This is a genomic window from Chitinophaga sp. CF118 (genome assembly GCF_900112615.1).
Taxonomy (GTDB): Bacteria; Bacteroidota; Bacteroidia; order Chitinophagales; family Chitinophagaceae; genus Chitinophaga.
Window position 1 is genome coordinate 922,744 of the sequence record NZ_FOMK01000002.1, and the last position, 57,671, is coordinate 980,414.

Sequence of the window (57,671 nt, forward strand, 5' to 3'; positions counted from 1 at the left end):
AAAATGGATCCTAACATGTTCAAAAAGAAGAAGAAACAAGAAGATGTAGAAGAACCCGAAGAAAAGGATAAGGACAAGGATAAAGATAATGCCTTATGAGCTTTTGCCCGCCAGCATGGGAACAAAGGAAAAGTTATCAAATAACTCCTGATCAAACTCTGTATCACTCATTTTAGTAATTCGCAACATACGTTGCACATCCTGTCCGCCAACTGGAATCACCATCTTACCACCTATTTTTAACTGTTGGAGCAGCTTTTCAGGTATCTGTGGCGCTGCAGCTGTAACCAGCACTTTATCAAAGGGGGCATAGGTAGGAAGCCCTTCATAACCATCTCCATAAAAAAACTTGATGGTAGGGTATTTAGCCTTGAACGGAAACTGTTTTACCTGTTCAAACAGCTTTTTCTGTCTTTCAATCGTAAATACATTTACTTTCATTTCAGCCAGTACACATGCCTGGTAAGCGCTACCGGTACCTATTTCGAGCACCTTCTCATAAGGCTTCAGTTCCAGCAGTTGTGACTGATAAGCAACAGTATAGGGTTGAGAAATAGTTTGACCTTCACCTATAGGGAAAGCCCTGTCTTCGTAGGCAATACCTTCAAATGCCGTATCCAGAAAATAATGCCGGGGAATGTTGTTGATAGCCGTTAATACATTTTCATCTGTAATGCCTTTCTGCCGGATACCATCTACTAATTGCCTGCGTAATCCTCTTTGTTTATAAGAATCTTCATACCGCCTCATGGTACAAAATTAACCAATACCTGCAACATTCAATAATGTGTGGAATACTTCTATTTATCAACATCCTGGTTTGATAATTGTATGGTTCTGCACCAGGCTTTTCATTAAATCCATATTTTATCATATTTTACACACTTGTTTCTGAATCAATTGGAAGACAAACACAATCGTTCTATGGATAAGAATATAGAAAACAAGGTATCACAGTGGCTAGACGGCCAGTTTGATGCAGATACCGTAGCTACCGTAAAGAAGTTACAGCAGGAAAACCCCGATGAACTGGCAGATGCCTTTTACCGTAGCCTCGAATTTGGTACCGGTGGGTTAAGAGGTGTAATGGGTGTAGGCACTAACCGTATGAATAAATATACGGTGGGTATGGCTACCCAGGGATTTGCCAATTACCTGAAACAGGCATTTACCGGTGAGGTAAAGCTGGCTATTGCACACGATAGCCGTAATAACAGCCGCTACTTTGCAGAGGTAGCTGCTAATGTGCTGGCTGCCAATGGTATTAAAGTATACCTTTTCGAAAGCCTGCGTCCTACTCCGGAGCTGTCTTACACCATCCGTCACCTGCAGTGCCAGGGTGGTATTGTATTAACAGCCTCCCATAATCCTAAAGAATATAACGGTTATAAGGCCTACTGGAATGATGGAGCTCAGCTGATTCCTCCCCACGATAAAAATGTAATCCGCGAAGTGGAAAAGATTTCCGGGGTAGATGAAGTGAAATGGAGCGGTGGAGAAGCTAACATCATCCCTATCGGCAAAGATATCGATGAAGCATACCTCCAGGTACTGAAAGGCCTGAGCATCCAGCCGGAAGTAATTGCCGCACAGCATGACCTGAAGATCGTATACACACCTATCCACGGTACAGGTATAACCCTGGTGCCCGAGATATTAAAACGCTACGGCTTCACCAATGTACATGTGGTGGAAGAACAGGCTACGCCTGATGGCAATTTCCCTACCGTCGTATATCCTAACCCGGAAGAGTCTGAGGCGATGAGCATAGGCCTAAAAAAGGCAAAAGAACTGGATGCTGCTATCCTCCTGGGTACAGATCCTGATTCCGACCGTGTAGGCATCGCTGTGAAAGATATCAAAGGTGAATGGACACTGCTGAATGGTAATCAGACAGCTGTACTGCTATTCAACTATATCATTGAAGGTCGCAGGAATAAAGGCCTGGCGGGAGATACAGACTATGTATGTAAAACAGTAGTGACCTCAGATCTGATAGATGTATTTGCAGAACGTAACAATGTTAAATGTTACAACGTGCTTACCGGCTTTAAATGGATCGCTGATCTTATCCATCGCAAAGAAGGAAAAGAAAAGTTCATCTGTGGCGGGGAAGAATCTTATGGTTATATGATTGGGGATAGCGTACGTGATAAAGATGCTATTGCTTCCGTAGCCCTGATTTGTGAGATGGCAGCTTTTGCCCGCAGCCAGGGAAGATCTTTGTATGAACAGTTGATTGATATCTACGTAAAATACGGATACTATAAAGAAAGCCTGATTTCAATCACTAAGAAAGGAATGAAAGGTGCAGACGAGATTGCAGATATGATGCGTGGCTACCGCGAAAATCCACCTACTACCATCAATGGCTCTCCTGTAGTAACCATATATGATTACCAGCTTCAACTGGTTAAATCACTGAAAACGGGTGACCAGCAACCTATAGATCTGCCTAAGTCCAATGTATTGCAGTTTGTACTGGAAGATGGCACCAAGATCTCTGCCCGTCCTTCCGGTACCGAACCTAAAATCAAGTTCTATTTCAGTGTGAATCAGCCACTGGAAAATGCAGCAGGTTTTGATGCAGCCAGCAAGGCCCTGGATCAGCGGATCCAACAGATCATACAGGATATGAAATTAAAATAATGATATTATAATACTGACTAATATCCACTTAACTTTGTCCCGGTGTACATAACAGTATACCGGGATATTCATTTACATGATACCCTATCTGACCAAAATATATTTCTTTCTGCTGGCAGCACAATTGTACCTGTTACCCATCCAGGCACAAAGGCAGCCTGTGTTCAATATTCCGGATACAACCGTCCCTTCCAGGATCTGGCTTATGGGCGGTGTTACCGCAAGTTTATATGGCGGTGCATTACTGGCATTGAATGATGCCTGGTACAGACAGTATCCCCGTACGGGTTTTCACTTTTTCAACGATGATGGAGAATGGGCGCAGATGGATAAAATGGGACACATTTACAGTGCCTATATGGAAGGTAAAATGAGCCGGGAGTTATGGCGGTATACCGGACTTCCCAGGAAACAGCAGATCTGGATCGGTGGACTCAGCGGATTTACCTACCAGTCTGTTATAGAAGTGCTGGATGCCTATTCCTCCGAATGGGGATTTTCCTGGGGGGATATGACAGCCAATGCTGCCGGTGCGGCCCTGATGATCAGTCAGGAGCTGGCATGGGACGAGCAGCGGATCCAGCTTAAATTTTCCTCATTCCCGCAACATTACAGGGATCCTGTTATTAAAGCACGTTCGAATGAGCTGTTTGGGAAAAGTTTGCCGGAAAGAACCCTGAAAGACTATAATGCACAAACTTACTGGCTCTCCATAAACCTGCATTCTTTTGCACCTGACAGCCATTTACCCGCCTGGCTCAATATAGCCGTCGGATATGGGGCAGATGGGATGTTTAAGGGAGATAATAATATATGGGTAGATGATAATGGCGTTAAACATAATTATAACGATATTCCCAGGATACGTCAGTTCTATCTGGCACCGGATATCGATTTCACAAAGATCCCTACACGAAGAAAAGGATTAAAAGCACTTTTCGTAGTGCTGAATATGCTTAAATTTCCTGCTCCCACCCTTGAAGTTACATCCCAGGGCAAGCTGAAAGGGCACCTTATTTATTTTTAAATCAGATAAGCAGACTTGATCTCCTCTCCTTCTACATCTACCATTACCATATCCTGCTGCATAGTGGCCAGTGAATAACCCACAAAATCAACAGATAACGGGAAAGACTTGTGTTTACGATCTACCAATACCGCACTCTGAATCTTTTTGGGAAGGAATTCCAGCAAAGGCTTCAATGCATATAACATAGTACGGCCGGAATGTGCCACATCATCTATCAACACAATCACTTTGCCATTGAAATCCAGTTCTTCAGACACTTTTACCTTATCAGGATGCTGTTTATCCAGTTTTAATTCTATCAGCTTGATCTTTAAAGGAGAGATCTGGGTCAGGATCCGGGCTATCTTCTGGGCCAGGATAGATCCTCTGTCCCATATACCTGCCAGGATGATTTCCTGTTCATCACTGTTATGTTCATATATTTCGTAAGCAATACGCTCTATCTTCTTCTCTATCACATCCTGAGTAAGGATCACATTCTTTGTTTCCATATTGGTTATTTGAAAAGGTAAAAGTATGAAAAAAGAGTTGATAGATGATAGTCATCACCTCTCCTGTTTTTTACTTAGATTGCTGTAAATTACAAAGTCAAATCTGGTGTATGCATATAATTCAGGAGCTTTTGTTTGTAATAGCCTTCGGACTGGCAGTATACCTCTTTTCCCGCAAAGCGGCGCAAATAAGGCGCAACATACTGCTGGGAAGGGATGTAGATCTGAACGATCAACCGGCCCTGCGCTGGCGCAACCTCTTATTGCTGGCATTCGGACAGAAAAAGATGTTCCGCAAGCCGCTGGTAGCCGTATTGCATTTCTTCGTATATGCGGGTTTTGTCATTATTAACCTGGAAATCCTTGAAATTATCCTCGACGGAATCCTGGGCACACACCGGCTGTTTGCACCTGTATTGGGTTTATTATACCCTATTCTGATAGGATGTTTTGAAGTACTGGCAGTCCTGGTAATCATCGGCTGTGCGGTTTTCCTGATCCGTAGAAATATCATTAAGGTGGAACGCCTGGCCCAGCATGAACTGGACGGATGGCCACGCTCCGATGCGAATTACATCCTTATCACGGAAATTGTCCTGATGCTGTTATTCCTTACTATGAATACTGCAGATCAGGCAATGCACGAAGCGGGTCCTTTCTGGATCTCAGGACAGATTGCACCACTATTCAGTGGTCTTCCGGAAACTTCCCTGGCAACTATTGAACGCAGTTGCTGGTGGTTACATATCCTTGGGATCCTGGCATTCCTGAACTATCTCCCCTACTCCAAGCATCTGCATATCATATTGGCTTTTCCGAATGCTTACTATGCCGATCTCAGGCCCAAAGGAAAAATGGAGAACATGCCTGCTGTACAGAAAGAAGTACAACTTATGCTCCAGCCGGAACTGGCAGCCAGTGAACCGGCATCAGATGTGATGCCTAAATTCGGGGCTAAAGATGTAGCAGACCTTACCTGGAAGAACCTGTTGGATGCCTACAGTTGTACGGAATGCGGACGTTGTACTGCTGCTTGTCCGGCTAATATAACCGGTAAAAAGCTCTCTCCCCGTAAGATTATGATGGATACCCGGGACCGTGCAGAGGAGATAGGATTGCAGATAAATAAAGATGGTGCCTTTAAAGAAGATGGAAAATCATTACTCCGCGATTATATAAGTGAAGAAGAACTACGGGCATGTACTTCCTGCAATGCCTGCGTACAGGAATGCCCTGTGAGTATTAACCCGCTGCATATCATTCTGCAACTGCGTCGTCATCTTGTGATGGAAGAATCCAGTGCCCCGCAGGAATGGAATATGATGTTCAGCAACATAGAAAATAATATGGCCCCCTGGAAATTCAGTCCGGACGACAGGGACAAATGGGCTACTGAAATGAATTCCTAAACTGATATGAACATGCAAATAAAAACGATGGCCGAATATGCCGCCAGTGGCGAATCTCCTGAAATTCTTTTTTGGGTGGGATGTGCTGGTAGCTTTGATCAACGTGCACAAAAGATCACAAAAGCATTTGTTACGATACTGGATAAAGTGGGCGTCCGCTTTGCAATATTAGGCAAAGAAGAAAGCTGCACCGGCGATCCTGCCCGCAGAGCAGGTAATGAATTCATTTTCCAGATGATGGCGCAGAACAATATCATGGTACTGAACAATTATAATGTACAGAAAATTGTAACTGCCTGTCCGCATTGCTTCAATACACTACGTAATGAGTATCCCCAGTTGGGTGGTAACTACGAAGTGATCCATCATGCTACTTACCTTCAGCAACTGATAGACGCAGGTAAAATCAAGATGAAGGAAGAAGGCTCCTTTAAAGGACGCAAAATCACTTATCACGATTCCTGTTATCTCGGAAGAGCCAATAATATCTATGAAGCTCCACGCAAAGTACTGGAAGCTCTGGATGCGGAACTGGTAGAGATGAAACGCTGCAAAAGCAATGGTCTTTGTTGTGGTGCAGGTGGTGCACAGATGTTCAAGGAAGAAGAAAAAGGAACTACGCGGATCAACTTTGAACGTGGCCGTGAAGCAGTGGAAACAGGAGCTTCCGTAATAGCTTCCAACTGTCCGTTCTGCATGACGATGCTCACTGATGGTGTGAAAGAACAAGGGAAAGAAGATAGTGTAAAAGTGCTGGATATTGCGGAACTTATCGCGCAACAAATCGAATAAATCTTTACATTTGCGCACATAACAAGCGGGAATAGCTCAGTTGGTAGAGCATTAGTTTCCCAAACTAAAGGTCGCGGGTCCGAGTCCCGTTTCCCGCTCAAATTAAAAACCTTCACCAGTAAGCTTTTTAGCAAAATCACTCCTAATTGATTATAGCATTTTTTCTCAAGCCGGAACAAAACCCGGAACAAAAATGCTTTAACTGCTAGTTACAACCAGTATCCTTATAATTGAAGTATTCGATTTGAGTTATGGAAAATTTTAAGTTGATTCTGGTTATTTCGCTTGCCTGAAAGTGAAAAAAGCATGTAAAAAGGGATATATAAGTTGAAGATGTTACCTAAACCAGGTTACTGCAAATATGTAGTAACTATTGAGGGTAAAAAATACGCATACTCTAAAAAACAGGACATTATCTCTATTTACCTGAATAAGGGAAAATTATTTTTAATAAAGTTGTTAAAACCCAATAAAATGCCATGATAAAATATTAATAATGCCATACTCCATTGGAAATGAATTAAATATGTGATAACGTTTGCACAATTTTTGTTTAATTTACACCTGTAAAAAAGAGGTATATGTACAGTTTAATAAACCCACCATTGAAATTATCAGCGGAGAGACTATTATCTCCAAAGGAATTTGTGCGGTTAGTTGAGAAAAACAGATCCTCAATTGAATCAGCTAAATTTATTCCTCCCAAGTTGGGTAGTAATGACATATCTGGTCATGTACGGGTGAAACTGAAACCCGGTCATAGATATGCCACAAAATGATAAAATCGGACCAACAACTAATAATAGGCCATCCCATCCATCAGCTACCAATCTTCCTCAATTGAGTGGAGAAATAGTTAGAGATTTTTTTACTTATCAAAGCCAGGAATTCGAGCTTAAAAAACAAGAATCTGTTTCAAGAGACAAAGAATTAGATAGGGCACATGAAATTTCATTGCGCACGATGGATGTGCAAAAGGAACTCTTATTGAAAGCTCCTGAACACTCCTTTAAGCACAAATGTTTGTTTCTGACATTCATTCTTATAGTGCTTATGATAATTGCTTCTGTATTCATTTATTGCATTTATAGTGGTAATAAAGAAGTTGCTATGCGAATAATTGAAACTATTGTAATAATTGTTGGAAGTGGGGGTGGTGGATATGCCATAGGGAAAGGAAAAAAGAGTAACCCCAAAACAGAAACTGCTGAAGTAGTTGAGTAAAATAACTATTAAACCTGGCTAATTGATTAGCCAGGGACTGTAAAAAGGAAACCCAGCCTTCAGAAGGAGATATTTCATTTATTAACTTCTTATTAACCCTAATAACTCAGCGTAAACTGTACATTCATAACATTCTCAACCCCATAATTCACGTTAGCAAACTCTGTAGTAAATAACCATTATATAATTGTACAATTAACCTCAATCATGAAAAAGAATTATTTATTTCTCGCTCTGATTATAATTTCAGTTGCACTCTCCTGCAGTAAAAAGTCAAATGATGATCCTAAATCTGAAACAGGATATACCGTTATGTCTAATGGTAGAGATCCGCTGATAGTAGCCTATTCTAAAGGAGCAGACTCCATAGATTTTTTTGGTAACAGGGATGCAAACGGCGTACCGCTAATTATTAATACGATTGTAGTCCGGACTAATAATGATACTACAAAGGTCCTGATAGATGATCTTGGAAGACCCACAAATATCTTTGCATCTAATGGGATTCAGTTTCAGTTTAACTGGTTGGAAGAACAAATAGCTGCTGTTACAGTTATTTCCAAAGACGGTCAGCAGCAGATTAATACTGTAGCTGATTTTAGTAAGGCCCCGTCTGGAAGACTTCCCGTTAACACCAAAAACAGAAGAGCAGGTAAGCGATCTTCTATTCAATTCATCCCACATAATAACAGATTAGGTAATAGTACTGCAGGAGCTAAAGATGCCAGTGATGTACAGGTTAATCTGTCGGCCTGTGGATTACCCACTGATGGTAACGTTACAGTTTACCTGAAAAGTAAATCAGGCAATAACCTGGGTTATTTTCCAGCTTATTCTACCGAGAAAGGCAAGTATATAGCACAGGTGCCCACTAATAAAGCCCCTTCGTTCAATCCTGCTGAAGCATGTGAAAAGATCGCTGGCGTAATGGGAAAAGCTTGTTATGTAACCAAAGTTCCAGGGTTGCCATTACAATTATGCGCATATTTAACAATAGCTGTAGCGCTAACAGAAGTCGGTGCCCCCTTTGCACCAGCAGTGTTTGAAGCTTGCGCCAGTGCTACAACAGCACTTGCGCTTTATTGCAGTACTCTGGGTGCAGGGCCTGCACCCGGCGCGCCTTCAATAGCTACTGTACTTTGTGAGTCATCTTTTCTCAACAGAGAGTTTAAGGAAGAGATTTATCTCTATGCAGGGGTTACGGCATTACCTTCAGATGTTTATAGCCCTTGGCAGCTGGTTGCCGGAGAAGGACCATTTCCGATCCTGAGCCTTGGCCTTAGTAGTACTACCACCATCAGAAGCCTGACACTGTCTCCAGCTTCTCCAGCAACAGGAGAAGCATACGTTGCCAAGGCAGATATTTACTGCTTAAAAACAGGAGCCACCGTAACTTTAAGTATTATTGGTACGGATGAATATACTGATAGTGAAACTACTACCATAACAGACGCTCAAAAGGATGGAATTTTCACCTTAAATGTACCAGGTGCTGAGACGGGTATACAAGATGAAGTAACACTGACTATTACACAACCGGATGGTTCTACACTAACAAGAACTGCAAATCTGGTATTCAATTAATACTTTCAGGAGGCACCGATTAATCACCGGTGCCTCCTGATAATCAATGCCATTGGGCCCAGGTCATTTAAACGATTGCCACCCCTTCATTTACCTATTTGATATAACCTGATTTTATCTTCATGAATTACATTGTTTCCGCAATTTGCATTCAGTAAAAAGTTAGAAAACTGCTAAAGAATGCTCCTTCCTATTTGAATGTAACCCCTTATCTATACCTTCATGTTACAATCATCTGTCATGAAACTATTTCTTTATACGTTCTCAACCATATGTCTTTTCTCCTGTTCTCCCAGAATTCATACCGAAATCATGGGTGATAGACCTCCCCTGCCGGACAGTGCTTTGGTTGTAGTGCTCGATGAGAGAGATCGTTTTTATCGTAACGATGAAATAGGTACTATCAATTCATTTGACAACGTTCTTTCCACACATTGCACCTACGATGAAGTGATTGCCAAACTCAAGTGGATGGCAAGGTCACATGGAGCCAATCTGATTAAAATTACAATGTATAAAGAAGCGGATTACAAAAGTACCTGTGACAGGATTACTGCGAAGATATATAAGGTTGATAATGTAAAACTATACGAAAAAAAATTTGGGTGGAGCAGTGACCGTAAACTTGCATGGGAAGATTATAAGGGAAACCCTGCGGCAATTCATGAATCAAACGTAGCCGCTACAACTAATTGCCGGTTTGGTATCCGGGCAAATCCTTTATTTACATCAGGCAGGGCCAAAGTGTTTGTAACAAACGAATTTATTTGTCATCAGAGCAGTGTAAGACCGGAACAGAAAAAACCATCACTGTTAGAACATGAACAACTGCATTTTGATTTATGCGAAGTGTATGCAAGGAAGTTGCGGAAAGAACTGACCGATGCTCATCTTACTCCACTCAATGTAGATACAGTTTCAAAAGATGCTTTTTTAAAGATGTATAAATTATATAGAGAGAGACAGGACTTATATGATATAGAAACTAATCATGGGCTGGACCTGCAGGCACAGAAGCAATGGGAACATAAAATTGGGGAAGAGCTGGAAGAACTATCTGCATATACAAATTAAATATAACAAGCCGTCTTCTCCAATCCATCTTCGAAAAGAGATCCCTTCTTTCGAACCATATTATGCCTATCCTACTATCAGATTTCACAGTGCAAATACGTACCTTTCCTGAACTATTTCATCAATACCCCACACATGAAATTATGTCTTACCTTAATGATGATGTTTGCCTTTAGCATAACAGAAGCTCAGGAAATATCATTATTCAATACGAATGGGAAAGCTGTTGCCTATATCGACACAGTCGATAAGGATCTCACAATTTATCTTTGGAGTGGCAAGCCTGTTGCTTTTATTTCCGGAGAAGATGTTTACGGTTTTAATGGAAAACACCTGGGCTGGTATGCAAAGGGCATCGTAAGAGATCATAAAGGAGACCAGGTGGGTGTAACAAAAAAGGCAACAAACATGTATACCGAGTACGAACCATACAAAAGCTCTAAACAATACAAACCTTATAAAGGGCACAAGGAATACGCTCCATACAAACCGTACTGGTCAACTTCATGGTCCGACACTGATTTGAAAATATTCTTACTCCAGGGCACTAATGATTAAATGATGCATTTCAGTAGATTCCCCCTTTTAATTCTTTATAAATCATATTAATAAACATATTTATTAATAGTTTATATTAGTGCTGTCTTTAAAAGATCAAATGAATTATATCAAATTTTCGGTGTCCTACAACGAAAACAGACTTTGTACAGAACTGGAGGGGGTTTTAAAGGAAAAATGGCCTTTACACTTTAATACACGGGATTTTAATGGCGACTGGCGAAGCATTTCTTTACGCTCTGCCAGCGGGGAAAGTAATGACATTTATGCCCATGCAAACGGGGCTTATAAAAACACGCCCGTTCTTGCCAGAATGCCCTATGTAAAAGAAATCCTGGATGCATGGAATTGTGAAAAGGAAGCCATACGCCTGTTGTCATTAGCTCCGGGAAGCGTCATTAAACCCCATAAGGACCCGGGATGCGCCTATCGTGATGGAACATTCAGAATCCATATTCCTATTATAACCAATCCCGGTGTCTATTTTACAATTGCAGATGAAAAGCTGCAATTGCTGGCCGGTGAATGCTGGTATATGGATTTTAGTGCAATGCACAGCATCGTTAATCTCGGGAATACTTCAAGAGTACATCTGATTATGGATGGTATACGGAACAGCTGGACTGATCGCTTATTTGCAGCACATGGTTACAACCTTTCTGAGAAAAGCACTACAGAAAGTTATGATGCCGCTACAAAAGCCAGAATGATAGAAGAATTGGAGAAAATGAACACAGAGGCCGCAAGAAATTTAATTGCCGGTCTAAAAGGAGAGAAATAATGCAACGAGCTTTAATAGCAAACTGGATCCCCTACCGGCTTACCTATGCTGGCCAGGATGAATGGATAGTGAAATGGCTGGATTTGGGTAGTAACCGGATGATCAAACCTTTTTTTGATGAAACTATACAAATCTGCAGAATCAAACAAAGAGAAAGATCTTCATTAGAAAGTTTGTGCAACATAGATTTCATGCTTGATGCCTGCAAAGATTTAATCTCGCTGGAACCTGCATCATTTATCTTTCATGTATCCCGCTGCGGCTCCACCCTTATATCACAGGCCTTCTCTTCCCCTGAAGAGAATATAGTTATTGCAGAAGCTCCATTGCTGGATGAAATTTTAAGAGCCGCTGAAAAGCAACCGGAAATCGGCGCCAGCCGGGAAACCTGGTTCAAAGCGGCAGTAAAGGCTATGGGACAAAAGCGCAATTTCAGGGAAACCGACTACCTTATAAAATTAGACAGCTGGCATATACATTTCTATGACCTTTTACGTGAATGGTATCCGCAAACACCTTTTTTCTTTTTATACCGCAGACCAGATGAAGTAATTGCTTCGCACGATAAACGAAGAGGTATTCATGCTGTACCCGGCATGATCCCTCCTGCTCTACTCAAAACAAATGAACCCGCCCATTTTGGAGCCGATTTCAACCGATATACAGCACAGGTTTTGGAACAGTATTATTCAAAAATGCAGGATATCTGCCGGTTAAATCATCCTAACAATTTCTTCTTTGATTATGCTGATGGGTCGAATAAAATGATGGAGGCTTTTAGTCAATTTACAGGCATTTCAATAAAAGATTCAGATCAGATGAATCTCCGTTTAAAATACCACAGTAAGTCATCACAGGAGGTTTTCAAACCAGATGCTCTTTTGAACAATGAAAAATTCTTCTTTGAAGATTGTCATAAGGCTTACGAAGAATTAAGATCTCTAACTTCCTGAAGAGATCAGGCTTCATCCATCATTTTGTTAACAGGGACAAAACATTTATTATCGTTTCTTAAAATTACAATGGGTCAAATAATTCAGTTTACTGGTTTATCCGGAACGGGCAAAACCACGCTGTCCAATGCTTTGCTTGAATGGGGAAATCATCTCAATCTAAAAATCAAATTAATAGACGGAGATGTTTACCGTCAAACCCTTTGTAAAGATCTTGGGTTTAGTAAAACAGACCGTCTGGAAAACATTGCCCGCTTGGGGGCTTATGCCTGGTCAATCGCAGAAGCCTATGATTTTATATGCATAGCAGCAATCAACCCTTATGAAGAAGCCAGAAACAACCTTAAACTGCAATACGGAGCCTCATTAATCTGGCTGAAATGTGACCTGGAAGCATTGATAGGAAGAGATCCTAAAGGGCTTTACAGGAAAGCCCTGCTCCCTGATACACACCCGGACAAGATTCGTAATCTGACCGGGCTGAATGATACCTTTGAAGAACCTGTAAATGCAGACCTTACAATAGATACAGGTAAATTAAACCCTGATGAAGCACTTGCTCAAATTGTAAATTTCCTGATCATATAACTTAGAACCAAATTGATGGTCAATTTGGTTCTAAGTGCCTTTTTTTACATTGGGTTACTTTATCAATACTGCTCCCTTTTTATATGGTAACTGCATTCGTTCCAATGATTGATTCTTCACCTTATTTAAAATAATGACAGGCTGAGAAGCAGCCTTTGCAACCTGAACATTGTCAAGTTTCAATCCATCAACATCGTCAAATATGCAGGCAGTACGAAACTCAGTACCTGTATAACTCAGCTTTACATTTTTCATTTTTATGCCATCAGCATGCCTTACATAAAATCCCCATGCAGGCAATTCGCCAAACATGGAAAATTCCGGGTAGTCAGCTATTTTCTCCGGGATGTTTTCCAGTGAATCAGGACTGAAATAAGCTACTTGTTTTTTAGCACCACCACCATAAATTATCTCAATATTCTCTAGTGTAATATCATTCGCATGATAACCTGGGATACCACTGATTGATGATGGGAAAATATTATGAGCAAATAATTCGCGCGGCCCCTCCATTTGGTAACCGGCATCTGGTTTACCGGCAGGTACCTGTACCTTAACGTTACCAATATAAATTTTGCTAAGCTGCCCGGGAGCTACTTTTGCCTGGCGCTTACCTAATCTTATAAAGATGGCATTGCCGGTATTTTTTGCAGTTACACCTCTAATGTCTATATCTTCTATTATTCCGCCGTCTACTGTTTCAATCGCAACGGCAGACCTGAAGGTATTATACACATAAATGTTTTTGACGGTTATCTTTTTAAAACCTCCGAACGAAGCGGTTCCCATTTTAAACGCACTCGCACTGGAGCGTATCCTGCAATTGGCAATGTAAATATTTTCACAAAGCCCCTTAGGATCGTACGATTTTAAACATATACCATCATCAGCCACATTGAAAAAGCTATTGGTCAGCTTCACATTTTTGCAATCAACCAGGTCAATACCATCATTATTTAAAAATGTATTGCTTTCTACCTTGATGCTATCAATAACCATATCTGTACAGCTCCGGTAATCCTGTATCCAGCATAAGCCATTTTTTATGGATATATTTTTGATGATGATATTCCGGCAGTTCTTAAATTCGATCAGTTTAGGCCTGTTGTCTTCTTCGGGTCTCATTTGTCCCCACTCATTATATTTTTGCCATTCGCTGTCTTTAAGAGTGCCATTCTTAAGCATCACATAAATATCCTTTAATAGCAGTGCTGCCTGCCCGTCGATAGTACCTGGACCAGTAATAGCTATATTTTGCTGCTCTTCAGCAATAATTAAGGCCGATGCTTTTTCAGGACCATAATCGATTCGTTTTGTAGTTGCCATTAATATGGCGTTTGCAGCAAGATGCAGATCAACACCTGATTTTACCTTAATCACCCCGGTAACAAATTTCCCGGCAGGAACTAATACTTGTCCGCCACCACTTGAAGCCGCTTTATCTATAGCATTTTGGATAGCAGAGGTGTTATTGGTTTTACCATCAGCTTTGGCGCCATAAGCTACTATGTTATATATTTTTTGCTGAGCTGCAAGCTTAAAAGTGACTACGGAAAGCATTACGAACAGAAATACCGGTTTCATATTATTTTATTTATTTAAATCGTCCAATTTAGTATTAATAGCATCCGATTCCCATTCAGTAAGATCTTTTAAAAGATTTTTGCTATGGTCCCTGATTGTATTTACCGCATCCTCGCCCAGTTGTAATCTTAATGGGGTACTTTCTGCGGCCAGTGCCTTATCAATGACAACAGCGGCCTTAAAAGGATCGCCTACTTGTGCGTCATGCAATCCTCTGGCAAAATTCCTTGTGTTTCCAACGGTATCCTGATAAGCTGTTATCTCCGGCATATACTTCATGGCCGAACCTGTTAATTCAGTTCTGAAATTACCTGGTTCTACAATAAGTACTTTAACTCCGAAGGGCGCTACTTCAGCAGCTAATGCCTCTGAAAGGCCCTCAAGTGCAAATTTTGAAGCAGAGTAGGCTCCAAATCCTGCAAATGATAGCTGTCCGCCTAAACTACTTATATTAACAATTGCTCCCGATTTCTGTTGTCTGAATATCGGAATTAAAGTCTGGGTTACACTTACTGCACCGAAAAAGTTTGTTTCCATTTGGGCGCGTAGCTCATTTTCAGGCGTTTCTTCCACGGCACCCACTATGCCATATCCGGCATTATTAATCAGAACATCAATCCGGCCAAAGCGGCTGACAGCTTTTTGAACTGCATTGGAAACTTCAGCACGATCATTTACATCCATTTTTAATGCTTCTACCTGATCCGGTGCAATAGCTTTTATTGTTTCCAGTTTATCCAAACGCCTTGCTGTAATTACTACATGGTAACCTTGCTGAATAGCATATTCTGCAAATGACTTTCCAAAGCCTGAGGATGCTCCGGTGATAAACCATACTTTTTTTACCTTGTTCTCCATGGTTATATTTTTTTGTTAAACAACGTACGAAAGATACTAATCTGAATTAAAATTTCAGAAATAACTTATATAAATTGACAAGGATATTGTATTATTGTAGAGCTATCATACAGCCACCAACGCTGGTAGCAGAAAAGAATGGAAATAAATCCCCTGACCCATTCTGAAAAATAACTCAGTATATAATGACCATCGAATATGAAAAATAATACTTTTATTCTTATCGTTCTGCTTTGTCTTATTTGCTTTATATATCCTGCATCTGCTACCGTTTATTATGTAGCAAATAATGGCAGTGACAGCAACACAGGTACTTTAAGTCAGCCTTTTCTTACCATACAAAGAGCTCAGACTTCGGTGATAGCTGGTGATACTGTTTACATTCGTGGTGGTTTATATTCCATGACAGAGGCCCAGATAGCCCAGTTCTCAAGCATTTGGGCATATGTTACCTTGCTTAATAAAAGTGGTAGCTCCGGCAAACGTATCAATTATTGGGCTTACCCCGGAGAGAAACCGGTGTTTGACTATTCAGCTATTAAACCCGCCGGATACAGAATAAATGCTTTCCAGGTTACAGGCTCCTGGATACATATCAAAGGACTTGAAGTAACCGGTGTCCAGGTCACAATTACTACTCATACCCAAAGTGAATGTTTTGAAAACCAGGGTAACAACAATATCTATGAAATGCTAAGTATGCATGATGGGAAAGCTATTGGTTTCTATTTAAATAAGGGTGGTAATAACCTGATATTGAATTGTGATGCTTATAATAACTGGGATAACGTTTCTGAAAATCAAAAAGGAGGTAATACCGATGGCTTTGGTTGTCACCCAAACAAATATGGAGCAGGTTATGTAAACAATGTTTTCAGAGGATGCAGGGCATGGTTTAACAGCGATGACGGATATGATTGTATCAATGCTTTTGAAGCAGTCACGTTTGAGAACTGCTGGGCTTTTTACAATGGTTATTCCACCTCTTTTGCCAGCCTGGGTGATGGTAACGGTTTTAAAGCAGGGGGATATGGAGTCTCTGCTTCACCTGATGTGCCCACAGTTATTCCACGCAACAATATCAGATTTTGTTTAAGTGTACGGAACAAATCCAATGGCTTTTATTCCAACCATCATTTGGGCGGAAGTAACTGGTTCAACAACTCTGCTTATAATAACTCAGTGAATTATAATATGCTTAACAGAAGTTCAGATTTTACCGCAGACGTTCCCGGGTATGGTCATAATCTGAAAAATAATCTGGGCTATGGTGGCCGAAGCGCAGAGTATAGCAATATAGACTTTACTACCTGCAATGCTGATACCAATTATTTCAATTTGCCAGTCACTGTTAGTAATGCTGACTTTTTAAGTGTTGATCAAAGTTTGTTAACTGCAGCAAGACAGGCGGACGGTAGTTTACCGGCGAATGATTTTATGCATCTGGTATCAGGCAGTGATCTGCTGAATAAAGGAATAAACATCGGTTACCCATTCAATGGCTCAGCACCCGACCTGGGCTGCTTTGAAGCATCCAGTAACGCATGGGTTTCATCCTCCTATTCTCTCTTTTTTATCCATTTTATCATTGAAGATAATTTGATTGTCCGCTACCGTTTATTGGAAGATAGTTATGAGGTAGCAAAGGCATTAACCCTAAACAAGTAATAATACTCAAACAAGCAGAACCTTTTGGTGGGCTCAGAAAAAAATTCCTACATTTAAATTGTTAAACCCACAAAACCCTCAAACCATGAGTTTCTATCCCTTAGTACAACCTGTACATACCGCAGGCAATGTATTTTCATTCAAAGACATTACCCCTCCTTATCCGGATTCTCCCATTGGCTGGGGAGCACCCAATGCACCTGCAGATGCTACTGCGATTACTGCTGTATGGGGAGAAGTTCAACCCGCCGGAGGAATATCAGTACAAAGCACAGCCGCAACCGGCAGCCTGTCTGATATAGTAGTATTAAATGTCCCGGTCCCGGAGGGTGTCAACATCGTACACCTGTATTACGGAGAGTTCATCCCATTCAATTTTAATGTATCTGATGACAGGCTTACACTTACATCTTCAGACGATCTGACTAATCTGCTGGATGCTGTAAGTGCCTTATCTGTTACAGATATATTTCCGGCCAAAATAGAGAGCATTACGGAAGGAGTAATCACACTATCAACTCCACTGGATAGTATACTAACAACCGGTACACATCTGTTCCGGCACTTTGATGTACAGGTAAATATTACCCCGGTAGTAAAGACCGCAAAAAGAGTTGCAGTCCAAAGAATACTGCCCGTTGCAGAACAACTTGCCCTTGGTGCAAAAACATCCGGCAATGGCTTTAACCTGAAATGGACAGTATTACCAGCAGAGCTAACCACTGCACCTAAGTTCGTAGCAATAGGATCCTCCACCTTCGCAGGCAGCGGTGCATCTGTATATGCTAATTCAGTTGCAGGCAAACTCGCTGCACAACTCAATACTATTTCTCCGGGTACTGCCGTACTTTGTAATAACGCAGCATCTTTACAGGATACCCGTTATGCTTTGCCAAATGGTGCAGATCCACTCACCAAAGAAAACAGGAACATCTCTATGGCCATGGCAGCCAACCCGACTGCCATTATTATTGCATTCCCTACAAACGATATTGGTAATGGATTAACACCTGCTCAGTTCCGGGATAATATACAAACCATGTATTCCCTTGCCCGTCAACGGGGCATTCCCACATTTGTAATTTCTCCGCAGCCACGTACCGGCTATAACGTATCTCAGCAGAATGATCTGCTTACTGCGGCGGCATTGATTAAAGATATCATTCCGGTAGAATTCTATGCAGATGTAATGGAGCCGCTCAGAGATACAACAAGCACCACGAAACTTGCCGATTTAAACCCGCTGTATAATGCAGATAATATTCATCCAAACGATGCCGGGCATACCGTGATTTATAATATTCTCTGGAATCTTATCGTCAACTATTTTACGAACCCCGTTTATACTGCATATACTATCGAATCGGCTACTGTTAGCGGCAACGGTGTAATCCCTTATACCTGGAACTCTTTTGATACCATCACTTCCGGTTCCACCGTAAATAAGAACTACAGTCGTATAGATGGCGACTGGCACGCTTACCGCATCACTGCCACCAAGCCGGACAACAGCACTACCACTCCAAGTGATCCTATCTGGATCTATCAGCCTATTCTCTCCTCTGCTGTTGAACAAACAGTGCAGATCGATTTTGGGCTGACCACAACGACCACCCCTCCTGCTGACTGGAATAATTTTGCGACTTCCTCTTCAGGTCCAACATTGAACCAAACGTTAACCCTGACCGATAATCTGGGAGCATCCAGTGGCATTACAGCAACGGTTACCAAAACATTCACAGCTGCCGGGGCTGGTGGTGCAAATAGCGGGGCCTATCCTAAATATGTAATGCAGGATAACTGGTATATGTCCAGCACACAGGTATTAAGAGCACAACTTCAACTCAGCGGATTATTACCGGCGAATTTATATAACATTGAATTTCTAAGCAGCCGGGATACAACTACGATTGACAGAATTATGTGCCTTACCGTGAATGATGGAACTGCAGTAGATAAACGGGATTCAATGGCTTGTGCTATCGCCCCGGATACACCCAATCAGTTTGGTATCCGCACATTGCAGGGTATTGTACCTACTTCTGCCGGGGACATTACTATTGATATCCATTGCGCGGGCACCCTCTCCTATATCAATGGGATGGTAATAAGGAGAATGAGTAATATCTGAGGTCCGAAACGCGAAATTTGGTAATTTTGCATCATGACACAGGATTTACATCAATTACTGCCAGCAGACTTTCACCCTGCCTCCAGGGTGTGGATATATCAGAGTAACCGTCCTTTCAACGAACAGGAAGTACTGGAAATTAATGAACAACTACATCAGTTCACTACCCAATGGCAGGCGCACGGAGCCCCTGTTAAAGGATGGGGACAACTCCTGTTCAACCAGGTGGTGGTATTAATAGCCGATGAATCCGCTACAATGGTAAGCGGCTGTAGTACAGATAGTTCAGTCAGGATCATTAAGAGCATGGAGAACCAGTATAAGGTGAACTTCTTCGATCGCCTGTTGCTGGCCTTCCTGGTAAAGGACAAACTGCAATTACTACCAATGGCTCAATTGGCCTATGCCCTGGAAAAAGGCTTTATAGACGAAAACACTATCTACCTGAACAATACCGTATTAACAAAAAAGGAACTTGAACAAAACTGGCTGATAGCACTTAAAAACAGCTGGCTTGCAAAGAAGCTCTCCCTCGTTTAGTATATTCCACTGAAGGGTCCGGTAAAAGGCCCTTCAGTGGTTTTTTGTTTCATATCTAATTCGCCACCGTTAACTTTTCATTAACAGATTTTACAGACTTATAACGTATTGTTGTCCTAAATAATTCCACACTTAAAATTACCCACGTTATGAGCACTGTAACCCCACTCCCTGCAAAAAAGCAGAAACCCGGTATTTTAAAAATCGTCTTACTTATTATTGCTGTTCTTTTTGTTATTGGCCTCATCAGAAAACTGGTTGATGATAATCAAAAAGGAAAGGATGTAACCTCCACGGATGCTCCTGCCAGTACAGCTATAACTATCAGGCAAACACTCAAAACCCAGTATTTTGATGTTACCGTAAACAAGGTATCCATTGTAAAAAGAATCAATGATCCAAGCGGACTTGGTATGCACCATTTAGCAGACTCAGGTTCAAAGTTCCTGGTATTAAATACTACTTTCAAAAATACAGGTAGTGAAAGCCATATGGTGACAGATGGCAATGTGCATATAACCTATCAGGGCAAATCTTATAATTTCGATAATGCAGAAATCGTGCTAATGGAAGGTTATGATTTATTCACAGATCAACTGAACCCACTTATTGTTAAAACAACCAATCTGGTATATAAAATACCTGAGGAAGTAGGTGGGGAAGCATTCTACAATCCGGAAAGGGCTAAGATCGATGAAACAATCTCTCTTGGCATTATTCAATAAATAATGATGGAAAGAGTCTGGATCAAAAATACGATCCAGACTCTTTTTTTATATTATTCAAAAAACTCCAGTTCTCCCGCCAGGTATAAATAAGCCTCTGCTTTTCTCCTTCTGGTCAATCCATCCAGCACTTTCCCCCCGGCTACATTCCATTTCAGGAATTCACTCACAATAGTCGGATCTTTCGGATTCAGTTTAACCAGCTTAAGCAGGGTGCTATCTCCCAATCCTTCCGCAATACCATTATTATTCAGATCACTCCCTACATTATATGCGAATGAAACAAGACTGTCAAACTGCTGCTGTTTTAATACCACTCCTTTCGTCAGCTTATTTACATCCGCCACAAATCCCTTGGTGATACTGGCAAACAGCTTATCAGCATTCACCTGTGTAATCGTATCTCCTTTTTTCACCGGCAGGTCATTTTCATAGATTGTATTTCCCCAGCCAATTGTCCATATGCCTTTACTATCCTGGTATGCAGCTAATTTGCACTTCTCAAAGTGTTTGATAAGCTTTGTACCCTTATCGCCTAATTCCATAGTATAATGCTGTTTAAGATAAAGTAACAGACATTAAATATATATAATATCTATCACTTATCCCTATCTGCTCCCTACTTCCTTTCTGTTAGTATATATGTAGTATCTGTTACGTTGCTTATTGTAAGATCCATTGTTTCAGATAAGATAGCGAGTGCAACTGCCAGTGGAATTTCTCTGAAACGAATAGTAACATTTCTCTTAAGTATAGCCGGATCCATAACTTTCAGCTGTATATGATAAAGGGCAGATAATTCTTCCAGGACAATACCCAACGCCTGGTTGTTGAATGCAAGATCATTATTGGCCCATCCACAGCGGTATTCATAATTGCCTTCTATTCCGGATACCTCTCCGGTATATTGATCTACAATCCCCATTTTACCCCTGGTAAGCGTTACTGTATTGCTTTTCCCTTCCAGGCTTACCTTTCCATCCCATATAATAACATCTGCGCCTGCAGGCGTCCGTTTTACATTGAATGAGGTGCCCAGTACATGTATAACAGCATTTCCGGCTTTGATCCGGAATTCCTGCTTTTCATCTTTCACTATTCTAAAAAATGCTTCTCCGTTTCCGAGGATTACTTCTCTCCTTTTATAATGTAATGCTGTTCCGGGTTTAAGATATACAAGGGAACCATCTGGTAATAAGAGGCTGTCTTTCAGGACTCCGCTGGCTATGTAAGTGTTCCAGTGTGATGTAGAAGAATAATAGAAATACCAGCCGGTAATAACAAATAATGGTAATAATATGGCGGCTACCTTAAGCCACCACCTGTTATGGGATACAGGTTGCACCTGTTGCATCAGCATTTCCAGTCCTTCGTTCGTATTAAATACTCCGAATGGAGTATTGCCGGCAGTTTCCCAGATCCGTTTGATCTCACTATAAAGAGAACGGTTACTGTTGGAGGCAGACAGCCACTCCTGCAACATTGCCTGTTGAGATGTGCTGGCGCTCCCCGAAAGACTGGCGATTACGAAATCCTGAATTGCTGTTTTTTCCATGATTGTATACTACTATGACAATCCACGGAAAGCAAACATTGATGTGAATACTCATTTTTTTTCTTCCAGCTGTCACTTTTTAATAATAATCCGGTCTCATCAGCTATTTCCCGGGATTCAGGGTATTGAGTAAAATACATGTGACAACTACAAAAACATCCCTTCTCCTGCCTTGCTTTTTTCTATTTAAATACTTAATCTTGCAGATATTGAAAAAATACCATGATTAAATCCTATCCAATCTCATTTTTTACAAGAGACGATTCAAAAGTAATTGTTGATAAATTAAGTGAAAATGAATACTTTTTTACGATAAAACGTGAAAATGGGGAAAAAGATACGCTTACATGGCGTACGGTACCTGGAGAAATAAGGAAGAGTACCAGCCCTGATGAAAAGATTGCCCCTCATCAGCAACAGGCTTTAAATGCATTCTGGGAGTTGTACGAATACTAATCTGCTAACATCGTATAAAGTAATAAACAGGAAAAAATCAGGGTGCCTGTTCCATCCACAGTAGAATCGTATTTCAAATGGTTTATTCTGATGGCTGGATTAGATTTGAAGAAATTATTCATGTTTAGTTCCAATGCACCGGTGGTTGGACTAACAAAATGTCTGCTTTTCATAATTTTTGAGGAGGTTTTGTTGCAATATACGATGCTTCACACTTAGAATAAGTTAATAGTTTGATTATTAGTACTATAGTAAAAATTTTAATTGGTATAAAACTTAATATAGTTTTAGAGTCTATACATATAAACAAGTATTACAGCATAAATACAAGTGATCCCATTTCTCATAACTCCCTGTAAATAAATATTTTCGCTCAAGCACCGTACTAATCCATTTTTTTTGTAGACTTGCATTAATTTGTCGGGCGCAATACTTTACTTCTCTCATATTTATTAGTTTTTTTGTTGGATTTACCCCATATATTCTCTGTACTATGATGAGTACTGGTATATTCTCTAACCTCATTCCCTCTATGTATCCGGTAGCTACCGTAATACCTTTAGCTGTCCGTCTAATTGTCTTGATGTATAGTTCACACTTTCCTTTCACTATTAATACTCCCCAAAATGTCTATTCCCGTTAAGATCACCATTGCAGACGACCACACCCTTTTCCTGGATGGCATCTGTTCCATGTTACAACAGGAAAATAACCTTCAGGTGATCAATACTGCTGCTGATGGCAAAGAGCTGCTAACCCTGCTAGACATAGAACAGCCGGATATTGTGATACTTGATATAAATATCAGCGGGCTGGAAGTAACGAAACAGATTAAACAACGCTATCCCTGCACACAGGTTATCATATTATCGTCTTACAATGAACCTCACCTCGCATCCCAGGCCCGTAATAATGGGGCCAGTGGATACCTGCTTAAAAACTGCAGGAAGGACGACCTCATCCACGCCATCCATCTCGTAGTGGCTGGTGGTTTCAGTTTTCCCGGTAATACTAGTTATACGGATACCACATTCCTGAAAATGTATCACCTTACCAAACGGGAAATGGAAATCGTAGAACTAATCAGCAGGCAATACACTAATCAGCAGATAGCAGACCTTCTTTATCTCAGTATTTATACCATAGAAACTCACCGTAAAAACATCATGCAAAAGCTGCAACTGAAAACCCCCGCAGCTTTGATCAGGTTTATACTCACTAACCCATGCCATTCTGTCATTTTCGGATTTTATTGCTTAGTTTTGCTTTCCTAAAATTACTTGCAAAGAATGGTTGACCAGGTTACTAAAGTGCATGACGAAACCCGTCAGGGAGAAGCTTACGGGCCAGCGGCTACAGAAACACAGAGTTATACAAAAAAATTCTATATAGAAAGCTATGGTTGCCAGATGAACTTCAACGATAGCGAAATTGTGGCTTCCATCCTCAAAGAGGACGGTTTTGGGCCTACCCGCAACCTTGAAGAGGCTAGCCTGATTCTTCTCAACACCTGTTCCATCAGGGAAAAGGCGGAAGTTACCGTTCGTAAACGCCTCACAGAATTCCGTAAAATAAAGCAACGCAACCCGGAATTGCTGGTAGGCGTGCTCGGTTGTATGGCAGAACGCCTGAAATCCAAACTGATAGAAGAAGAGAAACTGGTAGATATGGTGGTGGGACCAGATGCTTACCGCACCCTCCCTGCTCTGATAGAAGAAGCCGAAACCGGACAGAAAACTGTGAATGTTTTACTGAGCCGGGAAGAAACATATGGAGATATTAATCCTGTACGATTGGATAGCAACGGCGTTACTGCCTTTGTATCTATTATGCGCGGGTGTAATAATATGTGTTCCTTCTGCGTTGTACCATTTACCCGGGGCCGTGAACGCAGCAGGGATATGGATTCTGTGATTAAAGAGGCTACAGATCTCTTTAACAAAGGCTATCGTGAAGTAACCCTGCTGGGGCAGAATGTGGATTCCTATTACTGGGTAAATCCGGAAGATGCTTCCACCGTTATTACTTTCGCCAACTTACTGGAAAAGGTAGCGCAGATCAGCCCTCTGCTCAGGGTACGTTTCAGTACCTCTCATCCCAAAGACATTACAGACGAAGTGCTGTTCGTGATAGCGAAATACGAGAATATCTGCAATTACATCCACCTGCCGGTACAAAGCGGCAGTACCAGGATTCTGCAGCTGATGAACCGGACTTACACCAGGGAATGGTATATGAAGAAAGTGGACCGGATCCGTGAAATACTGCCCGACTGTGCCCTGTCTACCGACGTGATCACCGGTTTCTGTACCGAAACAGAAGAAGATCACCAGGAAACCCTTAGTATGCTAGACTATGCCCGCTATGACCTGGCTTACATGTTCTTTTATTCAGAACGCCCGGGCACACTCGCAGCCCGCCGCTACCAGGATGATATTCCGGAAGATGTTAAAAGAAGAAGACTGGCGGAAGTAGTAGAACTCCACCGCAGCCACTCCCTGTTAAGCATGCAGAAAGATGTGGGCAAAACCTTTAAGGTACTGGTGGAAGGAACTTCCAAACGCTCTGAGGAGCATTTGTTTGGCAGAACAGATCAGAATAAAGTGGTGATCTTCCCTAAAGAAGACCACAAAAAAGGCGACTATGTATGGGTGAAGGTAACAGATTGTACTGCCGGCACTTTATTAGGAACATCGACTGGAAAAGCATAAAAAGATAAATTATTGGATCACTACTCGTTTTGTTGTTCCCACGAGAAGAGCAAAAAGATAAAATAAGGATATGGATAACATACAGTCCATTAAAAACAGGTTTAGCATTATCGGAAACTCCCCCGCATTGAACTATGCGCTGCAGGTTGCAGCGCAGGTAGCCAATACGGATCTTACCGTATTGATAGTGGGAGAAAGCGGCGTTGGTAAAGAAGTGTTTTCCAATATTATCCATTCTCTGAGTGCCCGGAAACATAACCCATTTATTGCCGTTAACTGCGGCGCCATTCCGGAAGGCACAATTGATTCTGAATTATTTGGTCACGAAAAAGGCTCTTTTACCGGCGCGGTAGATAGTCGTAAAGGTTATTTTGAAACCGTAAGCGGTGGTACTATCTTCCTGGATGAAATCGGGGAAATGCCTCTTGGTACTCAGGCCCGCCTGCTGCGTGTACTGGAAACCGGTGAATATATCAGGGTGGGATCATCCAAAGTACAGAAAACAGATGTACGGGTTATCACCGCTACCAACCGCGATCTGCTGGATCATACCCAGCAGGGTAAATTCCGCGAAGACCTTTACTACCGCCTGAATACAGTGCCCATCAGAGTACCTTCCCTGCGCGACAGGAAAGAGGATATTTACCTGCTGTTCAGGAAATTCTGTGTAGATTTTTCCGAACGTTATAAATCGCCCTCTATCCAGCTGGATGATGAAGCCCGTGATATACTGGTAAACTATCCCTGGAGAGGTAATGTGCGTGAACTGAAGAATATGGCGGAGCAGATTTCCGTACTGGCAGTGGATAAACTGGTAAATGCCAGGGAATTAAGGCGCTTTTTACCGGAAGTTCTGGAAACATCCAGGCTGCCTATGCTGGCAGGACCACACTCCAACGGTACCAGCGATTTTGCCAGCGAAAGGGATATTCTCTACAAACTATTCTTTGATATGAAGAAGGATGTAACGGAATTGAAGAAGATGTTCTTCGATATCCTGCAAAATCCTAACATCGTACATAATAATAATTTCCAGGATAATCATGTGATGCATAACTTCCATCCGCAACAGGAAGTAACGGCAACCAGCAATAACACAACAACGCTTTCTTCTCCGCAGCCCTTTATCCTTCAGGATAGTAATAAGATAGATCACCACGAAGAGGTGGAAGAAACATTATCTATTGCCGACAAGGAAAAAGAGCTGATCGTTAAAGCGCTGAAAAAACACAAAGGCAAAAGGAAAGATGCAGCCCTTGATCTGGGCATATCAGAAAGAACATTGTACAGGAAACTGAAAGAATATAATATCAACGAATAATGAAAATGATCAGATTATTTCAGGGGATAATTGCGATAAATATACTGCTGGTATTGGGCGGATGCTCCGTTAAATACTCAGCTTCAGGTGCCAGCATAGATCAGGGCGCCAAAACGGTGAATGTAAGGTTTATTGAAAACAGGGCTCCAATCAACAACCCTCAGTTAAGCCAGAACCTCACTGAAAAACTGCGAACCAAGATCCAGTCACAAACCAGGCTTACGCAAACCAATGAGGATGGGGCTGATTATGAGTTCAAAGGTGCCATTACCGGGTATTCTTTTAGTAATGCTGCTGTTACGAATGTGGATAAAGCATCTACTTCACGCCTGAATGTGACCGTAAGTATTACTTTTATCAAAAGAATAGGCGATAAAAAGGGCTTTACACAGTCTTTTACCCGCCCGGCAGAATTCTCGGCCTCCCTGCTGCCCAGTGCTGTAGAGAACGGGTTGCTGGAAAATACCATCATCCCCGGGATAGTGGACGACATATTTAATAAAGCTTATGCTAACTGGTAAGTGTCTCATATTTAATTTTTTTTCATACTTTAGCAGCACATATGACCGCGAACAGGATCATTCAGCATATTTTCCAGGCACCTGATATTAAACAGGTTAACGAGTCTGCATTGGAGCAGATGGTAACGGCATTCCCGTATTTTACCACTGCCCGTTTGTTGCTGGCCAAGAAACAATACAGTGCACAGCGTAACCTGCTGGCGCCTGCTGTTAAAAAAGCCCAGCTGTACAGTACGAATATGCATTACTTCTACCGCTTTATTACTACCGAAGAAGCGGCTGTGGTTCCGGCACCTGTTGAACCTGAAACACCTGTTCACACTGCTCCTGCAGCCTACATAACTGAAAATGAGGTAGTTGCCAAAGAAGAAGCGGCTCCAGAGGCAGCATATGAGGCTCCTATAGAAGCTCCTGTAGTTGCCAGGGAAATGACATACGAGGAATCTGTTATAGAAGAAGCGCCTGCCGCAACATATCAGGAACCCGTTATAGAAGAAGCGCCTGCTGTAGAAGAAGCGCCAGCCGTTACACCGGAAGCAACTTATCAGGAACCGGCTAAAGAAGAAACTGCAACCTTTACACCCAAAACGATTTATGTGGAGCCCGCTCCTGTGCCGGTAGCAGAAGAAGTGCCTGTTCGCCAGGAGATGGCGGATACCACAGTAAACACTGGTGAAGTAGAAGAGCAGATCAAGATCTTCCCACTGGAAATGAACTCATCTGAAAGTACGCTGACCTATCAGCCATTATATACAGATGACTATTTTGCTTATAAACGCCTGAAAGAGCCAGAACAGGCAGAAGTACTCAATGAAAAAGGTGCTTCTGAAATGAAAAGCTTTACATCATGGCTGAAAGATATCAAACATACTTTTTCTGAGAAATCGACCCGGCAGCAGTATCATGAACAGCTGACCCGCAGTTATGAGGACTTTGATCCGGAAGTATCTGAAGCAGTAGAAAAGATGGCGATGGAGTCTATCACCCTCACAGATGACGTTGTTTCTGAAACGCTGGCAGAAATCTGGGCCCGCCAGCGGCAGTACCAAACGGCCATCCACATATATCAAAAATTAAGTTTGCTTAATCCCAACAAAAGCGCTTATTTTGCGCAAAAGATTAAGGAATTACAGTTACTAACAGACAATAATTAACACATATATTATGTTATTCATTTTCGGTATATTAATCATCCTGGCCTGCGTGCTGTTGGGCTTTTTTGTACTGGTGCAGAACCCTAAAGGTGGTGGATTATCCGGTTCTTTCGGTGGTTTCGGTAACCAGGTAATGGGCGTTCGTCAGACTACAGACGTACTTGAAAAAGGTACCTGGATCCTGGCTGCACTGATTGCAGTACTTTGCCTCACATCTACTTTCTTTATTGGAAAGGGCACTGCGGCTAAACAACCTAAAACTATTATGGAACAAAATGCTGGTAGCAGTCCTGTACAGGCTCCTGCTCCTACTGTGCCGCTTCCAACTAAAAAACCGTAATACGGCCTATAAAGCTTTTCAGGAACCTCGCCGTTAAAAGCGAGGTTTTTTATTGAATACACCACGCTACCAAAATGAATGATGGTAGCGTTTTCATGAATACCACCTTCCCTCTATGGCAAAAAAGAGTAAATCCAAGCAGAAGAAACAAAAATCAATCTGGGTAAACCGATTACTGGTAGCCGCATGCTGTCTCGCCGCCGGCCTGATGGTATACATTGGCTTCCGTGTATTTGGCCCTAACACAAAAGCATTCGGAGACAACAAATTCTTTTATGTGCGCACCGGCAGTACCTATTCCAATGTACTGGACGGACTGGAACAACAGGAAATTATCCGTAGCCGCAGTAGCTTTGACTGGGTGGCACGTGAACTGGGATATCCTAAACGCGTAAAAGCTGGCAAATACAAAATAAGCCGGGGAATGAGCAACTTTGAAATCGTGAAACTGTTGCGTTCCGGCCGGCAAACACCGGTTACCCTTACCATAACTAAGCTGCGGACAAAAAAAGACCTGATCCGTAAGATCTGTTCTAACCTGGAAGCCGATTCGGCTACCTTACTGGCATTGATCAACGACCAGGTATACCTCCGGCAGTTTAACGTAGATACAAATACCGTGATGTGTGCCATTCTCCCTAATTCCTTCCAGTTTTACTGGAATACATCTGCTGAAGGTGCTTTCAGAAAAATAGAAGAAGGAAGAGAAGAGTTCTGGACCGATGCCCGTAAAGAAGCTGCCCATCACCTGGGCCTCAGCATGAACCAGGTAACCATCCTGGCATCTATAGTAGAGGAAGAAAGCAATAAGAACGATGAGAAACCGCTGATTTCCAGCGTATACCTGAATCGCTTCAGAAAAGGGATGCGCCTGCAGGCAGATCCTACCGTGAAATTTGCATTGCAGGATTTCGGACTTAGAAGAATAAGGGAAGGTCACCTCCTTTTTGACTCCCCTTATAACACTTACCGCTACGAAGGACTTCCTCCGGGTCCTATCTGTACACCATCCATCAAAACACTGGAAGCTGTGCTGAATACCCCGGAAACAGATTATATTTATTTCTGTGCTAAATGGGATTTCTCAGGTTATCATGCATTTGCAGCTAATTATGCAGATCATCTGAAAAATGCAAGGGCATACCAGGCGGCGCTAAACGCAAGAGGAATATAACATATGTTCAAACCTGAAAAACTTGTACTGGAATCAAAACCATTTCGTCAACTGGTACACAGAAGCAAAACGCTTGTGTTACCAGGTTTTGAGGGAGTGCCGTTATATGATGTAGTCCGGTTTTTCATGAAAGAAACCCGCAATAAAAGCCTGGGGGAAAGGGCAGCAGCCATCTCATTCAATTTTCTGCTGGCCATTCCCCCATTCTTTATCTTCCTCTTTACATTAGTGCCCTACATCCCTATGAAAAATGTAGAGGCCACCCTATATGAACTGGCACAAGATGTAACGCCCAACTACAATACCTACATCATCCTGCGGGATATGATCCATGACTTCCTGTATACACATCGTAATGGATTGTTGTCCATTGCGTTCTTAATGGGATTTTTTGCTTCTTCCAATGCCGTAATGGGCCTTATGCGCTCTTTTAATAAAAAATCGCCCGGTTTCAGAAGAAGGAAATGGTGGGCGAAACGTTTAACAGCATTAAAACTAACCGCCATCCTGGTATTCCTGCTACTGCTGACTGTAATTCTCATCATACTTCAGGGTACTGTATTGCAATACGTTTTTCATACTTTCGGAATTACCAATAAACGGATTCTTTCTATTGCAGACATGACCCGCTGGCTGCTGATAGGATTGCTCTTCTTCTCTACCCTGTCTGTAATCTACCGCTTTGTTCCCGCTACTACCAAAAAATGGAAGTTCATTACCGCCGGGGCTACCTTTGCAACTATGCTGATGATCCTGATGACCATATTATTCTCTTTTTTCGTGAATAATTTTGGTAACTATAACAAGATTTACGGCTCCGTTGGCACCATCCTTATCCTGATGTTATCTGTTTATTTCTACTCTTTTATCTTACTCGTTGGCTTTGAACTGAACGCAAGTATCAAGATCCTTAAAGAAATAGCCCGTACGCGTAATGAATTATAAAAAAATCGTATCTTAGTATAGTGTTTTTGTGTAGTATTTCCAGTGTTGCAGCCCTAAAGTAACCTATACTTTTACCTATGTTAAAGATTTGTTCTCAACTTGTTATTTATTCATGGTTCACCTTTATGAGTGCACCTGATTTTCCACTGGAAATAGGCGCCCCGCTTCCTAAAGCAGATATAATGTTACAGGATGTTTCTGGGAAAGATATCACTCTTAATAAGGCCCGCCAAAGTAATGGTATCCTGGTAATGTTCTCCGGCAATGAATGCCCGTATATTGAACGTAACAAGGCAAGAACGCAGGAAATATGCAAGTATGCTCTCAGTAATAATATTGGAGTGGTGCTAATCAATGCAAACGGGAATGCCAGCATTGCGGCCATGAAAGCATATGCTGCAGAACAGCAATATAACTGGTATTATGTGGCTGATAATAAGGGAGAACTGGTGGATGCTTTTGAAGCTACCCATATGCCGGAATGTTATCTTTTTAACCAGAATGCAAAGTTGGTATACAAAGGTTCTATAGACGATAATCCCGGTAATGCAGATGCTGTAAAAAGCCGTCATCTGAATAACGCCATTAACGATATGCTGGCAAATAAGGCACTTAAAGTAAATACAACTGCAACTATAGGCTGTAACATTAAAAGGTTCTAGAAGAACCTTAAAGATGCTAATAAACCATAAATTTTTGCTGGTTATAGTTGGCTAAATTGTGTAACGAAAGGAGCTCTGATTATAGTTGCATTAGATTATTAACGACGGTTACACGGGTGCTAATACTCCGCTTGATGCTTGATGGTGCTAATACACCATAAAAACAGCATTGCCGAACATTAACTTACCGTTCTCCCAGAAACTGCGGAATAATACATCATCTGCCAGCATTACTATTTTGCCGTCGCCTATTTCTTTCACGCCAAAGAGTAAACCGTCTTTTAGTTTTTTACGGGTTTCTGTTCCAACAAAGCCGCTCAGGTAATTATCCTTTTTCAGGATACCTACATTCCAGCCGCCATCTTCCAGGTATTCATATATTTTACCATCCTGCTTAAGGGTATAATAGATTTCCGGGAAGCCAAAGGCCAGTGGATGGGTATTATCCAATTGTACTTTATAGATCGCTCCCGGTATCATTTGTTTCACGCTTTCCCGCTCCCTGTTACCATAAGATTTCAGCAATGCATATTCATCTTTCTTTTCCAGCAGGTCATCTTCCGGCTTTTTCATTTTGATGCCCCAGTCGAGCGATGCTATCTGGCTCAATGCATCCTGCATGGCAATCAGCTTTCCACCGGCATTGACCCAGTCCTTCAACCGGTTGGCATTTTCCTTTTCTCCCAGGTATTTATAATTACCATCAGGCAGAATCAGCACATCAATATTTTTCCAGGTTACGATATCCAGGTTTTTCTCATCTACCACTGTAACCGGGTATCCTATCTGCTGTTCGAAGAAATGCCATATCTCACCAGCTGCCAGGGAAGAGATCCCATCTCCTGTTACAACCGCCACACGTACAGGTTTGATATAATGCACCTTATCGGAACCAAAGTCCATTCCCTTTTCAACAAAACCTGTTCCTACCACATCCAGTCCTGTTTTAAAAGTATTGGCCAGTGTTGTTACATCCTCATCAAAATGAGCACCATTGCCGGAGCGTGTAATGATCAACGTACCTGCAGAAAAAGATTTTCCACTTGCCGTAAAAGGAGCTTCGGCATAACGGACACGGATCTTCTTTTGCAGTAATGCCGCCAGGAATTTTACATCCTTGATACTATTCCAGCGAGCCAGGTAAGCATACGGTTTTGCAGCTGCCAGGTAAAGATTGTTAGTAGCAGGGAAGCTGTCTTTTGCCGGTTCCAGTGGCTGCTGAACAGCATACGCTGGTAAACCGTAAGCATAAGGCAAGGCCCATGCAGTAATATCGTAAGTAATAGAATCGCTTAAATGAGAAACGGGTTCAAATAACACCCGCAGTAAGTTGGAACGGGGTTGCGCGGCACTGATCACCAGGTCTTCCTTCTCAATAGAAAATCCTTCTGTTTTCCCATTAAAATAATTGAACCCACTTGCTTTGGCAACGGAAGAACCATAACCGAAACGGATATTATTTTTGCATAACAGGGTAGCCAGACTAGCCAGCTTTTCTGTATTACCGGCGGCCTTTATTACATAAGCATTGTAAGGACCATCAGGCGTATGTACTGCATCGTAAAAATATTTTGTATAATCTGACAGTAGCCCATTCGCCTGTTGGGAAGCTATTTCAATGGTAGATAAACCGGTAGTAAGATGATGAGAAATACGTTGTGAAAGTGTGAGAGTATCTCCGTCTTCCTTCAATGCAGCAATGCCTGCATGTCCGCCGCCGCCCTGCTCATAAGTCATCCCGATAGCACCATTGTAGGTAGGATAGGTATCACCATAACTGGGGTAAAACATATCAAACACTTCTTTCGTAAAATACAGCCAGCCTTCATTATCGAAGTACTTTGCATTGTTCTTCCCGATGAGGGTTTGCATATTACGCTGCCAGGGTTTGATCACTTCATGCAAAGGTTCTGCTGCCGGAGCAAAGTAATAAGGCGCGTTAATGGATTGCTCGTGAAAGTCAACATGTACCTGTGGCATCCAGCGATTATATTGTAAAATCCGTTGCTGCGATTCTACCTGTGTTTGCCAGGCCCAGTCGCGGTTCAGATCAAAATAATAATGATTGGCACGTCCACCGGGCCAGGGTTCGTTATGTTCCCGGGCAAATAATACCGGGTCGGTCATTTGTGTATGTACCTGGTTATAGAAATTTATATAACGTTCTCTTCCATCGGGATTCAGGCAGGGATCAATAATTACTACTGTATTCTTCAGCCATTCCTGTTCCGGTGTATTTTTTTTAGCAAGCCGGTAAAGGGTCTGCATTGCTGCTTCTGAAGATACCGCTTCATTACCATGAACATTGTAACTCAGCCATACGATCACAGGCTCCCCGTTTGCAGATTTCTCATTCCCTCCTGCCAGCTCCAGATTGTGTTTCCTGATATGCTCCAGTTTACTGAAATTATCCGGAGAGGTGATAGTCGCCAGCATGAGCGGACGTCCTTCGTAGGTAGTACCATATTGCTCCAGTGACATGTTTGGGGTAACGGCTCCTACTGCCCGGAAGTATTCCAGCACCCTGTAATAGGGTGTAAAGCGTGTTCCAAGCTGATAACCGAGAAACTGTTCAGGCGTTTGAAGAGATTGAGCTGAACTTTGCTGCACAAGGCAACAAAGAAGAATGAATCTGAAGAAATGTTTGTACATAGCCAGGCAAGCGTATTTATACCGTAATTTACACAATTCATCCTTCTTTTATCAGCTAATTACAAGGGTGGTACTACTCTTTCATTGTCTCTCCCAGCAGACTAAAATTCTGGGTACAATCCAGTTGACCATCAATGCGGTAATATGTAAACAAACCGGTACGTTGGTCATTATGCCAGTTACCGGTTTCTGATAACTGACCATTGGCATAATAGATCAATCTGAAGCCCTCAAGTTTACCGTTTTTACGGCAATACTGTTCCTTCACCCTGCCATCTCTGAAATAAACTTCTACCAGTTCTATTTCCGGAGCTTCTGGTATTTTGTAAACCCGTTTGTACACAGTACCATCATCATCCCGCATTATCTGCCGGAGGATTAAACCGTTATTGTTCTGATTTTTACAGCTGATTGTAACAACAAACAGCATTAAACTGCACATGCATTTCACAGCTGCCTTCATAGATAATTATAAGGGGTAAAACTCAACACCGATTACTCAAAACCTGTCCCTTACAAACATATATAAAATATCAATAAAGCAAATAACACGTTAGTTTAATTATTACAGAATAATCACTACCCTAACGGCTATCCCTATATTTTTCGTAAAACAGTATTATCAACAACGGTTTATCTGCATATATATATTCCCGTTATCGTTGATTTGCAGGTACCGCTACTTTTCTAAAAATACCAGTCCCGGGCGGAATCTATATAAAAAATAGAGATTGCGCCGAAATTAGTCACCTAATAGGGCTAAATGTGCTTAAAAAATAGAGATTTAGCCCACATTCGGACTGGAAGACAACAAATATTCCATTGGGTTCGTACAGAATTCAATTACTATGAATGACTTGTTCGGATAAATGAATAAATGTTTGTTTGTTTTTAATTATTGAAATAGGTAATTCTGGCTGGCATCAGGGCATCGGTTCAACCTTGCCAAGACAGCGCGATTGGGATTGAATCACGGGTTGCCCCCAGCTGTAGCACAGGTCGAACAGCTGTTTGTGCTCAATGAGTGTTCAAAGTGTGTTCCAGGTGTGTTGCAGGAGTGTTGCAACTACGAACTCACTATTAACTTGCTATCAACTCTCCTTCAAGAGGAACCTTTAATTCCTGAAAAGCGTTGTATGAATCTATTATTTTGGGTCTTTCTCATAATACCGGGTTTAAAGATGAATGAATGAAATCGTATCCCACATTAACTGCCATCGTTATTGCAATATTAATCACTCTTTCAATTCATATTTCGGGAAACCACACGGGCATCACGGAAAATCTGCACGAACACCCTAAAAAGCTCCACGAACGTTTTTTCACCTGATTATTTTCATGCGGTTAAACAGTTTTCCCTTGTATTGTTTTCCGAATGGGATATCCTGGTTATCCAGGTGTATCAGATTATTATCCAATACGATGATTTATGAAAAGAATTCAGATCTTTAATTATAATCCGGATAACCGTAATTTTATTCCCATAAAATGTACTATTTCTTATGAATGTATTTAAAATGACGGTCCTTCTTACCTGGATGATATGCATTGCCTGCAGGACAAGCCCCCCTCCTGCTCATCCAGGGATGTCGGCAAAGGTAGCAGTCGTTAAAGTAGAAAATCTACCATTGTTTGACAGTGCCCGTAACCGATCCATACCGGTGGCACTCTATTCTCCCGAATCAGCAAATATCGCCCCCCATCCAAAACTGGTGATCTTCAGTCATGGTTATGGTGCCAATAAAGGAGGTAGTAACCAGGCTTACACATACATAGCAGAACATCTTGTTGACAAGGGCTATATCGTGGCCAGCATACAGCACGAACTACCCAATGATTCACTCATACCCACAACCGGCATTCCACAGGTAGTCCGACGCCCGTTCTGGGAAAGAGGTACCGACAATATCCTGTTTGTATTAAATTCATTGAAGAAACTACACCCCAATTGGGACTATACACACCTCATTCTGATAGGGCATTCCAATGGAGGAGATATGACGGCATTGTTTGCGGCCAAATATCCTAACCTCGTAGACAAGATCATTACACTAGACAATCGACGGATGCCTTTACCAAGACTCACACATCCAAAAATTTATTCTCTCCGCTCCAGTGACCAACCGGCTGATGATGGAGTAATACCAACTAAGGAAGAGCAGCAACTATTCGGCATTACGATTATCCAATTGCCTAATACTATACACAACGATATGGATGATAAGGCCAGTTCTACTCAGCGAAGTGAAATCAATAATTATATTGATCACTTCTTACAATGATAATAGATTAGGATTCCATATAACCACATTATTTCCTACAACGCGAACAGTGTCCGCAAAATGTTATTTATTATTTTCTATAATAGCAACTATTGTGCGACAAATAGTAAATTGCTATAAACACTTCAGCTTACAAATGAAACTAAATTTATTCGGCTCTTAAACTTTTCACAGGGTTGTCGATTGCTGCCTTTATTGACTGGAAGCCCACTGTAATCATAGCAAGCAATAGCGCCATCATACCAGGAACTATAAAAAACCACCAGTTGATAGTTACCCGATCAGAAAAACTTTCAAGCCATTTGTTCATAGCCCACCATGCCACGGGCAGGGCGATAACGACAGCAAAAAATACCAGCTTTAAAAAATCGCCCGATAGCATGATCGACACATCACTGACAGTTGCCCCCAGGACCTTGCGGATACTAATTTCCTTCTGTCTTTTCTGTGCAGTAAAGGCGGCAAGACCAAACAGCCCCAGGCAGGATATAAGAATAGCCAGGACAGCAAAATAGCGGGATAAAGCAGCTACACGCATCTCTGATGTATACAATGCCAGGTAATCATCATCCATGAATGTAAAGTCGAACGTATAGCCTGGAAGGAATTCACCATAAAACCTTTTAAGTTGTTCTACAGTATTTATTTCTGTCCCTGCTTTTATTCTTACCATAATATTTGGCCCATTGGGATCAAATCTTAAAATGAGGGGTTCTATGGAATTATGAAGTGACCCGTAATGAAAGTCTTTAACCACACCGATAATTTGACTTCTGCCATTGAGATCAATGTCTTTACCTACCGGATTGTTAAGTCCCATCATTTTAACGGCGCTTTCGTTCAATATAATTTTTGAGTAATCGTCATTATACATCCTTGAAAAGGACCGGCCTTCTTTAAGTTTCATATCCAGTGTTTCAAGAAAGTCATAGCCTACCACGGGCGATTTAAAGAGATAACTCTGATCCGCTGCCAGCCCTCTCCAGGAAACGCCAGACGTGGCGGGAATCTGGTCCAGGATATTACCGTACGTATTTGTTGCGCTTATAACGCCCGTTACGTTTTTTAATCCTGCAATGAAGGCATCGAACCTCTCATTGGACTTTCCTTCCGATAATCTATTCCATTGGTTGTACAATGCTCCTTTCCACTGAAAGCACAAGACATTATCTTTATTATATCCAAGGCTCCTGGTTTGCGAGTATTTAATCTGTTCATTGATAATTAAAAACCCTATAATGAAGACGACCGATATGATAAATTGAACCACAACCAACCCTTTGCGTACCCATAGCTCCCCAAAAGAAGTTCTGAGTTTGCCCTTTAACACGGCTACCGCGTTAAAACCTGAAAGATAAAATGCAGGATAGCAGCCCGAAATAATTCCTGTAAATAAGGTAATAGCTACCACAGGCAATATAAAATCGGTAGTATTTTTCAGTTCAATGTGCTTGCCAGTAATCGCATTGAATTGAGGTAGGGACAATGCAATGAAAACAAATGCAATGGCTAATGATAAGAAAGCCATGAGAATGGATTCTGTAAGGAATTGGACAATTAACGATTTCCGGTTTGCGCCTATTGCTTTTTTCACTCCCACCTCCTTCATTTTTCCTGAAGCCTGTGCAGTAGACAGGTTCATAAAATTAATACAGGCTATAAGCAATATGAATAAGGCAATAATGGAAAACAGCCTTACATATGTGATCCTTCCGCCAGCTGGTATCCCATTTTCATATTTGCCGTTAAGATATTTTGAAGAGTATTGCTGAAGAAACAATGAAAAAATATCTAATCCAGGGTTCTTTACTTTTAAGTAACCGGCAATCTTTTTATTAAACTGGTCAACATTTGTCCCCTTTCTCAAAATCAAATACGTTTCAGCGAGATAGTTCGTCCAGGTCTTTGCCGAACGGTCATTTTTCAGTAACACCCCGATGTTAAGCACGAAATCAAAATGGCCTGTGGAGTTTGCAGGGGGATCCTTAAAAATACCCGAAACCCGGAATACTCCTTCAAAGAACGGGTATTTCCATTCCAGGGTTTTACCAATAACATTGTCTGTAGTGTTAAACAATTTTTTTGCCAGCGTTGTCGATATCACAATATTGTTTTCATCTGCCAGCGCCTGGTCCTTATTTCCCTGGATAAGGTCATAGGAAAATACATTAAAAAAATCCTTGCCAGCATTCCACCCCTGAGCCTGTATATGCGCGTTTCCGGATGACAGAACGCCTTCTTTGCTTTGCCAGTTAAAAAAATCATTAACAGCTACTGCGTATTCCACTTCGGGCATTTCTTTCATTAATGATTCCGCCAAAGGGACAGGCGTTATCTCCATGGTCTGAATACCCTGCGAGGATTTAAGGTTATTCATCACCTTGTATAGTTGCCCGTCTTTTTTATGAAATTTATTGACACTTATCTCATCACTCACCCACAAACAAATCAATAGCGCAGCTGCCAGGCCGGTTGAGAGCCCAATCAAATTAAGGATAGTAAATTGCCGGTCTCTCAGAAAACGTCGCCACGCTGTCCTTAGATTGTATCTGAACATTCTATAGATTTTTTAGATTAAGATGACTATATGTATATTTTGTTCCAGTCTCTACACTCATTTCGTAATCCAGGGATTGGCTAGATGAGTTTGACTTACAGTGAACAAACGGCATACCTTTTCTTAATCTATTGTTAATCAATTTATTGACAAGTATCTACTGTCCGCTTTTGAGACTATAGGTGTTCGATATTGGGCAACTTGATGTCGATCCCTTACATGGACAAATGGTACTGATACCAGAACAAGTACGATAATCATTCAATAATTATTAAATTAAAAATGGGATGTCTCAATTACTTTTGAGACATCCCATTTTTAATTTAATAAAGTTTTACAACTCTACAAATTCAACTCCAGTCGTGCGAACAAAAACCGTCCGTTATAACCAAACTGTGTAGCTCTGCGGCTATAACGGAATTGGTTATTGGTAGTGTTCGCAGGATTAGATACCAGATCCGGATACACGTCAAACACATTATTGGCGCCTACACTGATCTTAAACTCTTTAGTGAGCTTATACCCTATTGCGGCATCTGTTACCACCTTTGCGGAATAAGTCTGGTAGAATTTAGGATCAATCGTTGCTTCTTCCACACTACCAAAATGTACGCCACGTAAAAACACGTTAAAGCGATTGATGTTGTAAGTGAGGGTAAGGTTTACCTTTTCACGTGGGACTGTCCTTTCCAGGTAAATTCTGCTGGCGCGACTAAAATAGATATTCTCTTTTCCTTTTAATTTATCTGATGAATTGATAGCTCCTACCTGTTGGGTATAACTATAAGTAGCAGAGAGGTCTGCGCGGAAACTACCGGCGCCTAACCGTCTGCCATAAGTTAATACCAGGTCTACTCCTTTCGTTTCGGAATTAATAGCATTCGCAAAAAACGCGGCCCTGTTGGCATTGGCGAGAGATAACAACTGGTAGATTTCTTTATCCACGGCAGATGCAGTATCTGCATTGCTACCGGAGAACTGATCCGTATACACAATGCGGTCATCAATATGAGTAAAGTAACCGTCTACCGTAAGACTGAATTTGCCGAAGGTACTGGTAAAACCGGCACTCAGACTTTTAGATTTCTCTGGTTTTAAAGTAGGAATACCCAGCAACTGTGCAGGTCTGCTGTCGTTCGTAAAAGTACCTACTTCATACGGTACTCCATCTACGAACAAGGTAGAGGTAGAAGAATAAAAACGCTGATGCAGGGAAGGCGCTCTGAATCCTGTACTGGCAGATGCGCGCAACGCTGTTCTTTCACTCAGCTTATAACGGGTAGTTATTTTACCATTCAGCGTACTGCCGAAGTCGTTATAGTTCTCAAAACGTAAAGCGCCTCCTAATAAAAATGCTTTACTGAAGTTTGCTTCTGCATCCACATAACCGGCAATAGCACTGCGGGTAGCTGTGATTGCATTCTCCGGACGGAAACCAGGAAATACCTGGGCTCCACCGGCACGTGCAGTACCATCAGGACCAAACATCGTATTAATTGATCCCTTAGGGTCTGGTATCAGAATATCTTTACCATCAGCACCTACTCCAATTTTAGTAGCACGACCATAATCTGTATAAGAGTTTTCAGCGCCTGCCACAATCTGGTATTGCTCAAAACGGTGCTCTGCACCGAATGCTATATCCAGTCCTTCCAGCACATCAAGCCGGCGGGAAAAATCAAGGTTAGTGGTGTTCTGCATGAAAATCAGTCCGCCGCATTGGAAGCTGGTGGGAGATGCTTTGCCCATAGATGCATTCAGTGAATTAGCTACGTTGAAATCAAATTCATTCCTTCCGTAAGTATTACTGAAATCTACTTTCCATTCACCTAAACTACCACGGATCCCCGCAGCCAGAGAACGGTCATAAATATTAGTGTGAATTTCCGGCAGGAAACCTAATGGATAAATGTCCAGGATATTACGACTATCACTCGGTAAGCGGTATACCCCTCCGGCCTCTCCGTTACGGTAGCCTATACCACCAAAGAGATATACTTCTGCATTATTCTCCATCGGAAAACTGGCATTCATAAATAGTTGTGAACTGCGGATCTTTGATTGCCCTGTACGCATGCGGATATCATGACGGGTAATGTTATTCGCCAACAGGAAAGAATCTGTTTTATCTGCACCACCGGGATAAGCTTTGTAAATAGTACCTACCCAGTCGCCCGCGCGGTTAGTGTAATTACGGAAGTCATAAGATCCTCCAAAGTTGATGTAACCACCACGGGAACCCACGGGAACACCGTAGTTAACACCAGTTTGCACGGTTTGTCCGTCCATATTGTTATCAGCCTGGGAAGTAACGTTTGCACCGGTAGTAACGTTTACGTTTAAACGGTTTACGCTACTTTTCAGGATGATGTTGATCACGCCTGCAATGGCATCAGAACCATATTGAGCCGCCGCACCATCGCGTAATATTTCGATGCGGTCAATAGCAGAAGTAGGAATGGCATTCATATCGGTACCAACGGCGCCACGTCCAAAACTTCCATTCACATTCACCAGCGCAGTATTGTACCGCCGTTTGCCATTTACAAGTACCAGTACCTGATCCGGACCTAATCCGCGTAATGATGCAGGGTCCACATGATCCGTACCATCGGCCACTGTTTGTGTACCCGAGCTGAATGAGGGTGCTACATAATTTAAGATCTGGTTAATGGATACCTGTGGAGCATCGGAGGTAATGCGTTTGATATCAATAACGTCTACGGGTACTGGCGTTTCCGTTTGTGTTCGTGGCAGGCTTCTGGAACCCAGTACCACCAGTTCGTTCATGGTTGTGCTGGTGGTCAGGGCCACATCAATTGTGGTTGTTTGTCCGGCGGTGACGGTCACCGGTTTCCGTTGCGTCACAAAACCGACATAGCTGACCAGGACCGTATAAGAGCCTGGGATTACCTCCAGGTTAAATTTACCCTGTGCATTGGTATAGCCACCTTTATTGGAGTGCTCTATCTGTACCGTAGCCCCGGCCAGATGAGTTTTACCATCAGTTACGGTACCGGTAATTACGCCGGTTTGGCCATAAACTTCTGCAACAAGAATAAATAATACAAAAAACAGCAGGATTTTCCTAAAATGGGTAAACGGGCATAACATAAGCGTTAGATTTGGGTTATATTTTTTTGATTTAGATGTTGCTACAGTTATTCTCTAAAATTACTACTTTGAGGCCTGAATTTATAGTAAACGTTGCAAATAATAGCTATGCGTACAACTTTTCTTTTGTTGCTGATAAGTTTATTTTCTCATAGTTACGCACAACAAAGCGCGTATCACTATGCTACTCAGAAAAATATAACGGCATCACATGGAGCCGTGGTATCTGCTCATCCACTGGCCAGTCAGGCAGGTTTACAGATACTCCAACAGGGAGGTAACGCGGTAGATGCTGCCATTGCCACACAACTGGCCCTCGCGGTAGTTTATCCCGGAGCAGGGAATCTGGGCGGTGGCGGATTCCTTGTAGGACATCTTAGGGGTGGCAATAATATAGCCATTGATTACAGGGAAATGGCGCCAGCAGCCGCATCGCGGGATATGTATCTTGACAAGGATGGCAATCCTGATACTAAACTAAGCCTGGATGGACACCTGGCAGTTGGGGTACCCGGTACTATAGCCGGTATTTACGCTTCATTACCGTATGCCCGCCTGTCCATCAGAAAACTCATTGCTCCCGCTATCCAACTTGCGGAAAAAGGCTTCGCTATTACAGCTGCAGAAGCTCGTAATCTGAATATGCACCAGCAACTTTTCAGCAAACTCAATACAAAAACCTGCGCATTTATAAAAGACACACCCTGGAAAGAAGGTGATACCCTGATCCAGCAAGATCTTGCCAATACCCTGAAACGTATCCGTTATAATGGCCGTGCAGGATTCTATGAAGGTGAAACCGCCCGCTTCATAGTGGAAGAAATGAAACGCGGACATGGCCTCATCACCGCCGAAGATCTGAAGGCTTACAAAGCCAAAATAAGAACAGCTTCCGTATTCCCATATAAAGGATACCAGGTAATAACAATGCCGCTGCCTTCCAGTGGTGGTATTGCCTTACAACAATTAATGGGCATAATGGAAGAGTATCCCCTGGCCAGATGGGGCTTTCAGGCATTAGAATCAGTACAGCTTATGATTGAAGCAGAACGCCGTGCTTATGCCGACCGGGCACAATTTCTCGGTGATCCTGACTTTGTAAAAGCTCCTGTGAAACAACTGACTTCTAAGGCTTACCTTCAGGAACGTATGAAAGACTTTGATCCACAGAAAGCGGGTTCCAGCAAACTTGTAAAAGCAGGTACTCCGGAAAGTGAAGAAACCACCCATCTCTCCGTGATGGATTCAGAAGGGAATGCAGTTTCCGTAACAACTACCTTAAATGGCAGTTATGGTAGTAAAGTAGTGGCCGGTGGTGCGGGCTTCCTGCTGAACAATGAAATGGACGACTTCAGTATAAAACCCGGCGTACCAAATATGTATGGCCTGGTGGGCACAGAAGCAAATGCCATAGCTCCGGGCAAACGGATGCTGAGTTCTATGACACCTACCATTGTATTAAAAAACGACAAACCTTACCTTGTTGTAGGCACACCGGGAGGCTCTACAATCATTACTTCTGTTTTCCAGACACTCATGAACATACTGGAGTTTAATTTATCAACAGATCAGGCAGTGAATGCTCCGAAGTTTCATCATCAGTGGCTACCGGATGAAGTATATGTAGAAAAAAATTCCCCAACAGTTATTACACAGCAACTGGAAAAAATGGGCTACAAAATAACTCCCCGTGTTCCTATTGGCCGTACAGAAGTGATTAAAATAAATGCAAAAGGTTTGCTGGAAGCAGTGGGTGATAACAGAGGCGATGACAGCGCCGCAGGATATTAAACAGATGATAGCGCCGCAGGATATTAAACAGGATATAATACTTACAAATCATGATAGAAAATATTTACCTGGACAGCGTGATTAAAAGATTTTATTTCTATAAAGATTTAGGTGATAAAACGCTGGCACAGTTAACCGCAGAAGAGTTACACTGGCAGCCAGATGGTGAACCAAACAGCATCTACCTCATCATCAAACACCTGAGTGGGAATATGCTTTCCCGCTGGACGGATTTCCTTACTACCGATGGTGAAAAGCCTTCGCGTAACAGGGATAGTGAGTTTGAAGAAGATGCTGCATCAAAGGAAAAAATACTGGATACATGGGAGAAAGGATGGAAATGTATGATGGATACACTTTCATCATTACAACCAGGCGATCTTGAAAAAACGGTGAACATCCGTAATGAACCACATATAGTGATAGATGCTATCAATCGCCAGCTGGCGCATGTGCCACATCACATAGGGCAAATTGTGTACATTGGTAAAATGATTAAAAAAGAGAACTGGCAAAATCTCTCTATCCCTAAAGGGCATTCACAGGATTTTAACCGCCAGAAGTTCGGAAAATAAATAACGATGAAGATTACACGGCTTAATCTTCTTAAATATGCCTAAGTAATTTCCAAAACAATGAAGATTATACGGCTTAATCTTCTTAAATATATCTAAGTAACAATGAACATTACACGGTTCTTACTATCCAGCATATCACTGATCATATTACTTACTTCATGCAACAGTAGTCGTAACAACAGCTTACTGATGCACAAGAAATGGCGGGTATATGATGTAACTATCCCTGAGGGGTCTGCTTATGATATAACGCAAATCAGTCAGGCTACGGAATTAAAACGTGGATATTACACCAACGTATATTATCAGTTTCTGGATAATAATGTTTTTGTAGCAACGATAGATAATAAGCCGGATTCCGGGAAATATTCATTGCTGAGTAATGGTGCTATTATCTCAGTTACGGCTTCCAATGGCTTACGTTCCGCAGAAAATCTCGTGACTATCATAAACCTGGATGAACAGCATTTTGATATGAAGGTAAAATCCGGAGATTACTACTTTATTCTAAAAACAAAAGCGGAGTAATAATAGTTTGTAAGGAAGACTGCCATGCTATTCCTATTGATCAATAAATACACCTTATCTGCCGTGATGCTTAGGTGAGGTTTAATAAAGATCTGATCTAAAACCTTATCCTAAAGCTAAATTAAAAAACTAAACAGGCAGATGCAGTGTATTTATTGATCAATAGGAATAATTCCCTCACTTCAGATCCAGGAAAATATGCAATCATTATACACCCATAACACCCCCGGCAATACCGTTAACATCAACGGAAAAGACCTGCTGTTCTTTTCCGGGTTCGCTTACCTCGGCCTGCATACACACCCTGTTTTCAAAGAAGCGCTAAAAGAAGGTATTGATAAATATGAAGCCATATTCATGTCTTCCCGCATTGCCAATGTACAACTCACCCTTTACGATGAGCTGGAACATGCTTTGGCAGTTCTCGAACAACAGCAATCCGCGGTGACTTTCTCTTCCGGTTATATGGCTTCACAGGCCGCTATTCAATATGTGGCCGATAAAGGCGAACTGCTGTATGCCCCTGGCACACATCCTTCCCTATGGCTGGGCAGGCCAGACATTCCCTCAATAAAATGGAGAGAATGGGCCAACCAGACAATTGAAAAAGTAAACGCTCATCCCGATCATACTTTTATAATTGTGGCAGATGGAGTGAACCCGCTTACCAGTACAATAAATGATTTCAGCTGGCTCACCCAGTTACAGCGCAATGTGCTGGTACTGATAGATGATTCGCACGGTATCGGGATCCTGGGCCCTACCGGCAATGGAATTGTACATACTTTACCACAACAGGATCATCTCGATTACCTCATATCGGCATCTCTGGCAAAGGCCTACAGTATCCAGGGAGGTGTGATCTCCGGCCGGAGTACTCACATAAACACAATCAAAAAACAGCCCTTATTCACAGCAGGTACTCCCCTGATGCCCGCCAATGCATATGCTTTCCTGCAGAGTTCATCCCTCCACAGTACTCAAAGAACATTATTGCATCAGCAGATTGCTCACTTTAAGGTTATTACTGCAGATCTGAAGAACATCCATAACCCATTCCTGCTGCCGGTATTCCTGCTACAAAATGCTACAGGTATGGAAACATTCCTATTGGAACATGATATCGTTATTTCCTCCTTCGGATATCCATCGCCAGATAGTCCACCTATTAACAGGATTATCATTTCGGCCCTTCATACCCCCCATCAGCTGGAAGTTCTACATAAATTGTTAAAAAATAATATAGCGCAATAGTCCGCAGATTAAAGGCGTTAAGCCATTTATCATGATAATGCGGATCTTTCCATAGACGAACGGGTAGGGACTATGGACTAATTCATCTATTTTTGCCGGATTAAAATATTGCTGCGCTGAAAAAGGTACGTAAAATAACATCTATTGTCCTGCTGAGTATATTAGGAATCGCCATTCTGCTTGGTATCCTGGTAAATATACCGGCTGTTCAGAACTACCTGGTACAACAGGCAACCTCCCGGTTGTCCGAACAACTGAAAACAAGGGTACAAATCGATCATGTTACTTTACGACTATTTAACAGCGTACGACTGGAAGGCACCCTGATCGAAGATCAGCATAAAGATACCCTCATCTATGCCGGTGTACTTCAACTCCGTATTACGGACTGGTTCTTCTTCCAGGAAAAACCGGTTGTCAAGTTCATAGGACTGGAAAATGCGGAGGTCAACCTCACTCGTCATTACAATGACTCCACCTGGAATTACGACTTTATCACTGCGGCCTTCAGTAGCCCTCCAGATACAACTAAGCGTGTTAAAAAAGAAGGTGGTATTTCCCTTGATCTCCGCCAGGTAGACCTTCGGAATGTCCATATAAATCAGATAGATGCCTGGGTTGGGCAGGATATGCGTGTTGCCGCCAAACGTATTTACCTGGATGCCAAGAACCTGGATCTGAAACAACATAATGTTGATATCCAGGAAATGTCGCTGGAAAAACCAACATTTATCATTTCAAGTTATGCCTCTTCCCCCCTGCGCCACCGCAGGCCTAAAAGGGAATCGGCCCCGCTAATGGATACAACAGCTATCCCCGCCCTGCGCTGGAATAGTGAGAACTGGAAACTGATCGTAAAAGAGCTTTCCATCAAAGATGGGATCCTGGGAGTAGATGATCTGGCAGACAGTACGGCCATTGAACCCGGATATTTTGCACCACATCATATCCGCTTCAATAATATCAATCTGCAACTGACCAATACCAGCCTGATAAAAGACAGTATTATAGGAGACCTTACCGCCAGCACCAAAGAACGTAGCGGCTTTGAACTGAAAAAACTCACTGCCCGCTTTAAAATGTCGCCGGTAGAAATGGAGTTCTCCAACATGGACCTGATCACGAACCGCAGTCACCTGCGGAACTACTATACCATGCAATATGCTGATATCAGCGATATGAATGATTATATCGACCTGGTATATATGCGGGCTCATTTTGTAAACAGTACTCTTTCCTCCGACGATATTGCTTATTTCGCGCCACCACTGGCTTCCTGGAAAAAGGAAATATCCCTGAGCGGAGATGCACGTGGCCCTGTAAGCAATCTGAAAGCCAGTAATATAGACCTTCAGGCAGGCGCTACCACCCGGCTGAAAGGCGGGCTGGAAATGCGTGGACTGCCAGATATCACTGAAACATTCATAGACTTCCATGCAGATGAACTGCATACCACCGGAGCTGATTTGCAGAGCTTTATTCCGGATTTACGGAATGTAGATCCGGTACGTATAGACCGCCTGACCAACATCGGCTTTGCCGGAAGTTTTACCGGATTCGTGAATGACTTTGTGGCTTATGGTAAATTCCAGACCAACCTGGGAAATGTAAACTCGGATATCAACTTCAAAACCAACCGGGATGTACCAGTATACTCTGGTAGTTTGACTACCAGCAACTTTAACCTGGGGGGCCTGCTGGATGTGCCGCAGTTATCAACAGTATCTCTCAGCGCAAAAGTAAATGGAGAAGGTTTCAATTTTAAAACACTGAATGCTGCTGTAGATGCTGATGTGCAACAGATAGCCATCTACGGATATAACTACAGTAATATCAAAACCAAAGGTGAATTGAACCGTAAGTTCTTTAACGGTTCACTGACCGCCAACGATCCTAACCTTGAAATGGATTTTGCAGGTACGATCGACTTTAACGAACCCGTTCCTGTATTTAAATTCAATTCCGATATCCGGAGGAGTAACCTGAAGGCGCTCCATGTGGTAAATGATTCAATTACCCTCCAGGCTAAGCTGGATCTGAACTTTGCGGGTAGTAATATCGATAACTTCAACGGTTCTGCCAGGGTGTACGATGTTTCCCTGCACAGGAATCAGCACCGGCTGGAATTTGACTCTCTGAGTTTAGTCACCCACCTGGACAACGGCGTAAAAGTACTGGCCATACAGGGCAGTGAAATAGGAGGATATGTAAAAGGGGATTACAGTTTTATGCAACTGCCCGATGCTTTCCGCCTACTCCTGAACAAATATTATCCGAGTTATTTTAGTACCGTACCCACTGATGATATTAAACAGAACTTCTCCTTTGCATTCCAGATGGGGCAGGTCGATAAGCTGATCCGTGGGTTTACAGATAAAGTATCGGGCTTTGACAATTCAAAGATTGATGGTTCACTGAATACCATAAAGGGAAACCTTGCCCTGAACATCTCTGTTCCGCAAGCAGCATATGATAAATACAAATTTGAAGACCTTCAGCTGAAAAGCACAGGTACTTTCGATAAGATAGACATCAGTACCAGTATCGGCAAAGTATCGTCCGGTACACAGTTATGGTTTCAAAACCCATTGATACTTGCCAGTTCCAGCCGGGATACTTCTTATATAAAAGTAGATTTACAGGCAGAAGATACCTCTTCCCTGGATGGTTTTTATGCCCGTGTAGTAACCGTGCAGGATGGAGTGAAAGTGAACTTCCTGAACAGCGCCTTTACGGTAAATGAAAGGCAGTGGAATGTAACACCGGGCAATGAGATTTACTGGAGTAAACACTTCCTTACCGTACACAACCTCCGTGTAACCCGTAACGACCAGAGTGTTACCGTTGAAACGAACGAGTATAATCCGGATGAATCCCGGTTTATGATAACCCTGAAAAATCTGAACCTGGCAGATGTGATTCCTTCACAGTTCACCACCATGCGGATAGAAGGGCAGGCAGATGGTAATATCAGCGTTTCCGATCCGGTGAATAACCTGGAAGTTGAAGCGGATATCCGAACCAGTCAACTGCGAATCGATAATGACTCACTCGGTCTGGTCACTTTTAAAGGTGGTTATATCCATTCAACAGAAGAAGCGACGTTCTCTGTTGAATCGGAAAATATCGGCAAGAGCTTCCTGGCAAGCGGAAAAGTAGGTGTATCCAGTACCAACAATAACCTGTCGGCCACAGTAAATCTGAACGGAGCATCCGTAGCGCTGCTGGATCGTTTTGTGAAAGACTATGTAACAGACCTGAAAGGACTGGCCACAGGCAAGCTGGATATTAGCGGTACTACCAGCAAACCTTCTGTAAAAGGGAATCTGAAAATAGACAGCGTAGGCGTAAAAGTATTGTACCTGGGTACTCATTATACGATCCCTAAATTAAATGTGAATATTGATGACAACCTGATCGAGTTTGGTAACTTCTCTATTTTAGACAGGAATAACAGCAGGGCAAGTGCCAGCGGATATATTTCTCACGATCATTTCGATAATCTGAACTTCGACTTTGAAGTAAACGCCCGGAATTTTGTATTTCTGAATACCGAGTCGGCAGATAGTGACCTGTTTTATGGAGATGTAACTGCAGATGGAAAGGTATATTTTACCGGTCCGCTGAATGACCTTCAGTTGAGGGTAATAGCCAGACCTATAAAAGGAACACATTTTTACCTTCCCCTCTCCGACAGTAAAGATATTGGCAGATCTGACTATATCACATTCAAGACCTACGGAACTGAAATGAAGGAGGAAAAGAAGAAGAGGAAGGATAACGTAAAGCTGAATGTAAAACTGGATATTTCGGCTACGCCGGATGCACAGATAGATGTGATTATGGATGCCGCTTCGGGCGATATGATTTCCGCCAACGGTACGGGGAACCTTCAGATCAACGTAAGTACAGATGGCGATTTCAGTATGTTTGGTAATTATGAGATCAGCAATGGGTCTTATAACTTCACCTTACAGCGGCTTACCAGCTGGAAGTTTGATATTGACAAGAACAGCTCCATTACCTGGAACGGAGATCCCCGTGAAGCAAAGGTGGATATCCATGCTAAATACTCCCTACCTAAAGTAAGTCTTTATAACCTGGTGGGCACTGCTTCCACCTCCAGCGATAAACTGGCCACCCGTACTGAGCGGGTAAACATCCTCATCAACCTGCGTGGAGAGCTGATGAAGCCGGATATCACTTATGAGATCAATCTTCCTGAAGTGGGTTCCCTGGCATATGAAAGTGGTGTAGCAGCAAAACTCCATGAAGTAAACCAGGACCAGAATAAAGCATTACAGCAAATGGCTGGTCTCCTGCTGTTCAACCAGTTCCTGCCCGACGATCCTAACTCTGCCGGTGCTGCAAACGTAGCTATTACCGGTAAAAACAGTGTAGGACAAGCCCTGAGTGCGCAGGCACAGGCTATCCTGAATAATATTACGGGCGCCTTGCTGAAGAACAGCGGCATCGGTATCAATGTAAACTACCGCGCATATAACGTTAGTAACCAGGATAATTCATCGATGGATAGAAACCAGGTAAGCGCCGGGGTAACCAGTAACCTGTATAATAACAGGATCCGTTTGTATGTGGGAGGAGATTATGACTGGGGTAAGGCAGCGGCATCAACAAATGCCAACCGTTTTGCGGGCGACTTCCGGGCAGAATACCTGCTTACACCGGAAGGACGTATCCGTGTCAATGCTTTCAGTAAAACGGACTATGATGTTTACAACCTCGTAAACCGTAACAAAGCAGGGATAGGTATCTCTTATGTGCGTGAATACAACCGCTTCTCTGAATTATTTAATGAAAAAGCACGCCGGAGGCGGATAGATTCTTTCCGCCGGGCAGATGCTATCCGGCAGGAAGAAGTGGATAGGCTGGAACAACAGCAAAGGAAAGATACTATGGCCCCAAAACCGGTTCCTCGTAATTAAAGTCGTTAATACCTTGTTAATAATCTTCAACAATAACCTGGAGTAAGACACTTAGGTGAGATCATATTAATACGCTATTGATTTGCTCCTGAACTATTTGTAGAATTCCGTGTTACACCCATTATTTTTCCTGAATCCATCCCAATTTCTTATTTTCAGGATTACTTACGAGCTGTAATACAAGTAGAGATAAAATCATCCTTCGTTCATCCTTCGTTTTTTAACGAAGGATGAACGAAGGATGACTTTATCTCTGATCCATTTTAAACCTAACTTTATAAAAAGAACTCCCTTAGTAATCTCCTTACTGAATATTACCAATCAATACTTCAAACAGGTTCTGATATAAGTACAGATTCGATCATCCTACGTTCATCCTACGTTTTTAACGTAGGATGAACGTAGGATGATCGAATCTCAACCCTGTCTCTATCCTTTTTAGCTTATCTCCATATTATATACATATAGAAACTCTGTTATACAGGAAACTACAAACGAAGCAATAATTCCAATAAAAAAACCGGCTCCAAATGAATGAAGCCGGTTTACAGATTGTATGTCTTTTCTTATCCTTTCAGGATCTCATGACCCAGTTTATCGCGTTTTGTCTTGAGATAGAACTCGTTATGCGGATTAGGCACAACTTCTATTCCTACATTCTCTACCACTTCGAGTCCGTATCCTTTTAATCCGGCGCGCTTGCGGGGATTATTAGAGATCAGTCTCATTTTGGTAACATTCAGGTGACGGAGGATCTGTGCCCCTACACCATAATCACGCTCATCCATCTGGAAACCCAGTTCCAGGTTTGCCTGAACGGTATCACGGCCTTCTTCCTGTAATTTATATGCTTTCAGTTTGTTCAGCAGCCCGATACCACGGCCTTCCTGGTTCATATAGAGAATCAGGCCCTTGCCCTCCTGCTCTACCATTTCCATGGCTTTGTGCAGTTGTTCACCGCAATCGCAGCGGAGGGAATGCAGGATATCGCCGGTAACGCAGGAAGAATGGATTCTTACCAGTACTGGTTCATCCTTTTCCCAGTCGCCTTTTTTCAGAGCCATATGCGTTTCTCCTGAGTTGAGTTGTTTAAACGCAATGAGTTTAAAGTCACCGTATGCAGTAGGCATATGAACGGAAACCTGCTCTTCAATGAGGGTTTCGTTCTGTAAGCGGTACTCGATAAGGTCTTTGATGGAAATAAGTTTCAGATCGAACTGGGTAGCTATTTCACGTAATTGAGGTAAACGTGCCATAGAACCGTCTTCGTTCATGATTTCTACCAGTACGCCAGCGGGTTCAAAACCTGCCAGCCTGGCCAGGTCTATAGTTGCCTCCGTGTGGCCCGTGCGGCGAAGTACGCCACCGGTTCTGGCTTTCAGTGGGAAGATGTGTCCTGGTTTGCCCAGTTCTTCCGGACGGGTATTTGGATCGATCAGTGCCTGAATTGTTTTAGCGCGGTCATGAGCGGAAATGCCGGTAGTGCAACCATGGCCCAGCAGGTCTATAGAAACCGTGAACGGTGTCTGGTGCAGGGCAGTATTATCGCGTACCATCATTTCGAGCTTCAGCTCATCGCAACGTTCCTCTACAAGAGGCGCACAGATCAGTCCGCGGCCATAACGGCTCATAAAGTTGATGACTTCCGGCGTTACATTTCTGGCTGCCGTTACAAAATCACCTTCATTTTCACGGTCCTCGTCATCCACAACTATTACCATCTTTCCCTTCCTGATGTCTTCTATGGCTGATTCTATTGTATCTAACATAAAGATCTCCTGTTAAGTTAATACGCAAAGTTATGCTAAAAACATGTTCATACGGCTAGCATAATGTTCCTGAGGCCGGTTTCTAATATATACGCATTTTAGCTATATAAGTATTTATATAAAAATTAATATAAAATAGATGCATCTAAGGCAAGGAAATAAGTATTATACTTAATCCTATTCGATTTTTTAGAATTTCTGACCCTGTTTCTTGAACAAACTCAACCAAATCCCGGATAAACTTTACACATATCCAATAGAAGAACCTATAAACTCAATATGATCATGGGCTTAACAATTTGTTAATTTATAGTTAAAATATGTAAACGATTATTCCCCAACTTTGCGACATAAAATCAAACTGCAAATATGGCCTATAGGAAATTGTTACTCACATTCATTGTGCTATTTAGCGTGTTCGCTTCTTTTGCGCAGGTAACCACAAGTAGTATCACCGGGGTTGTTAAGGATGAAAAAGGTGAAGTTCTGATTGGTGCTACCGTTAAAGCAGTACATGTACCATCCGGTACTGTATATGGTACCACAACATTGGAAAATGGCCGTTATAACATCCCCGGCATGCGCGTTGGTGGCCCCTACACCATTACCATTAGTTATGTTAGCTTTAAGGAAGAGAAGGTAGAAAATGTAAATCTGCCACTGGGACAAACCTTCCGAATTGACATTAAGCTCGAAAGTTCAGCTACTGCCCTTAAAGAGTTAGTAGTAAGTGGTAAACAGGATAAAACCTTCAACAGCTCCCGTACAGGTGCTGCTACTACTATTACAAAGGAACAATTGCAGAATCTGCCTACTCTGAGCAGGGGGATTTCTGATTTTACAAAATTGACACCACAATCCGGTAAAGGAATGAATTTTGGTGGCCGCAATTCACTGTACAACCGTTTTACAGTGGATGGCTCCACTTTCAATAATGCCTTTGGTCTTTCAGACCTTCCGGGGGGTCAAACCAATGCACAGCCTATCAGTCTGGATGCTATCGACCAGATCCAGGTGAATCTCGCTCCTTATGATGTAAAACTGAGCGGATTTACCGGTGCTAACATTAATGCTGTTACAAGAAGCGGTACCAATGAGTTCTCCGGTTCTGTATACTCTTTCGTGAAAAGCAAATCACTGACTGGTTCCAAAATCAGAAAAGTAGAAGTAGCTCAGAATGATTATAACCTGAAACAATACGGCTTCAGAGTAGGTGGTCCTATCATCAAGAATAAATTATTCTTCTTTATAAACGGAGAACTGGAAAGACAAAACTCACCAGGAAGCACCTGGCTTGCAAGCAGAAATGGCAATACAGGTACCAATGTATCAAGAGTAAGAGCCTCTGCACTCGATTCTGTAAAAGCAGTTCTCACAGCTGCTGGTTATGATGCGGGCAGTTACGAAAATTACGAATTCGCACAGAATAACGATAAAGCTACCGCCAGACTTGACTGGAATATTAACCAGAAACACAGATTAAGCGTTCGTTATTCTTATTTGAATGCTTACCGTGACATCGCTCCAAGTACTTCAAACTCACGTTCAAAAGATAACAGAGGCCGCGGACCAAGTGCCAACTCCCTGATATTTGAGAACATGAAATACAGACAGTATAATAAGATCAACTCTATAGTAACAGAATTAAACAGTACATTCTCAAACAAGTACTCAAATAACCTGTCTGTTACATACAGTGCATTCAAAGACTATCGTGTCACTTTCGGAGGTAAACCCTTCCCGGTAGTTGATATTGAAGATGGTGCAGGTGCTAACTATATTTCTGCAGGTTCAGAACCCTTTAGCGGTCTTAACTCCCTTACCCAGCACCTCTTCCAGGCTTCTGATAACTTTAATATCTATTCCGGTAAACATACCTTCACAATAGGTGCTTCCGTAGAATCTTTCAGCTTCTCAAATGCTTTTGCACAATTCATCTACGGTCAGTTCAGATATAACACTGTAGCTGACTTTGTAAGTGCAGCGAGTGGCACTGCTGCCGTAAATCCTTTGCTATATCAGCTTACCTACTCAGCTATTCCGGGAGATCCTGCTCCTGCTGCAAAACTGAAAGCTGCACAGCTTTCCTTATACGGACAGGATGAATTCCAGATCAAAGATAACTTCCGTTTAACGTACGGATTAAGAGTTGACATGCCGTGGTATCCTACCAAACTGGCAACCAACCCTGTTGTTAATGATATGACATTCCGTAACGGAGAGAAACTGGATGTTGCCAAATTACCGAAAACTACATTACTGTGGTCTCCACGCTTAGGCTTCAACTGGGATGTAATGAACAATCAACGCTTCCAGTTACGTGGAGGAACAGGTATTTTCACTGGTGCAATACCTTACGTTTGGGCAGTGAACCAGGCAGGACAGAATGGATTACTGTTTGGAAGTGAGAACACTACCAATCCTACCAACCGTCCATTTTCCAGCGATGTAAAGGCTTATATTCCAGCTAATCCATCTGCTACTCCAAACTTTGCAATCAATGTAATGTCTCCGGACTTTAAATATCCTCAGGTATGGCGTTCTAACCTTGCTGCGGATATCCGCCTGCCGGGTGATGTAATTGCTACTGTAGAAGGTATTTATACAAAGGATATCAATGCTGTATATCATCGTGATGCTAACCTGGTAAACCCAACCGGTAAAACATCAGGACCAAATGTACGTGACACATTCCCCGGCGGTACTGCAAACCGTATCAACCAGAGAATCACAAATGCTATCGTACTGGATAATACAAGTAAAGGATACTCTTACTCTTTATCACTCCAGTTACAGAAGAGCTTTGATTTTGGTCTGTACGGATCAGTATCTTACACTTATACAGATGCAAAAGATATCACTTCAAGCCCTGGATCACAGGCTGCCAGTGCATATAACGGTAACCAGATCGTAAACGATCCCAACAATCCTACATTATCATATACGAACTACCTTGTACAACACAGAGTGGTAGCTATGGTATCGTACTCCGTAAAATATGCGAAAATACTAGGTACCACCTTGTCTCTGATTTATGAAGGATCTCCTTACTCTGATGCATTTAATAATACCCGTCTCAGCTACACCTATGCGGGAAATATCAACAGAGATGGATCAACCGGTAATAATGACCTGGTATACATTCCAAAGAATCAGGGCGATATCACACTCATCCCTGTAAGTGCAACAGATACCCGTACACAGGATGAAATGTGGAATGACCTGAATACATTCATTTCCAGCAGCAAATACCTCAGCAGTCACAGGGGTAAATATGCTGAAAGAAATGGTGGACAGTATCCATGGTTCAGCAAAATAGATGTTAGATTGGTACAGGATGTTGATTTCGGCAAAATCTGGCCTAAATCAAAAAGTAAATTACAGTTCACATTGGATATCATTAATGCAGCCAACCTGCTGAACAGTAACTGGGGTGTTGCTCCATCAGCAAATGCTACCAGCTTTATTACCTGGAGAGATTCTCAAGCTGGCGTACCACGTTATTCATTCTCCAAGCCTACTGTTAACAAGGCTTTCATAGATGATAACAGTGTATTCTCAAGATGGCAGATGCAGATCGGTCTTCGTTATATCTTTAATTAACAATTTCAAGCGTAATAATAAAAAAGCCTGTATCGGACTTCTGATACAGGCTTTTTTTATTTATCTTGTTATTCTATAAAATAGCCCGGACTCCTGCGCTCATCTATTGGCGCGAATATTGATTTTGACTCACTTCTACCAAAAACCTCAAAACATTAAAAGATGAAAAAAATAGGCCTTCTTTCCGGTCTGAAAAATGACTTTCCTCAAACATTAATAGACCGCATTAATGAAAAAGAGGTAGATGGAATAACCGCAGAATTTGTGTCGATAGACAAAGTAATTCAGGGAATTCCCGCAGATTATGCCGTTATCCTGGACCGCATTTCCCAACATGTACCCTTTTACAGAACCTGGCTGAAACAAGCCTCCCTGGATGGTACAGCTGTTATCAACAATCCTTTCTGGTGGAGTGCCGACGATAAGTTCGTTAACAACGAACTGGCACAAAGAACTGGTGTAAAAGTTCCGCGGACAGCCTTACTGCCGAGTCGCAACTTACCGGAACACACTACAGATAAATCATTCCATAATCTTGTGTATCCATTCGACTGGGAATCAATCTTTCAACATATCGGTTTCCCGGCTTACCTGAAACCTTACAATGGCGGGGGCTGGAAAAACGTGTATAAAATACATAACCGTGAGGAGTTCTTTGCACAACATGCCCGTACAGGACAACTGGTAATGATGTTACAGCAGGAAATTTCATATGAATCTTACTACCGCTGTTATTGTATAGGGGGAAAATATGTACGTATCATCCCCTACGATCCTTATCAGCCTGAAAATCAGCGTTATTTACAGGAAGATAAAAGCGATAAAGCCATCTACAGTATCATCAGAGAACAGGTAGCCGCCCTTAACCGCTATCTGGGCTACGATTTTAACGCCGTAGAAATAGCTGTGAGCGGTGGAGTTCCCTATGTGATTGACTTCTGGAACCCGACCCCTGAGGCAGATCCACATACTATTGGCGAAGAAAACTTCGAATGGGTAGTGGAAACGATGGCCACTTATGCCATTGAACGGGCTGAAAAACAAGTGCCCGGTACCGATAACCTGACATGGGGTACCTTCCTGCAATATGCTATCAACGGTAAACAGACGGCCATTGTA

46 protein-coding genes and 1 tRNA gene (2 of these 47 only partly in view) are annotated in these 57,671 nt (G+C 42.2%); 35 read left to right on the forward strand and 12 right to left on the reverse strand.

The annotated features are described in order from the left end of the window. Positions 1–99: the final stretch of a TonB-dependent receptor gene (locus BM176_RS11885; RefSeq protein WP_090103121.1), read on the forward strand. 2,337 nt of this gene lie to the left of the window's left edge; only the last 99 of its 2,436 coding nucleotides appear in the window; its start codon lies beyond the left edge, outside the window; its stop codon occupies positions 97–99. Here BM176_RS11885 and BM176_RS11890 read toward each other — a convergent pair. Next, entirely contained in the window at positions 94–750 is a 657-nt protein-coding gene (locus tag BM176_RS11890) for a protein-L-isoaspartate(D-aspartate) O-methyltransferase (RefSeq protein ID WP_090103123.1), read from the reverse strand. The genes BM176_RS11885 and BM176_RS11890 overlap by 6 nt on opposite strands. 174 nt (positions 751–924) lie before the next feature. Here BM176_RS11890 and BM176_RS11895 point away from each other — a divergent pair, with 174 nt between their 5' ends. Next, complete coding sequence (locus BM176_RS11895) at positions 925–2,649, forward strand: phospho-sugar mutase (RefSeq protein WP_090103125.1); 1,725 nt, start codon at positions 925–927, stop codon at positions 2,647–2,649. 76 nt (positions 2,650–2,725) lie between these two features. Further along, positions 2,726–3,676 carry a DUF2279 domain-containing protein gene (locus BM176_RS11900; protein ID WP_090103127.1) on the forward strand — a complete coding sequence of 317 codons (951 nt, stop codon included), beginning with the start codon at positions 2,726–2,728 and terminating at the stop codon, positions 3,674–3,676. Here the strand turns inward: BM176_RS11900 and BM176_RS11905 are convergent. Further along, positions 3,673–4,170: a phosphoribosyltransferase family protein gene (locus tag BM176_RS11905; RefSeq protein ID WP_090103129.1), complete on the reverse strand. Its 498-nt coding sequence runs from the start codon at positions 4,168–4,170 to the stop codon at positions 3,673–3,675. The two genes, BM176_RS11900 and BM176_RS11905, sit on opposite strands and share 4 nt — an antisense overlap. A gap of 110 nt (positions 4,171–4,280) precedes the next feature. Between BM176_RS11905 and BM176_RS11910 the strand changes: the two genes are divergently transcribed. From BM176_RS11910 to BM176_RS11955, 10 genes are all read left to right on the forward strand, one after another. Then, positions 4,281–5,579, forward strand: coding sequence for a 4Fe-4S dicluster domain-containing protein (locus BM176_RS11910; RefSeq protein WP_090103131.1), 1,299 nt, complete (start codon positions 4,281–4,283; stop codon positions 5,577–5,579). 12 nt (positions 5,580–5,591) lie between these two features. Further along, a complete protein-coding gene (locus BM176_RS11915; RefSeq protein ID WP_090103133.1) occupies positions 5,592–6,371 on the forward strand; it encodes a (Fe-S)-binding protein in 780 nt (259 codons plus the stop codon). A 25-nt stretch (positions 6,372–6,396) separates the two neighbouring features. Beyond that, positions 6,397–6,469 (forward strand) — tRNA-Gly (locus BM176_RS11920). Between the two features lie 667 nt (positions 6,470–7,136). Further along, positions 7,137–7,595, forward strand: a complete 459-nt coding sequence (locus tag BM176_RS11925) for a hypothetical protein (protein WP_090103136.1) — start codon at positions 7,137–7,139, stop codon at positions 7,593–7,595. Positions 7,596–7,802: 207 nt separating this feature from the next. Beyond that, positions 7,803–9,179, forward strand: a complete 1,377-nt coding sequence (locus BM176_RS11930; protein WP_090103138.1) for a hypothetical protein — start codon at positions 7,803–7,805, stop codon at positions 9,177–9,179. 312 nt (positions 9,180–9,491) lie between these two features. Further along, positions 9,492–10,253: a DUF922 domain-containing protein gene (locus BM176_RS11935; RefSeq protein WP_090103140.1), complete on the forward strand. Its 762-nt coding sequence runs from the start codon at positions 9,492–9,494 to the stop codon at positions 10,251–10,253. A 135-nt stretch (positions 10,254–10,388) separates the two neighbouring features. Continuing rightward, entirely contained in the window at positions 10,389–10,811 is a 423-nt protein-coding gene (locus tag BM176_RS11940; RefSeq protein ID WP_143097790.1) for a 4-fold beta flower protein, read from the forward strand. A gap of 100 nt (positions 10,812–10,911) precedes the next feature. Continuing rightward, positions 10,912–11,592, forward strand: a complete 681-nt coding sequence (locus BM176_RS11945) for an aspartyl/asparaginyl beta-hydroxylase domain-containing protein (RefSeq protein ID WP_090103144.1) — start codon at positions 10,912–10,914, stop codon at positions 11,590–11,592. Then, positions 11,592–12,545 carry a hypothetical protein gene (locus BM176_RS11950; RefSeq protein ID WP_090103146.1) on the forward strand — a complete coding sequence of 318 codons (954 nt, stop codon included), beginning with the start codon at positions 11,592–11,594 and terminating at the stop codon, positions 12,543–12,545. Before BM176_RS11945 ends, BM176_RS11950 begins: the two co-directional genes overlap by 1 nt. Before the next feature lie 69 nt (positions 12,546–12,614). Continuing rightward, positions 12,615–13,133 (forward strand): adenylyl-sulfate kinase, encoded by a 519-nt coding sequence (locus BM176_RS11955; RefSeq protein ID WP_090103148.1) that lies wholly within the window; start codon positions 12,615–12,617, stop codon positions 13,131–13,133. Between the two features lie 54 nt (positions 13,134–13,187). On the opposite strand, the gene BM176_RS11960 is transcribed toward BM176_RS11955, so the two are convergent. Together BM176_RS11960 and BM176_RS11965 are read right to left on the reverse strand one after the other, a co-directional pair. Further along, positions 13,188–14,717, reverse strand: coding sequence for a glycoside hydrolase family 28 protein (locus BM176_RS11960; protein ID WP_090103150.1), 1,530 nt, complete (start codon positions 14,715–14,717; stop codon positions 13,188–13,190). Between the two features lie 6 nt (positions 14,718–14,723). Continuing rightward, positions 14,724–15,575 carry an oxidoreductase gene (locus BM176_RS11965; protein ID WP_090103152.1) on the reverse strand — a complete coding sequence of 284 codons (852 nt, stop codon included), beginning with the start codon at positions 15,573–15,575 and terminating at the stop codon, positions 14,724–14,726. A gap of 198 nt (positions 15,576–15,773) precedes the next feature. Here BM176_RS11965 and BM176_RS11970 point away from each other — a divergent pair, with 198 nt between their 5' ends. The 4 genes from BM176_RS11970 (at position 15,774) to BM176_RS11985 (ending at position 20,639) form a co-directional block, all read left to right on the forward strand. Beyond that, the gene (locus BM176_RS11970; RefSeq protein WP_090103154.1) at positions 15,774–17,243 is read left to right on the forward strand and encodes a right-handed parallel beta-helix repeat-containing protein; all 1,470 of its coding nucleotides are present in this window, start codon (positions 15,774–15,776) and stop codon (positions 17,241–17,243) included. Between the two features lie 85 nt (positions 17,244–17,328). Then, positions 17,329–19,374 carry an SGNH/GDSL hydrolase family protein gene (locus BM176_RS11975; RefSeq protein WP_090103155.1) on the forward strand — a complete coding sequence of 682 codons (2,046 nt, stop codon included), beginning with the start codon at positions 17,329–17,331 and terminating at the stop codon, positions 19,372–19,374. A 33-nt stretch (positions 19,375–19,407) separates the two neighbouring features. Continuing rightward, the gene (locus tag BM176_RS11980) at positions 19,408–19,914 is read left to right on the forward strand and encodes a hypothetical protein (protein WP_090103157.1); all 507 of its coding nucleotides are present in this window, start codon (positions 19,408–19,410) and stop codon (positions 19,912–19,914) included. A gap of 149 nt (positions 19,915–20,063) precedes the next feature. Further along, positions 20,064–20,639 carry a DUF4352 domain-containing protein gene (locus BM176_RS11985; RefSeq protein ID WP_090103159.1) on the forward strand — a complete coding sequence of 192 codons (576 nt, stop codon included), beginning with the start codon at positions 20,064–20,066 and terminating at the stop codon, positions 20,637–20,639. Positions 20,640–20,692: 53 nt separating this feature from the next. Here BM176_RS11985 and BM176_RS11990 read toward each other — a convergent pair whose 3' ends face one another. Next, positions 20,693–21,184: a lysozyme gene (locus BM176_RS11990; protein ID WP_090103161.1), complete on the reverse strand. Its 492-nt coding sequence runs from the start codon at positions 21,182–21,184 to the stop codon at positions 20,693–20,695. A gap of 74 nt (positions 21,185–21,258) precedes the next feature. Beyond that, a complete protein-coding gene (locus BM176_RS11995; RefSeq protein WP_090103163.1) occupies positions 21,259–22,194 on the reverse strand; it encodes a FecR family protein in 936 nt (311 codons plus the stop codon). A gap of 222 nt (positions 22,195–22,416) precedes the next feature. Here BM176_RS11995 and BM176_RS12000 point away from each other — a divergent pair, with 222 nt between their 5' ends. Continuing rightward, on the forward strand, positions 22,417–22,650 hold the full coding sequence (locus BM176_RS12000; protein WP_090103164.1) for a hypothetical protein: 234 nt from the start codon (positions 22,417–22,419) through the stop codon (positions 22,648–22,650). On the opposite strand, the gene BM176_RS32440 is transcribed toward BM176_RS12000, so the two are convergent. Beyond that, positions 22,647–22,823, reverse strand: a complete 177-nt coding sequence (locus BM176_RS32440) for a hypothetical protein (RefSeq protein ID WP_177230375.1) — start codon at positions 22,821–22,823, stop codon at positions 22,647–22,649. The genes BM176_RS12000 and BM176_RS32440 overlap by 4 nt on opposite strands. A 453-nt stretch (positions 22,824–23,276) precedes the next feature. Here BM176_RS32440 and BM176_RS12005 point away from each other — a divergent pair, with 453 nt between their 5' ends. The 9 genes from BM176_RS12005 to BM176_RS12045 all read left to right on the forward strand — a co-directional run bounded on the left by BM176_RS12005 (position 23,277) and on the right by BM176_RS12045 (position 31,478). Further along, positions 23,277–23,924, forward strand: a complete 648-nt coding sequence (locus BM176_RS12005; protein WP_090103166.1) for a response regulator — start codon at positions 23,277–23,279, stop codon at positions 23,922–23,924. 15 nt (positions 23,925–23,939) lie between these two features. Further along, a complete protein-coding gene (gene miaB / locus BM176_RS12010) occupies positions 23,940–25,361 on the forward strand; it encodes a tRNA (N6-isopentenyl adenosine(37)-C2)-methylthiotransferase MiaB (RefSeq protein ID WP_090103168.1) in 1,422 nt (473 codons plus the stop codon). Between the two features lie 70 nt (positions 25,362–25,431). Then, on the forward strand, positions 25,432–26,682 hold the full coding sequence (locus tag BM176_RS12015) for a sigma-54 interaction domain-containing protein (protein ID WP_090103170.1): 1,251 nt from the start codon (positions 25,432–25,434) through the stop codon (positions 26,680–26,682). Positions 26,683–26,687: 5 nt separating this feature from the next. Continuing rightward, on the forward strand, positions 26,688–27,203 hold the full coding sequence (lptE, locus tag BM176_RS12020; protein WP_177230376.1) for an LPS assembly lipoprotein LptE: 516 nt from the start codon (positions 26,688–26,690) through the stop codon (positions 27,201–27,203). A gap of 41 nt (positions 27,204–27,244) precedes the next feature. Then, positions 27,245–28,357, forward strand: a complete 1,113-nt coding sequence (locus BM176_RS12025; RefSeq protein WP_090103174.1) for a hypothetical protein — start codon at positions 27,245–27,247, stop codon at positions 28,355–28,357. A gap of 10 nt (positions 28,358–28,367) precedes the next feature. Then, positions 28,368–28,697, forward strand: a complete 330-nt coding sequence (gene secG / locus BM176_RS12030) for a preprotein translocase subunit SecG (protein WP_090103176.1) — start codon at positions 28,368–28,370, stop codon at positions 28,695–28,697. Positions 28,698–28,812: 115 nt separating this feature from the next. Continuing rightward, positions 28,813–29,871, forward strand: coding sequence for an endolytic transglycosylase MltG (mltG, locus tag BM176_RS12035; protein WP_090103178.1), 1,059 nt, complete (start codon positions 28,813–28,815; stop codon positions 29,869–29,871). 3 nt (positions 29,872–29,874) lie between these two features. Next, the gene (locus BM176_RS12040; protein WP_090103179.1) at positions 29,875–30,816 is read left to right on the forward strand and encodes a YihY/virulence factor BrkB family protein; all 942 of its coding nucleotides are present in this window, start codon (positions 29,875–29,877) and stop codon (positions 30,814–30,816) included. Between the two features lie 77 nt (positions 30,817–30,893). Then, positions 30,894–31,478 (forward strand): redoxin domain-containing protein, encoded by a 585-nt coding sequence (locus tag BM176_RS12045; protein ID WP_255373496.1) that lies wholly within the window; start codon positions 30,894–30,896, stop codon positions 31,476–31,478. Positions 31,479–31,625: 147 nt separating this feature from the next. On the opposite strand, the gene BM176_RS12050 is transcribed toward BM176_RS12045, so the two are convergent. Both BM176_RS12050 and BM176_RS12055 read right to left on the reverse strand, forming a co-directional pair. After that, positions 31,626–34,130 carry a M14 metallopeptidase family protein gene (locus tag BM176_RS12050; protein ID WP_090103183.1) on the reverse strand — a complete coding sequence of 835 codons (2,505 nt, stop codon included), beginning with the start codon at positions 34,128–34,130 and terminating at the stop codon, positions 31,626–31,628. A gap of 73 nt (positions 34,131–34,203) precedes the next feature. Then, positions 34,204–34,593 (reverse strand): toxin-antitoxin system YwqK family antitoxin, encoded by a 390-nt coding sequence (locus BM176_RS12055; RefSeq protein WP_090103185.1) that lies wholly within the window; start codon positions 34,591–34,593, stop codon positions 34,204–34,206. Positions 34,594–35,632: 1,039 nt separating this feature from the next. Between BM176_RS12055 and BM176_RS12060 the strand changes: the two genes are divergently transcribed. Beyond that, positions 35,633–36,412: an alpha/beta hydrolase family protein gene (locus tag BM176_RS12060; RefSeq protein ID WP_090103187.1), complete on the forward strand. Its 780-nt coding sequence runs from the start codon at positions 35,633–35,635 to the stop codon at positions 36,410–36,412. 148 nt (positions 36,413–36,560) lie between these two features. Here the strand turns inward: BM176_RS12060 and BM176_RS12065 are convergent, their stop codons facing one another. Together BM176_RS12065 and BM176_RS12070 are read right to left on the reverse strand one after the other, a co-directional pair. After that, on the reverse strand, positions 36,561–38,969 hold the full coding sequence (locus tag BM176_RS12065; RefSeq protein ID WP_090103189.1) for an ABC transporter permease: 2,409 nt from the start codon (positions 38,967–38,969) through the stop codon (positions 36,561–36,563). A gap of 342 nt (positions 38,970–39,311) precedes the next feature. Next, the gene (locus tag BM176_RS12070; protein WP_090103191.1) at positions 39,312–42,083 is read right to left on the reverse strand and encodes a TonB-dependent receptor; all 2,772 of its coding nucleotides are present in this window, start codon (positions 42,081–42,083) and stop codon (positions 39,312–39,314) included. 108 nt (positions 42,084–42,191) lie between these two features. Between BM176_RS12070 and ggt the strand changes: the two genes are divergently transcribed. The 5 genes from ggt (at position 42,192) to BM176_RS12095 (ending at position 51,180) form a co-directional block, all read left to right on the forward strand. Beyond that, positions 42,192–43,874 carry a gamma-glutamyltransferase gene (gene ggt / locus BM176_RS12075; protein ID WP_090103193.1) on the forward strand — a complete coding sequence of 561 codons (1,683 nt, stop codon included), beginning with the start codon at positions 42,192–42,194 and terminating at the stop codon, positions 43,872–43,874. 50 nt (positions 43,875–43,924) lie between these two features. Beyond that, entirely contained in the window at positions 43,925–44,449 is a 525-nt protein-coding gene (locus BM176_RS12080) for a DUF1572 family protein (protein ID WP_090103195.1), read from the forward strand. Between the two features lie 105 nt (positions 44,450–44,554). Continuing rightward, entirely contained in the window at positions 44,555–44,980 is a 426-nt protein-coding gene (locus BM176_RS12085; protein WP_090103197.1) for a hypothetical protein, read from the forward strand. 198 nt (positions 44,981–45,178) lie between these two features. Next, positions 45,179–46,234: a PLP-dependent aminotransferase family protein gene (locus BM176_RS12090; protein WP_090103199.1), complete on the forward strand. Its 1,056-nt coding sequence runs from the start codon at positions 45,179–45,181 to the stop codon at positions 46,232–46,234. 242 nt (positions 46,235–46,476) lie between these two features. After that, positions 46,477–51,180, forward strand: a complete 4,704-nt coding sequence (locus BM176_RS12095) for a translocation/assembly module TamB domain-containing protein (protein ID WP_090103201.1) — start codon at positions 46,477–46,479, stop codon at positions 51,178–51,180. Positions 51,181–51,746: 566 nt separating this feature from the next. On the opposite strand, the gene BM176_RS12100 is transcribed toward BM176_RS12095, so the two are convergent. Further along, positions 51,747–52,949 (reverse strand): bifunctional 3,4-dihydroxy-2-butanone-4-phosphate synthase/GTP cyclohydrolase II, encoded by a 1,203-nt coding sequence (locus BM176_RS12100; protein WP_090103203.1) that lies wholly within the window; start codon positions 52,947–52,949, stop codon positions 51,747–51,749. 369 nt (positions 52,950–53,318) lie between these two features. Here BM176_RS12100 and BM176_RS12105 point away from each other — a divergent pair, with 369 nt between their 5' ends. Continuing rightward, entirely contained in the window at positions 53,319–56,552 is a 3,234-nt protein-coding gene (locus BM176_RS12105) for a TonB-dependent receptor (protein WP_090103212.1), read from the forward strand. Between the two features lie 162 nt (positions 56,553–56,714). Beyond that, a protein-coding gene (locus BM176_RS12110; protein ID WP_090103214.1) for an ATP-grasp domain-containing protein crosses the window boundary here: on the forward strand, positions 56,715–57,671 show its 5' portion. The gene runs 141 nt beyond the window's last position; 957 of the gene's 1,098 nt are visible here — the first part of the coding sequence; the start codon lies at positions 56,715–56,717; the stop codon falls past the right edge of the window.

Coding starts and splice junctions, on each gene's coding strand:
- BM176_RS11890 (WP_090103123.1), bottom strand. CDS start 750: ATGAGGCGGTATGAAGATTCTTATAAACAAAGAGGATTACGCAGGCAA.
- BM176_RS11895 (WP_090103125.1), top strand. CDS start 925: ATGGATAAGAATATAGAAAACAAGGTATCACAGTGGCTAGACGGCCAG.
- BM176_RS11900 (WP_090103127.1), top strand. CDS start 2,726: ATGATACCCTATCTGACCAAAATATATTTCTTTCTGCTGGCAGCACAA.
- BM176_RS11905 (WP_090103129.1), bottom strand. CDS start 4,170: ATGGAAACAAAGAATGTGATCCTTACTCAGGATGTGATAGAGAAGAAG.
- BM176_RS11910 (WP_090103131.1), top strand. CDS start 4,281: ATGCATATAATTCAGGAGCTTTTGTTTGTAATAGCCTTCGGACTGGCA.
- BM176_RS11915 (WP_090103133.1), top strand. CDS start 5,592: ATGCAAATAAAAACGATGGCCGAATATGCCGCCAGTGGCGAATCTCCT.
- BM176_RS11925 (WP_090103136.1), top strand. CDS start 7,137: ATGCCACAAAATGATAAAATCGGACCAACAACTAATAATAGGCCATCC.
- BM176_RS11930 (WP_090103138.1), top strand. CDS start 7,803: ATGAAAAAGAATTATTTATTTCTCGCTCTGATTATAATTTCAGTTGCA.
- BM176_RS11935 (WP_090103140.1), top strand. CDS start 9,492: ATGGGTGATAGACCTCCCCTGCCGGACAGTGCTTTGGTTGTAGTGCTC.
- BM176_RS11940 (WP_143097790.1), top strand. CDS start 10,389: ATGAAATTATGTCTTACCTTAATGATGATGTTTGCCTTTAGCATAACA.
- BM176_RS11945 (WP_090103144.1), top strand. CDS start 10,912: ATGAATTATATCAAATTTTCGGTGTCCTACAACGAAAACAGACTTTGT.
- BM176_RS11950 (WP_090103146.1), top strand. CDS start 11,592: ATGCAACGAGCTTTAATAGCAAACTGGATCCCCTACCGGCTTACCTAT.
- BM176_RS11955 (WP_090103148.1), top strand. CDS start 12,615: ATGGGTCAAATAATTCAGTTTACTGGTTTATCCGGAACGGGCAAAACC.
- BM176_RS11960 (WP_090103150.1), bottom strand. CDS start 14,717: ATGAAACCGGTATTTCTGTTCGTAATGCTTTCCGTAGTCACTTTTAAG.
- BM176_RS11965 (WP_090103152.1), bottom strand. CDS start 15,575: ATGGAGAACAAGGTAAAAAAAGTATGGTTTATCACCGGAGCATCCTCA.
- BM176_RS11970 (WP_090103154.1), top strand. CDS start 15,774: ATGAAAAATAATACTTTTATTCTTATCGTTCTGCTTTGTCTTATTTGC.
- BM176_RS11975 (WP_090103155.1), top strand. CDS start 17,329: ATGAGTTTCTATCCCTTAGTACAACCTGTACATACCGCAGGCAATGTA.
- BM176_RS11980 (WP_090103157.1), top strand. CDS start 19,408: ATGACACAGGATTTACATCAATTACTGCCAGCAGACTTTCACCCTGCC.
- BM176_RS11985 (WP_090103159.1), top strand. CDS start 20,064: ATGAGCACTGTAACCCCACTCCCTGCAAAAAAGCAGAAACCCGGTATT.
- BM176_RS11990 (WP_090103161.1), bottom strand. CDS start 21,184: ATGGAATTAGGCGATAAGGGTACAAAGCTTATCAAACACTTTGAGAAG.
- BM176_RS11995 (WP_090103163.1), bottom strand. CDS start 22,194: ATGGAAAAAACAGCAATTCAGGATTTCGTAATCGCCAGTCTTTCGGGG.
- BM176_RS12000 (WP_090103164.1), top strand. CDS start 22,417: ATGATTAAATCCTATCCAATCTCATTTTTTACAAGAGACGATTCAAAA.
- BM176_RS32440 (WP_177230375.1), bottom strand. CDS start 22,823: ATGAAAAGCAGACATTTTGTTAGTCCAACCACCGGTGCATTGGAACTA.
- BM176_RS12005 (WP_090103166.1), top strand. CDS start 23,277: ATGTCTATTCCCGTTAAGATCACCATTGCAGACGACCACACCCTTTTC.
- miaB (WP_090103168.1), top strand. CDS start 23,940: ATGGTTGACCAGGTTACTAAAGTGCATGACGAAACCCGTCAGGGAGAA.
- BM176_RS12015 (WP_090103170.1), top strand. CDS start 25,432: ATGGATAACATACAGTCCATTAAAAACAGGTTTAGCATTATCGGAAAC.
- lptE (WP_177230376.1), top strand. CDS start 26,688: ATGATCAGATTATTTCAGGGGATAATTGCGATAAATATACTGCTGGTA.
- BM176_RS12025 (WP_090103174.1), top strand. CDS start 27,245: ATGACCGCGAACAGGATCATTCAGCATATTTTCCAGGCACCTGATATT.
- secG (WP_090103176.1), top strand. CDS start 28,368: ATGTTATTCATTTTCGGTATATTAATCATCCTGGCCTGCGTGCTGTTG.
- mltG (WP_090103178.1), top strand. CDS start 28,813: ATGGCAAAAAAGAGTAAATCCAAGCAGAAGAAACAAAAATCAATCTGG.
- BM176_RS12040 (WP_090103179.1), top strand. CDS start 29,875: ATGTTCAAACCTGAAAAACTTGTACTGGAATCAAAACCATTTCGTCAA.
- BM176_RS12045 (WP_255373496.1), top strand. CDS start 30,894: ATGTTAAAGATTTGTTCTCAACTTGTTATTTATTCATGGTTCACCTTT.
- BM176_RS12050 (WP_090103183.1), bottom strand. CDS start 34,130: ATGTACAAACATTTCTTCAGATTCATTCTTCTTTGTTGCCTTGTGCAG.
- BM176_RS12055 (WP_090103185.1), bottom strand. CDS start 34,593: ATGAAGGCAGCTGTGAAATGCATGTGCAGTTTAATGCTGTTTGTTGTT.
- BM176_RS12060 (WP_090103187.1), top strand. CDS start 35,633: ATGAATGTATTTAAAATGACGGTCCTTCTTACCTGGATGATATGCATT.
- BM176_RS12065 (WP_090103189.1), bottom strand. CDS start 38,969: ATGTTCAGATACAATCTAAGGACAGCGTGGCGACGTTTTCTGAGAGAC.
- BM176_RS12070 (WP_090103191.1), bottom strand. CDS start 42,083: ATGTTATGCCCGTTTACCCATTTTAGGAAAATCCTGCTGTTTTTTGTA.
- ggt (WP_090103193.1), top strand. CDS start 42,192: ATGCGTACAACTTTTCTTTTGTTGCTGATAAGTTTATTTTCTCATAGT.
- BM176_RS12080 (WP_090103195.1), top strand. CDS start 43,925: ATGATAGAAAATATTTACCTGGACAGCGTGATTAAAAGATTTTATTTC.
- BM176_RS12085 (WP_090103197.1), top strand. CDS start 44,555: ATGAACATTACACGGTTCTTACTATCCAGCATATCACTGATCATATTA.
- BM176_RS12090 (WP_090103199.1), top strand. CDS start 45,179: ATGCAATCATTATACACCCATAACACCCCCGGCAATACCGTTAACATC.
- BM176_RS12100 (WP_090103203.1), bottom strand. CDS start 52,949: ATGTTAGATACAATAGAATCAGCCATAGAAGACATCAGGAAGGGAAAG.
- BM176_RS12105 (WP_090103212.1), top strand. CDS start 53,319: ATGGCCTATAGGAAATTGTTACTCACATTCATTGTGCTATTTAGCGTG.